Raw genomic sequence first — 57,671 nt, 5'->3', positions numbered from 1 at the left:
TGCGGGTGTTCTTGTTAATAGCCATAATTATTCTCACTTCTTGTAGCTCCAAAATTGGCAGTATTAAGCGGGTGTATCGATCTTACGACCTACCTGAAGAGTCCGACCTTCAACAAAATTCTTATTTGAAATTACATCTAAAAGATGGAGGATTAGTGGTGTTTAAATCCTGGAAATTGGACACTGTTCATCATAGAGTCACAGGAAAGGGCTATCAATATGAGTCCAATCGAAAATCCCGAACCAAATTCTTTGAGTCGGATGTTTCTTTTGACGATTGTCTTTTGGCCGAAACCAATGATCCTGAAGGGGTGAATTTGATTTCACCTTTACTGATGACGTTCCCTACCATATTAGGTGTGACCACAGTACCATGTTTGTTGGATCCAAAGGCTTGTTTTGGTTCATGTCCCACCTTTTATTCTGTGGAGAATGATTCGCTAAAAATACAAGCAGAAGGGTTCTCATCCAGCATAGCAAAAAGCCTGGAGTCGATAGATTGTGATTATTTGGACATTGATCCAACAGATTCCATTATTTCTTTGGTGGTTAAAAACGAGGCTTACGAAACTCATTATATCCGTAATATTGACATTTTAGCTTTCCCTGTGATGGGCAAGGAAAAAGTGATGCAAACAAGCTCCGGGTTTTATAAGGTTTCAGATATTTTGAGAATACTAAACCCAGATCACAGTGAATGGATCCAAAAGCTAATAGATCTTGATGGAAGTGAATATTTTTCAGAAAGTGACCCTGATGACTTAAGTAAAAAGGAAACGATGACACTAAATATAAGTCCACAGTCAGCAGAATCTTTAGGTGTGGTAATAACCAATCGTCAATCATTGTTAACCACTTTTCTTTTTTATCAATCAATTGCCTATATGGGATCTGGTGCCGGAAGTTTGCTCGCTACCTATGAAAAAGAAGTTTCCAGAGGCCATCGGGTACCCGTCTCTATAATGGACATGCTAGGAGGTATTGAAGTAGAAGCAAGGATAAATGGAAAATGGCACAGGCTGGGAGAAGTAAATGAATCTGGGCCGATAGTATCTGATACACATTTGCTTCCTATAGAAGTTAGTGGCACAGTAGATCAAATCCGCCTTACAATGGTCAAGGGTTTATGGCGAATCGACGAAGTGGGTATTGTTAATATTATCGAGTCTGTGGATCCTTTGATCCTAACTCCAATGGAGTTAATTCACAACGGTTCTAATGACTTGCAGCTTCTCGCTAAGCTTAAGGATAGGTCATCATACTTGGTGAATTTACCCGGAGCAACGGATACTTTAAAATTCAGGATGCCCAATAACAAGAATGTAGAACTTTTTTTGAGATCAGAAGGGTATTATGTTGAATGGATGCGGGAGGACTGGCTGAGAGAAGAAGATCCAGACATGGTTAGGATGATGTTCCTCTCTCCCCGGAAATGGCTTAAGGAAATGGCCTCTAAGTATAAGTTGGTGGAGCCTATTATGGAGGAACTTTTTTGGTCAAGTAAATTCGTTGAACAATGAAACTTTACAATCTATGCCTCCTGATACTGGCAAGCAGCTTGTTTTTTTCTTGTCATGATAAAATGTACCGGAAAATTATTCCTTCCACGCGCAAACAGATCAAAATGAATCCATATGGATCTTATGCTGAATTGATGACTGTTTCTGAAAGAGTAGTTATTGGAGAAGCATTGGCTGTTTCGGAAGATACGCTCCTTATTTTGGGAGCTGTAAATGTGGAGAAAGTTTCCCTAAAGCATATCAAGCAAGTTAAATTTATTATCACAAGAAATGCAGCTGACAAATACCTGAAAGCAACGGCTATTTTGACCATTCCTGCTTTAATAGGTATAGTTGCCCATTCAGATTATTCAGGAGAGTTTGCTGCACTTGGACTCGTAACATTAGGGACAGGAGGTTTAGCAACATTAATTGAATCCGGAAGAAAAGGGGAAATTAAAACCTATCCGGGTGAGATCATTGACCTTTCCACTATTTCGGAGTATTGTAGGTTTCCTCAAGGGTTGCCTTCGGGTATTGATGTAGAATCCTTAAAGGGGCACCTGATCAAGTGATTATTATTTACTTTAATCAATGATTCAAATCTCTAGATCATATCGAGTTGAATACAGCCAGACCTTATTGCACAATTTGCCTTTTAAATTAATTATCCTGCTGATAAGACATAGTTGACTGAAAGTTCCGTTTTTTTTAAATTAGGGTTGATAAAAGATTAAAGAACCTTAACTTTTATAGTTATGAAAACATCTTATTTAGAGTATTACAAATTGATTTTGGATAAGGTGAGTTTTGATTCCTCTATTTGGGAAAAGGAATACCATAAGGCCTTATCCAATTTGAGCAAAGAGGAGGCTTTTGTGTTAAAACAGTGGGCCAATAATAAGTTTTTTCGAACCGACCGTTTATTGACCGGTCAAGCCAAAAGGCAACACGATGGTGTTTCTCTAAAACCTTCAAAGCGTAAGGAGGTAATATAAGTAACAGGTCAGTATCTACTGGCCTTTTTTTGGGCTGCTTTAGGTCTTTCCTTTAGTTTCGGTCCGCCAAATATGCTAGAGGAAGCCTTCAATTGATACGGCTATTTATTGTACTTTAGGCTTCTTGATCAAAAATGTCCTTTTAAATTGAAGTAACATATGGAATTTCCTGAACCAATTGGATCTGGGTCAACAGAAACTTTTGGTGAAAGGCCAAATACTGCTTTATCCTTACTGTAGTTTGGAGTGTGAAGTATTACTTAGTTCACATAAAGTCTTAAATAGAATAATATAATTAATAGGTTTCTTAAAATTGTACTTCTTGTAAAAAACATTGACCTAGGTGGCAGGGTAATCCCAGCTTTACCCCAGCTTTACCCCAGCTTTGATATAGCTTTGCCCTAGCTTTGGTATAGGGTTGCTATAGACCTTGGTAAGGTTGTGAGAAGTTTGAAGTACAAATAGGGTAGAGTCTGGGAGTTAGGTTTGTAGGACGGTAAAGTTTTGATCGTCCTGAAATGAAAATTGCATTTCCAGAAATGAAGGTATACAGAGCCCGTTGGGTTTAATGATTTGATTAACAAATGGTAGTGAGTTTAGCCTCCCTGCCATTTTTTTGATTACATTTTTCAGAATTCGTTTATTTAATAGTTTAGTAGACCTGGTTTTTCAGGTTAGTTTTTGTTTTCATGTTATTGAATAATAACAGCTAAATGAATTGACCATCTTTTTAGCCTCTGTAGTTGGTGGAAAGGATCTTGGGATTTGCAGCCTTTTGGTGTTATTATTAGGATATTACGATCTCAGAATATGGGATATTATTAAGGATAATATGGTCGTATCGTAACCTTAAAATAGGTAATTTGATTCAGGAGTTTTTTGGTGATCTTTTAGATGAATTTTTCGGTTGATTAAGTGGTCAAAGGCTAATGTACGTTTGTTAAAAAATGTTAAGTGTCTTGTAAATTTTTTCCTTCAATTTTATTATTGAAGCCGTATTTCTAAAGTACTATCATACAATAAATAGGCAAGGATTTAACTTTATTTATTTAACTTATAAATTTCACTTATTTATATTATGTCAGTAGTAAAAGTTTGCAAAAGTAGCCTCAGCGGGGGCCTATGCAGTTTATTGTCGCTATTTGTTATTTTTGTATTGGCTCTTTCTCCCTTGATTGTATGGGCAGAAAACAGCGATTCAGGTTCTTCATTTACTGCACGTTTGATCAATATTGAAGCACCGGTTAACGAGACTTTTCGTTACCAAACAACACTCCAAAACAATTCAGGAAAAACCCAGCGTTTTGAATTGAAATCAGAAGTTCCCGAGGGGTGGAGAGTAGTGTTCAAGGCCATGGGGAGCCAACTGACATCCATTAAATTGGAGCCAGGAAAATCTGAAAGCGTTAGTGTGGAAGTAAAGCCGGCTTATGGCGCAGAACCAGATCAATATAAAATTCCATTACATGCAGTTTCCGATGATGAATCATTGGAACTTGAACTTGAGGCCGTTGTGGAAGGGGCTTATGATTTGGAAATCAGCACTCCTACAGGTAGGTTAAGCGGGGAAATCACTGAAGGAAAAAAAGCTGAAATTCACCTTAAGGTGAAAAACACGGGATCTTTACCCCTAAATGAAATCTCCCTTTCATCCACGACTCCCCCCAATTGGGATGTCACATTTTCACCTTCGGAATTAAAGCAGCTTGACCCCGGTAAAACAGCTGATGTAGTGGCTACATTAATAGTTCCTGACAAAACCTTGGCCGGTGATTATGTCAGTAAGTTTACCGCAAAAAATGCTTCAAGTACAAGCTCTGCAACCTATAGGATGACGGTAAAGACCTCTATACTTTCAGGAGGAATTGGAGTTTTGGTGATATTTCTTGCCATTGGTTTTGTTTTTCAGCTAATCCGAAAATTCGGAAGAAGATAGGAATGTTATGGATCAGCAAATCATAAAGTTAACTGGCCTTACAAAACACTATGGTACTTTCAAGGCTGTCAATGAGTTGAACCTAAACATCAACAAGGGGGAAATATTTGGTCTTTTGGGCCCGAATGGAGCTGGAAAGACGACTACAATCCTTATGATAATGGGCTTAACAGAACCGACTGAGGGGACAGCTCATGTTTGTGGATACAATTCAACAAATGATCCCATATCAGTGAAAAAACATGTGGGGTATATGCCAGATAGTGTGGGCTTTTATGATAATATGACAGCCTTGGAAAACCTGATGTACATAGGGGAGTTGAATGGGATTCCTACTGATGAACTGGAGGAAAGAGCGCTGGAGGTTATGGATATTGTCGGGCTTTCAGAGGATGCTATTCATAAAAAGACAGCTGCCTATTCTAGGGGAATGAAGCAACGTTTGGGATTAGCTGAAGTACTTATTAAAAAGCCTCAGGTTATTATTCTGGATGAACCGACGCTTGGAATTGACCCAAGTGGGGTAAAAGAGTTTCTTTCACTGATAAGGAGATTGAGTAGGGAAAGAGGACTTACGGTATTACTTTCTTCACACCACCTTTATCAGGTACAGCAAGTATGTGATCGGGTCGGCATTTTTGTAAAAGGACAGCTTTTAGTAGAGGGAAATTTGGACAACCTTTCCAAGAAACTTTTTTCTGAGAAAACCCATGAAGTATGTATCAGTTTAAAGGATGAGGTTGAAATACCATGGAGGGAGGAATCAGCATTACTTCAGTTAGGCTATATTCAAAATGTATTAGTGGACGGTAAAAAAATTGAAATTACTAGTGTTGAGGATGTAACTCCTGAAATCGTAAGGTTTTTTGTGGAAAAGGGTTACCCTGTTACTGGAGTCCAAAAGAAAGAATATGGACTGGAAGATATTTACCAAAAGTATTTTGAAAATAATATAAGGGAGGAAATATATCCATGAAAGCAATCATAAATTCATTTGAGAGACATTATTTTACAAAATCATTGAATAATCCTGTCAATCCTTTTTGGGTAATGGTAAGGAAGGAAGTCTCTGGACATATTCGCAGTTGGAGATTTATCATTTTACTGGGGCTTATTCTCCTTACATTTTGGGGTGCTACTGCTGTATCGATGGCCAATTTAAGGGATGTGGTAACTAAGGTAAAAGATGTTGACCAACTTTTCCTATACCTAAAACTACTGACGACTACTGAAGGGGCATTGCCTCCCTTTCATGTCTTTCTTAATTTCTTGGGGCCATTGTTGGGCATAAGCCTTGGGTTTGATGCCATGAATTCCGAACAGCAAAATGGAACTTTGACAAGGATTTTGGCACAGCCGGTTTACCGGGACAATTTACTCCTGTCAAAATTCGTAGGTTCCATGATCCTGGTAAGCACTTTGTTGTTCAGCCTGTCTCTTTTGATGATTGGGGGCGGGATGATAATCACTGGAGTAATGATCGAGGCTGAAGAAGTGTTAAGAATAATAAGTTTTAATGTCTTATGCACAGTATATGTTGGGTTCTGGTTAGGCGTTTCTATTCTTTTGTCCGTTTTGTTTAAACAGGCCTCAACATCTGCTATTACTGCCATTGGTATTTGGCTATTTTTTACGGTATTCTATCAAATCATCATCGATATTGCTGTTAAGGCATTTGCTCCCGGAGCCAATGAAATGTCGCAGATTGAAATGTTCCGTTTCAATAAGGTTATAATAAATCTTTTAAGGTTAGCACCCAGTCAGCTTTATAATGACGCTACTACCACGTTATTAATGCCTTCAGTAAGAAGTTTAGGACCAATCACCATGGAGCAGATGGCAGGAGCAATACCATCACCCCTTCCTCTTAGGGAGAGTTTGATGATTGTCTGGCCTCAGTTGAGTGGACTGATTGCTGCTACCGTATTGTGTTTTGCTTTTTCCTATTATTGCTTTATGAGAAGGGAGATAAGGACTTAGTAGAAAATATTAGACATAGTGGATTTTGTCTAGTTAAACCGTAGGTCTTTTATTTTATAAATTATGATTCTGGGGACGGAGTTATGAAAAGTGCATTATTTGGCTCCCTTTCCATGAGGGAGGAAAAGTTAAAGTATTTAGGAATAAGAATTAATTCAAATTCTTATTCCTAAATTGAATGATAGGGGAAATGAAAAGAAATCCTTATTGGAGAAAATTGAAAATGAGAGCAATAAGCTAAAAAAAGCTAGGCAGCAATTGTTGAATGATAAGATTGATATTGATGATTTTAAGGAAGGGAAATAGAACCTGATTCAATAGATCGATTGGAGCTTCAGTTAGTGAGTGTTCGTGAAAAGCAGAAAAGAAACATCAGTGAGATGATGAAAAGCTATTTAAGGGTAATCCAATTTAGGTGATTTATATGCGAAATCGGATCTATAAGACAAGTAGAGAATGCTGAATTCGACTTTTAGTGAAAAATTGGTGTTTTAATAAAATAATTATCGAACCCCAAAAATCAATAAAATGATTGGTCTTATTTGTTTGATTGGCATTGGTATGTATGTTAAAAAGAACGGCACAAAATTTCAAAATGAGGATTTGTGCCGTCAGGTGGAGCTGATAAGAGCAAATTCGAACCATTTAGTGTAGGATTTTAGGCTTTTGGCGGATATATGAAATCAGAAAGTGTGATCAAAGTTAGGAGAGTCATCTAAGTGCATAATAAATGGCTCTTCCTTTACCCTTTTTTTAATGAGGTTTTGGCCAACCATTTCAGTGAGAATTTTGTAAGTTTTGATGTTTTTCAATCCTAATAAGTTATCATCCTCTCTCCTTGGGATTTTTCTTTTTTCAAATAAGAATAATAGGATAGTTTGCTTTTCTTTTTCTAAGCGTTCGTAAACGTTAGCGAATGGTATTAGCCTCAGTTTTTATCACTCATACCTATTATTTATCTTTCTGAGTTCGTGTATGATTTGGTCCTGACGATCGATGACCTCATTAATTCGTAACATCCAAGCACCAATTAATCTCAAAACAATAACGGCAATAATGAGAATAGCCAAAACCAATGCAGCACCTAAAGCACCAGAAAATGATGATTGTAAAAGAATGGAAAATTGAGTTGCCATAGTTTTAGGGTTTAATGTTATAAAAGTTGAAAAATTACTTAAAAAGTGCAAGATATCTGTATGGTACTGTACTAGTTAAGAGAGGAAGGAAGTGAAAAAGAGTAAGGCGATCTTTTCGTCTTACTCTTTTGGTGTGGAGCTGATAAGAGAAAACTCGAACCACTTAGTGGAGGATTTAAGGCTTTTGACGGGTATTTGAGATCAGAAAGAGAATACTCAAAGCCAGTGTCAAGTCAAACCTAAACCTACGGGTAATCCGGTGAGTCTTTTTGCCTATCTCTGTGTTACAAAAATACTTCCTTGGCTACGGCGAAGAGCGTTTTTTTGTGCCTTGATCTAGTCCAAAATCCCCTATCGCCTTACCCGTCATTTAAGCGTTGACTTGACACTAAGGCGATTCAACTAAGCATATAATAAGTGGCTCTTCCTTTTCCCTGTTTTTTGATAAGATTTTGCCCCACCATTTCAGTGAGGATTTCGTAGGTTTTTGTGTTTTTTAAGTCCAATAGGATTGTAGCCTCTTTCCTTGAGATTTTTCCTTTTTCAAGTAAGTATAAAAGGATGGTTCGTTTTTCTTTATCTAATCGTTCGTAATCGTTCGTAATCGTTCGTAATCGTTCGTAATTCTGTCTTATTGATTGGTCTTGCTCAATACTTTCCTTTGAGGATACGGTTATCTGTGGTCGAATAAATTCAATGTCAAAATAGTCATTCTTCTCTTGGATTATTGGGGACTGAAGCCCATAGTTTTTACAAGCATTGATGATCCTGTTGATGCCACTTCCCCATTGCTCGATCAAACCTAGCTCTTTAAATACATTTGCCAGTACTCTGTTGCGAACTTCACTACGACCATTAAAAATATCATCCATGGTTATATTATTAGGCAAGCTACCGGGCGATACAATATTCACAATATCATCATAAATCCCCACTTTGATATCCCTGCCTTGGTTGACATAGTCCCGATGAACAATTGCATTGACCAAAGCTTCCCTTAAGGCGACCACGGGAATTTCATATTTTTCATCCCTGTATAGCCCTTTTATTTCGGCTTGGAGGTTGATATGGTTCAATACAAAATTTTGGGTGTTTTCAAGAGCGGTAAAAATATCCCCACTATATTCCTTTTTATCAATAAAAGTCTCCATGGTAGTCCCTTTAAAGCGGGCACACTTTATGGTACAATGTGGAAATTTCCCTAGAATAACCATTAAGGCATTTGAGGGATATATTTTGTCATTGGAGGTTTTTATCAGTTTTAGGTTTTCTAGTTTCTCATTATTTAAAGGTTTGCCAGTATGTTTGAATTTATCAAGTAGAGGGGACAAGTCAAGTTTATTGAGTTCAAGATCGTAATATACTTCCTCATCATAGCTTATATGATGCTTTTGGCGTTCAAGCTCTGCAATTGTAGCAGGATCTGCAAGACGGTTGGTAGCACCAATTCTAATATAGCATCCTTCTTCTTGCCCTTTGTTTTTTAGGTAATACGGTTTTTGGTTTCCACGTACGACTTCAATAACCAAGACAAGTTTGTGTTCTATATTTACACTGTAGATATCGGGAATAATCCCAGGGAAACAACTGTCAGAAATAATCGATGCAATCTTATCCTGTATTTCAAATAACATGGTGTCATCAATGCCAACGATGCTTAATTGATCATTCACTCCAATGATCAGTTTGCCGCCACTTGTGTTTGAGAAAGCCACTATTGTTTTAGCGATACTTTCATTTTTTGGAAGGCTTTCTTTTAATTCGAGCGTTTTACTCTCTCCTTGTTGAATTTGATCTGTTAAGGGCATTGTTCTATTGTGATAGTTGTGCAGGACTTTTTGAATGGATATAGATAGACAAATTAACCAAAAGCTTAAAGAATAATAAAGCAATCTTGATTTCTTAACTTACCATCTCACTTGAAATCTATATGATGTAAGATTTTTGAAGTGATTGGCAAACTGAAAAGGTTATCAAAGAAGTTTATGGGGAATGTTGAAATCACTTATTCAGAATCAGATAAACTGGTAATATTCAATGGGCTCTTTAAAGGTAGGTCAGATGTTTTCGCCGTTCGTTGGGATAAGGGAGCCAAGGGCGGATATATGCCCGCATACCATTATGATCCTTATATGTATCGGCGACATAAACTTAATGGGGGAACATTCAAAACCTATAAGAACAAAACATATATCCCGTTAACAGACATTGAAATGCTGAAACACCTTAAGGGGGAACAACAAATCGGTATTTACCCACTTTTACAGGACAATACTTCATGGTTTATTGCTGCTGATTTTGATGGGGAAAATTGGGAAGAGGAGTGCAGAAAAGTAATGGAGCAGTGTAAATCCAAAAGCATTCCTGCATATCTTGAAAGATCAAGATCCGGAAATGGTGGACATGTTTGGATATTTTTCGATAACCCTTATTCTGCGAGAAAAAGCAGAAGGATACTTATCCATCTGCTAAAGGAATCCCGATCGATGTCTGAATTTGACAAGTTTTCCAGTTTTGACCGGCTGTTTCCAAATCAGGATTATCTATCAGGGAAAGGGCTTGGGAATTTAATTGCGCTTCCCCTAAATCAAGCCGTTTTGGAAAAAGGAAATGGTAGTTTCCTGAATGATGATATGGAACCATATCAGGACCAGTGGACTTTCCTGAAATCCATCAAAAAGATTTCAGTGGACGGATTAGATGCCTTATATGACGAATTAACATTGGTCGACTATGGTTCAAGCCCCTCCGATTTCACTACTTCAGGGAAGTTGGTTATCAAACTGAATAACAATATTCAACTCAATAAGTCTGCAATTACACCAGAGCTAACTGATTTTTTAAAGGAAGAACTGAATTTTTCCAATTCAGTCTATTTCGTAAAGAAGAAGGTTGGACGAAGCACCCATGGTACACCATCTCATTTCCGGTTGATTGATGAAATTGAAAATGAGGTTGTCATCCCCAGGGGTATTATGGGTAAGTTGGTGAGGTTTTGTACAGCCCAAAACATTCCGTTTGAATTTAAAGATGAAAGAAAACTACAACCGAAAATCTCCTTTAACACCACTTTTAAATTAAGGGAACATCAGGAGAAAGCAGTCTCTGCAGTGGAAAAGAAGCAGTTTGGGATTATTGTAGCCCCTCCGGGCACAGGAAAGACAATAATAGGGTTACAGATAATAGCCAATAAGAAACAGCCGACTCTCATTATCGTCCATCGGAAACAACTTATGGAACAATGGCTGGAAAGGATCCAGTCTTTTATGGGATTGAGGAAGGCTGAGATAGGAAGAATTGGACAAGGGCGTGCTAAAATCGGTGAAAAAATAAGCGTTGCAATGTTCCAAAGCCTAGGCAAGTTTTTGGACAAACCTGAATCAAGTGAATATTATGACACATTCGGTACGGTCATAATTGATGAATGCCACCACATATCAGCAGAGAGTTTTCGGAATACCTTGTCCAGGCTCTCTACTTTTTACCTGTATGGATTGACGGCGACACCATTTAGAAAGGGAAATGATGGGAGGCTCATTTTTATTTATTTGGGAAATGTAATTGCCAGTATTGATACCAAGGAAATCAAGAACTATCGGCCGGCGACGGTGAAAGTAAGGAAAACCGCCTTGCAAATACCGTTTAATCCAAAAACTGATAGCTTTGAGACACTTTCAAAGATTTTAGTAAATGATTCAGCCAGAAATCAGCTCATCATCAAAGATGTTATCAAAGAGGTGAATAAAGGGGGAAGTGTAGTGGTTATTGCAGAAAGAAGAGAGCATATCGCTTCGTTAAACCACTATTTGAAAGGGGTTTTTGAAGTAATCACTTTGAGTGGGGAAGATAATGAACGTAGCCGCAAGGAGAAATGGGGCCAGATATCCAGAGGAGATTTCCAGGTCTTGATTACTACCGGACAGTTGATGGGGGAAGGTGTGGATTTGCAAAACATTTCAAGGCTGTTTTTGGTCTATCCTTTTTCTTTCAAGGGCAAACTTATCCAATACATAGGGAGAGTACAGCGCTCCGAACTGGCTCCTGTGATATATGATTATCGGGATTATTTGGTTGATTATCTTGACCGTTTGTTTTTGAAGAGGAATACCTATTATAGAAAACTCAAGAAAGAAGCCGACTTGTTTATGGATCTAAGCGAACCTGGAGAAATGAATTCTGTCACCATCGACAAGACGGTTAAAATTGCATTGAATAAACTGGATTTCAGGTATGGCAGCATTGCCTTTAATTATTCTGTGCAAGAACTCAATACAGAAATTGAATTTGAACTTGAAAATGAATACATCCGTCCCGAGTTGGAAGTATTAAAACCATACTTCTCCAAGTCACTAAAAATGAAGTATGCCAATGTGGAGATTTTTGCTGAATTTGAAAATGGAATGTTAGTGGCCCAAAAAGCTGAATCCGAGGACTTGGGAAAGATTAATCAAGATACAGTTGAGAGTGTCAGGTTTCAGTTTGCCATCGATGAAATTAAAAATGATCCAAATTATCAAAATGACAATAGGGCTACTTCTAATCTTGAAGATTTAAGAAAATCCAATCAATTTCCCGGCTCTCGTTTGACCGAAGAGCAACTGATCAATAACCTAATTGGAGACGAAAAGTACAGGCATTTCAGACAATTGAGGTACTTGGCATCAAAACACGAAGGTTCCTTGTTAAAAATAAGGTTTATATTAAAACCTTTCTCGTTCGTATTTCTACTAAAAGGAAATAAATTTTACCATATCATTTTAGAGACCTTGGATACGGAAGAGGCTACCTATATATGGCACACGGAAATCATGGTCAATGGAGGAGGAATTTCCCAATCCCTGCTTGGAAAAAGACTGGATGAGGTAGAATCGGACCTTCAGTTTATAAAAGATAAGGGAAGACAAGCCTTTATAAAAAGCTCCCCGGAAAGTTTCAGTAGGTTAAACCATGATTATTCGTATCCAAGAAAGGGATATATCCTTTGGAAGGGGCAATTGGAAGAACGGATGGTTTAGTTTTTTCTTTTGATATAAATGTCCATCGATGTGGAAAAAAAATATTTAAAAAGTGAAATTCACATGTGGTTCGACTCTCTTCAGGTTAGCTGAAGAGAGTCGAACTTTTAAAAAAAATAGTTAGTTTTTTGAATGATATTGTTAGTAAATTGTTTTTGGTATAAATTGGCAGAGGCTCGTGAAATTATAAGGATGTAAACGTTATACTATATTAAAATAGAGTTTTATTTATATGTTTTTGTTTTTTAAATAAAAAACGAGGCGAAAATTTGCCTCGTTTCTATGGTGTGGAGCTGCAGGGATTCGAACCCTGGTCCAGATAGGGAAACATTGTACCGTCTACATGTTTAGTCACCTGTTGGGTTTTCGTCCCAGGGCTGCTGGGTGACACAGCTACCTTTGGGCTTAGCTATTTAAATTTCGCACTGGATTAATAGCATCTCTAGCGCTAGACCTGACAAGTCGACACCCCAGAATCAGCTCTGTCAAGTCAGAGAGCTGCGGGATGTGGCCGGGGAATCCGCCTCGGCGGACTCAACCCTTTAAGCAGTATCAATCCCTAATGGGTTTGATTAGGCAGCCATGGCGTAATTAGATTCGCCAATTATAGTTCGCATGAATTATTCACGGGCGTACATGCTCCACCCGACATGCTGGCCCAATCTTCACACCTACTGTCAAAACCGGTCAGCCCCATATCTTAAAGATGACAAATGTAATACAAAATTCGTTCCCAATAAAGGAAATTTTAGTTGTGAGCCTTGTAGATAGGAAAAGGGGATAGTTATTCTTGGCTATCCCCTAAAATGAATACTGAAAATTAATTTAATTTAAATCGGATGGGCAATCTCATTTTGACCCTCACGGGCCGGCCTCCTTGTCTTCCTGGTTTCCAATTTGGAGCATTGCCGACCACCCGGACGGCCTCCTCACTGCATCCACCATCTACACCACGTAATATACTCACGTCTTGAATAGTGCCGTCAGTATTTACTACAAATGCCACAAACACGGTGCCTTGAATCCCCATTCTCCTGGCCTGTGAGGGATACTTGAGGTTTTTGTTCAGGTATTTGGCCCAACCTTCCATACCACCCGGTGGCTCGGGCATATGTTCTGCAAAGTCTTTGATCTCATCCGCCTCTTCCTTTATTGGAGGTGTATTAACAATGAAATCCTCAACGGCTACTTCTTCTGGATATTCATCTAGGAATACAACTTCGATTTTATCGATGATTTCCTCCTCGTTAGGTACTTCCTCTATTTCAGGTTGTTCCACTTTGACAGGAGGTGGAGGAAGTTGCTGAACAGTGATGGGGATGTCAAGGATTTTATCAAACTCATCGCCTGATGGGTCTAATTCTGATATTATCGTTGATTCATAAGTTTTGAACTCGAACGCGGCCAGTGCCAGCCCCATACTTATTAACAGACCAATATTGAGGAACAATCCATACTTATTAGTCAAGTCCGCTTCTGGATTTTTTTTTGCTTCCATAAATCATGTGGGTTTATAGTATTTAATCATGTAAAATTCTTTTACCAAACCTCAGGTCTCTATGCTGATGTACATTCGAACAGGGCTTGTACCTGCAATTTTTTCCGGAAAATTGGCTACAGTTATTTTTGCTCAATATTATTCTACTAATATAGAAATATTTAGTTATAAAACTAATTAAATAGTTTAATAATATATTTTAAATCAAGAGGTGAAAAGTGCTGCGAATTGAGATAAAGGGGAGGAGTTGAATGGAGTGGGAATGGTTAATTGCTTTTGCCTTACTCAGGTTGATGCTTCTATTTGAGAGCTTTATTTTGCTAGCTGGTTTCGTGTGATTTTTCTAGTGTCTTTTTTGAGATTAAATCATATTTATTGAAAGGGGTAGGTTAATCAATTGCAAGCTTTATTGATTGACTACCTTAAAAATACTTTTGAACTTCATTTTTGTATTGGATTGATAAAACATCTTTGTTTGTCTGTTGTCAAATAAAATTGAGTGATTGTTAAGTAAGTATATCGCAATGGAAATATTCATATCCCTCTCAACTTTTAGGACTGATCCTTCTTACTTCTATGAGAGACTTAATTTAAAAAGTAGACAAAAAAAACAGGCTGTCAATTTTGACAGCCTGTTTTATATTTTATCAGTTTACTAATGATTAGCTCAGTTTGAACCTGATCGGTAATCTCATTTTTACCCTAACTGGTCTACCTCTTTGTTTTCCAGGTTCCCATGCTGGGGCATTTCTAACTACTCTCATGGCTTCTTCATCACATCCACCACCGATACCTCTAAGGATATCAACGTCTTGGATAGAGCCATCAGTATTAACTACAAAGACTACGTATACAGTACCTTCGATCCCCATTCTTCTTGCTTGAGTTGGGTACTTCAAGTTTTTGCTCAAGTACTTGTTCCAACCTTCCATTCCACCTGGAGGGGTAGGCATGGTTTCCACCACGTCAAAGATTTCGTCGGCTTTTTCAACAACAGGGGCATCCGCAATCACAACTTCCTTGATCACTGTTTCTTCCTGCACATCAACGTCGAAGTTTACCTCGATTTTTTCTTCAATCTCCACTTCATCAGGGATTTCCTCGATGATTGGCTGCTCTACTGGTGGAGGCGGTGGAGGTGGCTGTTCCGTAATCGGAATGTCCAATAGTTCCTCGAAATCGTCTTCCACTGTTCCCAAGTCCATCAGTGCTCCTGATTCGTATGACTTGTATTCGAAAGCAAACAGCGTAAGACCAACGCTGATCAATAGACCCAGATTCAGGAACATCCCTGACTTCTTGGTCAAATCAGCTTTTGGTGTCTTTTTAGCTTCCATAATTAATACTCATATAAAGGTTAATAATTTTTGCTCTAATTTAGCGATAACAATTCTAACCATTTATTTTTATTTATACAAGCTTACTTTTCTTCCTGTACAAAATATAAAAACAAACGGTACCCACGAAGCTTCCACTGAGATTCGCTACTATGTCCAACAAGTCAAAGGCCCTATTTGGAACCATTTGTTGGATCACTTCTACTAAGATAGCAAAAATAATTCCAAAAACTAAATAATTAGTGATAAATATTTGTTTCGTGAACTTTTTATCTCTGCTATTTAAAGCCCTGTTCCACAGGAGCAAGAGCCCTGCGAATAAGCTGAAGTGGGCGACCTTATCCAATCCTGGGATTTTAGCCGCACTTGGCAGTTTATCTCCAGGTGATAAAATCAATGCCAACAGTAAAACCAACCATAAAATGGCAGGCAGGTATCTTTCGCTAAATTTTTTGCCTTTATTCACCTACTAGTTCAGCGTATTCTTCAGCCGAAAGTAAATCGGAAGGCAATTCCTTTTCAAACTTCACTTTGATCATCCATCCATCTTCATATGGAGACTCATTGACCAATTCAGGAGAACCTTCTAGTTCTTCATTGAATTCGGTAATTTCACCTTCTAAAGGCATAAAAAGGTCAGATACGGTTTTTACTGCCTCTACTGTACCGAACACTTCTCCGGTCCCGATAGTTTCACCAACAGTTTCTACTTCGACATAAACAATGTCACCCAATTCTCTCTGGGCAAATTCCGTAACACCAATAGTGGCAATGTCTCCTTCGATTTTTACCCACTCGTGGTCTTTAGTGTACTTTAATTCTTTTGGGAAGTTCATATTCTCATTTTAGGATTAATCAAAGCCAAAAATACAAGGTTTCACCAAATCAAAAAACCTATTGACCTAAATTAAATCGTAATTGTCCACCAAAGGATGTGGAACTTCTTCTATATGCAGTAGTGATTCTTGGATCATTGACCGTTCGGTCAAAGTAAAGGGTGACTTTGAGGTTTTGATTGATGATATAGCCCACTGTTGGCCTTATCTGGAGGTTGAGGTTACCATTGGTGACTGTGCTGCCCTCTTCGATCTTTCGCTGAAGGGTTTGGGTGTCAACAATGCTGGTGCTTACCCTAATTTCAAGGTCATTGTCCAGGACTTCTTGGCGGCCTTGAACTTTGAAAGGTATTTTAACTCCTGACTTGGTATAGCCTAAATCAAATCGGAAATCTTTACTTTTTTGTTCTGTAACTTGGGCATTCGAAAAGTTCAGCCCAATATTCCTCTCAGTATTATATTCAAAGGATATGTTCATCCTGGTTTTGGTCAATAAGTCTATACCTATTAGCGGAGCAAAACGCTCGGAAAGTACCACTTGGTTAAAGATAAACACAGGAATATAACTTCCAAATTCATCAGTGATGCTTGCCTGAGGATAGTTTTGAAGGCTATTGTATAATTCCAAACCATTTTGATAAAGCAAAGAGTTGGAGAAGTTGCTTACATCATAGGTCGAGGTGTAATTATGGGTTAGGTTTATAGAACTGAACTGCTCTTGGAAAACAGGTAGCCTGGAAAGACCTCTATATTCCACTCTCCAATTGGGAAGCGGGAATTTAGGGAAAGGGTTTAGGTTGACTTCTTCCGCAGATTTACCGGTATAGGCAGCCAAGAAGGCAGGAACCAGAACATCCTGGCCATTGAGGTTGTACTCTCCACCTGGGTTAGTGGTTTCAAGCCTTGATTTTATGATAGAACGATAATCTTCAAAATTGCTAAATAGGGGAGAGTTATTATCATTATCATCCTTCGCAAAGGCTGTTTTGATCATATTGTAGGTGATGTTATAGGCCCCCATTCTATTGGGGTTTATGGAGAGGTAATCATCACTGGTGTCACTTTCCCTTCGGAAGATTTCACTATAATCCCCTGTTTCTCTTTTTCTTAAATTTAGAGTGATGCGGAAATCTCTTGCAGGTTCCAAAATACCATTGATTTGGAGGTATTTAACTTGGTTTTGACGGAAGGTTTGGGTCAGTTCAGCACTAGGGGCCATGACGCCTTGTCCTGCTAGATCATAACGTATATCACTATCTTGACTACCAAATATGAAGCCAAGGCCTGGGTTCATAAAGCTTCTATCCAAACCAAAAAGCCCTGTGTTTTCCATATAACCTGGCAAGAAAGTCCCCTCGGTAATGCTGTAGCTTCCGCTAACTTCTTTCAGCATCATTGCAAACTTTAGGAAACCATTCCAAAGTCCATCTGTTTTGATTGTATCCTGAGGGTTGCTCCTTTGTCCAGGAATGGTCGGTCTTTTTGGGGTATTGAGGGTTTTGAGTTTGGTGACCTTGTTGTAAAGTTGAACCATATCCAGCTTACCGTTCAAGGAACGGTCTCGCGTGTTTTGGATCACATTACCTAATGTATCCTTTTGCCCAATGGATCCAGTGAGCCAGCTGTATGTCGCCTCATACCTGAAGTCAGCACTAATCCAATCCAAGAATGGTATTTTATCCAGTGGGATCTTGTAATTGGCAATAAGGGAATGATTATAGTTAGTTGTTCTTCCAAATTTTCTAAGATTATTTTTGACAGAATCCTGCTTGGCTTCGGTATCCAGGTCTCCCTCTGGTTCATCAATAATGGCATTGACATTGGCGCGATAGTCAATGCTTAGGTTTTTGGTTAAATCCCAATTGACGGAATAAAAACGGTTCAGATAAAAACTTTTTTGGAATAGTGGATCCACACCATCAGTAGTCAATTGGTCATTTCGATACTGGGTTCTCAAGAACCTCCTATCAACGTCCAAACGTGCAGTGATTAGGCTAGGAGCAAGGTTTAAATTGAAATCCCTGAAAAGTTGCAAATTGGGACTTTGTAGGAAATTCCAATTTTTGAATGGTTCTACCGGAATAGGTTTGGGCTCATAGCTGTAGGTAATATTTCCTTTGTAAGTTTCGAAAGTGTAGTCTTCGGTATTGATATTACTTTGTTTTACTAATCCATAAGCATAAGAGAAAGAGAAGTTGGAAAGGTCGTAAATATGGTTCTTATTACTTTCATCTTTTTTTAATTTACGCACATTGGAGAAACTGATGTTTCTTCTTTTCACTTGGTCCAGAACCAGCTTTTTATAAGCTTCTCTTTCGGTATCTGTACGGAATTTACTCAATGCCAATTCAAACGGTACATCAGGGTTGAGTGGATCAAATTGTGGCTTGGTGGTTGCGTTTTCCATACTGACGTACATAGGTATACTGACACGCAAAGCGTCTGGAAGTAGTCTATCTACTTGTACATTGGCAGAAACATCATATTGAGTTGTTGATTCTCTGGTTCTTTCGGAAAGTCTAGTTTCCAAGCCTCCAAAGCCAAAGGTATTGTGGCGGATAGTGGATGAAACGGTGGCTACGTCAGCAATTTGAGCATTCAGTCTGGCATTGGCTGCCCAACCGGAAGATTTGTTGAAATCCACCACTCTTAATTCATTGGCCCAAACACAAATGGACTTGCTGGCTGATCCGGTAGAGGAAGGGTTACGGATACCGATCATCAGGCCTTGTACATAATTCAATTCTGGCCTCCCCACTACAGTGACATTATACTGACGCACTTGGACGGTATAGGGGAGGTTTTGGGGAGATTGACTGTTGTCTCTTTCTATTTTGACGCCTACAATTTCTTCAATGGCTATGTCAATTTCATTTTGAATAGGCCATATTTGTTGAGGATCCCTGGTTCCACTCGGAGTAATGGAAAGGGGAACCTCGATTTCATAATAATTATCCGTATAGTCCGTTCCAAGCCTTAGGAAAGCGGTCAACTCTCCGTCTTCAGCATCTTCACTGTCCGCATGGAAAAACATTTTCAGCCTGCCATATTGAACCAAATCTAGGTTGACATTCTTAAAAACAGCTCTTGCATCACGGCTTTGGAGATTCTCCACACAAAGTCTTAAAGATTGCTCGTTCAATTGTCTTTCCACAGTAGAGGTATTGTCCCTGTCCCTGATGATTCCAGGAGGCAAGACATAAGGGCTTTGGGTTGCACTTCCCTGACTGTTTTCTTCGATGTTCACCACACCTACTGTAAGGTTGGATACATCTGGTTCAGGAACTTCGAACAAACCTCGCTCGTAAAGTGACTCTTGAAAGGTTCTCCATTGACTGCCTACCATTTGGAATTTGGCCATTCGCAAGACCACCGGCTGTTCAAAATCTGTCAAATAAGTCCTGATAAACCTCAAGGATTTAAACCCGGTGATATCCCCTTGGGTATTGTCTGGTTGTCTCACTGGAATCCTAAAAAGGTACCAGTTGACCTCCTCACCATTTTCCACATGAGTCACCTTGTCCACAATATTGTTTTGGCCAACTTCCAATGTATTTGGACGAAGATCTACCTCGTATTCGTAGTAATTCTCGGTTTCGTTGATGGTGTTGTCATTATTGAGGTCTTCATTGTCGGGTTTGTTTGACCCGGAAGGAGTGTAGGGTAGATTGGAGTTTTCTGTTATTGGAGTGTTGTTCTCCAAGCCATTGAAGTACTTGTATCGTTCAAGAATTTTTACGTTTTGTTGATCCAATTGATCCCCAAGGTAATATTGGAATTTATCCGCTGACGGGTCAGCTGTAATTTCTTGAAGAACATTCGGGTCAACATTCAGTCGGTTAAGAAAGCGGTCGGCAAAATAAACGGCTTCTTCTTCACTACTTAGGCCATCCAGCCCTACATCTTGGTTGGGGCGAGCCTCTGGAGAGTTGTCAAATCCAGGAGTAAGGTACTGCTTATTGGTAACGCGACCCCATTCGTTTTCTGTGGTTTCTGCAGTATTTCCATCAGCAGGAAGTCCGTTTTCAAAAGCATGACGACTATCCTTCATGACATCTTCAGAGATTTCACCAAGGTTGATCATCAGTTTTCCCCCTGTAGTATTGTTCTCATTGAATACCCCATCTAGGACACGGCCATTGTCTCCGGGCAAAAATGGATCCATCAGCCAGAATTCTATGTATTCTATGTTCGTTCTGTCGAAGTCCACATCAGCGGTAATGGCTCTAGTGATCCCTCCATAGTTATCTTCAGGGGATTGTAAAAGACCTCTTCTGTCCAGAGTAGGGTTGTAATTATACATCCCACGCTCGTGGGGAAAATAGGCCAGCTCAAACAATGGTTCTGGGGTAACAATTACATCTCGATCACGCTGAGGGAATATTTCTTGGGGAACGACCCGTCTAACATAGTGGTTTCTACGGTCTTCTTCTGTGATATTTTCTGGAACCCCTTGTCCTCCTTGACGGTAAAAGACATTGTCAATATTGTACCAAGCCAATCTAGCCCTTCTATAGGCATTGCCAAGCCGATCTTCTGTTGACATGGTCATGTCAAAACGGTTGTCGTCTGTCCTTGGCGTAGCGGACAGCTTCCAATTTTGCGGAGAGCCTCCAAGGCTAAATGGTGTTACAGCGGTTTCGAAATCATCGATATAAGAAGCCCCTTCTCCATTGACTTCATTGGATGTGCCAGGAATTAAGTGAGCAAATTCACCATTGAAAGTGATCAGGGATTTTTCCTTGGTATCCGTAAAGGGTAACGCATCTGCCAGTTTGGTTAACCACCTGGATTCATCACTGTAGTTCAGGTCCAATCCCCAGAGGCTGTTTTTGAGGGTTTCGCTCCCCGTGCTGATTCTCGTGATATTCGGTCTCTCATTCAAATAGAGGAAAGTACCACCCAGTGTCAGGTTTTCACTGAAAAGGTAATCAAAGCGGGTGCCCAAGAGGCTTCTGGTTTGGAAAGATACTAAATCAGCTTTTTCAAAGCTGATGGAAATTCTTTTTCCCGAAGCTAAAATACCTTCATTGATGATGACAACTCGACCAATATTGTAATCGACAGTATAATCCACTCCTTCCGTCAATGGAATGTTTCCGGCAGAAACAATGACTGAACCTTCTGAAATATTAAGGCCTGGCAACATAATTTCTGATGAAGAGCCTGCTGTCAAACTCCCTTTGAGGTAATATTTGTTCAGACGGGTAACCAGCTCAGCATCAGCCTTGGTAGTTCGGTAGAGCGTATCATATACAAATTTGTTCTTTAGGCTCTCTTCATTGGGTAAGAAGTAACTTTCCAGTGTCTGTCCAAAAGGCTCTAGCTTAGGGAATATCAACATCCCTTTTTCTGGAAGAATAGTCAAGCCCGAAACAAAATCAAAATTGCCGTCAGGTTGAGGGTCGTTTTGGGGGTTAAGGTTATCCAATCCCATCAAACGAATCAGAGGGACATCTTTGACCTGTTCACCTTCCAAAAGGCTGGGGTTGTCCAAGCCAGTTCGATCATCTCTGTAAATTACTTGGAGCTGGAATCCTTCTTTTTGGATTTGATTGGCATTGAAATTATAGATGTTTTTCATCATCAAATCCCAAGTCGGTACACGGGTGTTGATTCGTGCAGGCCTTAGGAGCTTGAGGAAAAGTACATCAGATTCAGGGCGGTTCTGGTAATCTTCTGACATTTCACCAACCTTATAAGATTGGCCATTGTACGTGTACTCGAAGGAAATAGCAACCACTTCATCATTTTGGAGCTTTCTGTTCAGGCTCAAATAACCCAATTCCCTATGAAAAGTATATTCGTTCTCAGCGAGCTTTCTGGCACCATTTACCTGCTCAAAATCAGTGCCTTTAACCAAATTTAAACTTTGCTCAATGGCAGTAGAAGCATTGTCATAAGGCCTAAAGGAAGGGTTGGAGGTAAGGTTACCAAATAGGTTGTTGGAGCCATTGGCTGCAGGGCTTCCGGGAGTGCCGCTTCCAATATTAGGGTTGCCCGGTCTGTAAATTCTTTGTCCCTCACCAAGGTCCATAAAGGCTACAAAATTCCTTAGGGTCTCGGTATTGTTTGTCCTGTTCATGATGTAAACTTCCACCCGGGTCACATTGACACCGGAAAGGATTTGGGGCAGGCCCCTCAACCATCTTTCATAGTTTTCCCTGAAAAAGTGGGCTAGAAAGAAGTGCCTATTGTCATCATATTCGGAGGCCCTGATCTCAAAAGGCCTTCCTTGTCCACCGCCTTCTATGACAATTTCATCTCTCCGTCCTCTTTGAGTGGAGGCTACAGCGGTCATAAACAGCTTTCCAAATTGCAGTTGGGTCTTCACTCCGAATAGATTTTGGGCTCCCTGGATCAAGCTGTTCTGGACGGGCATACTGACATTGCCAATTTCAATGCTTTTGACAATATCTTCTTCAAAGCCTTTGTATTCTACTTTTAGTTGATTCTCAAAATCAAAGGAATTATTGGAGTCAAAGTTGGCGTTGATCTGCATTTTTTGCCCCAGGTTCCCATTGACACTCATTTGTATTTGCTGATCGAAATTAAACCCACCATTCCTTTGTTGGCGAATGGGAATAGAGGGGTTATCAATTCTTCTAAAGATTCCTCCAAAGTCCAGATTGACATAACCTGTGGGGATGATATTGATTTCACTGCCTCCAAAAAGCCTGTCAAAGGTTGGACTCATAGTTATGGGCGGGATAAGCCCTCTTCCACTTACCGCACTTTCACCATACATACCCCTTGACCGATTTCTCCAATATTCTTGGCGCATTCTTAGCTCTTGAATTTTGGAAAAATCCTCAAAGTTGTATAGGTAGCCAGGGTTGGACGAGGTAGAATCCAATTGGTCATACACCCGGTACTGCACAGCTGTATCCAGTTCAATTTCTACTTGCTGCTGTTTTGGTCCATCATAGTAAAATGGAGAATAACGCTGCTGAAGGGGAGATTGTATTGGGTAAAGTGGGCTGGTTTTGAAATTGTCCCAGAGCAAAAAAGAAGGCAAAGTTCTTCTTTTTTCTAGGGAGTCTATTTTGGAAGGAATAGAATCCTGTCCAACACCTTGAGCCAATGCCTCGCTAACACCAGACAAAAAACAAGCGGCCAGCAACAAGGTGATTGCTGCATAAAAAGAATTGAGGTTACTGCTTGGAAAAAAATATGGTCTCGTTATAGGCAAACTAGCTATAAATTAAGTTGACCTTAAAGATGCTTTAATTAATTCTTCCAAGGAAATTTCAACACCGCTTTTTTTCAAAATTGCATCGATATTTTTCTCTGCTGCAGCCTTAGTAAAACCAAGAGTAATCAAAGCCTGTAATGCTTCCTCTTTAATTTGTTTGTTTTGGTGAAGGAAACCGCTCGTTGTAGGAATTCCGTCGGACATACCTTCTTTTTTGATTTTATCTTTAAGTTCCAAAACAATCCTTTGGGCAGTCTTTAAGCCAACACCTTTTACTCTTTGGATTGTTTTGTGATCATCTCCAATAATAGCATTTTGTAATTCCTGAACACTTAGAGAAGAGAGGATCATTAGCCCCGTATTTGGACCTACACCACTGATGGAAATGAGCAGCAGAAAGAGTCTTTTTTCCAGTTCTTCTTTAAAGCCAAAAAGTGTATGGGCATCCTCCTTGATATGCAAATGAGTGAGGAGCATGACCTGCTCCTCATCTTTTATTTGCGAAAATGTATTTAAGGATATTTTGACATGGTAACCGATGCCGTTGATATCAATGACCACATAAGTGGGGTCTTTGATGACCAATTTTCCTTTTAAGTAATCTATCATTGTTTTTCGTGACTTTGTGCATCTACCACTGCAATGGCTACCATATTAATTATTTCCCTGATGGAACTACCTAGCTGCAATATATGGACAGGCTTGTTCATACCCAATAGGATAGGACCAATGGCTTCTGCATTGCCTATTTCAGCCACTAGCTTGTAGGCAATGTTACCAGAACTTAGGTTAGGGAAAATCAAAGTATTGGCTTTTTTGTTGGCCAATGCGCTGAAGGGATAATTTTCTTTTTGGATCTCCTCATTCAAGGCCACATTACCCTGCATTTCGCCCTCTATGACAAGCCCTGGGAATTTAACCTTAGCTTTGGCAGTAGCTTCAGCAGTTTTGGTAGGAGTATCTCCTTTGGCAGATCCAAAGTTTGAGTAGGAGAGTACAGCGACCCTAGGTTCTAAGTCAAAGAATCGAACAGCGTCTGCTGTTAAACCAATGATTTCAACCATCTGGTCTGCCGTAGGGTTGACATTTACAGTGGTGTCAGCAAAGAAATAAGGTCCCTTGTCTGAATTCATAATATACATCCCGGCGACACGGTCTACATTTTCCTTTACACCGATCACGTGAAGGGCGGGAAGGATGGTTTTAGGATAGTCTTTGGTCAGGCCGGAGATCAATGCATCTGCTTCTCCCAACTCCACCATCATGGCACCGAAGTAAGTACGGTCACGCATTTGCTTTTGGGCTTCATATGGTGTCATGCCCTTACGCTTTCTCTTTTCGTAAAGGATTTTCCCATAGCGCTCTAACCTTTCTGGATCCTCATAAGGGTCGATAATGGATACATTACCCAAATCCAAGGAATTGTCCTCTATCAATTGCAAAATGGTTTCCCTATTACCCAAGAGGATTGGTTCTCCAATTTTTTCGTCTTGGATAAGCTGAGCGGCTTTAAGTATTTTTCTATTATCGGCTTCTGCAAAGACCACTCGCTTAGGGTTTTTCTTGGCCCTGGAAATCACCCTTGACATCAATCTTTGATCAATGCCAATTCTTTCTTGAAGCTCAAGTTCGTAAGCATCCCAGTCTGTTATGGTTTTTTGGGCCACCCCAGTGGCTATAGCTGCTTTTGCCACAGCAGGGGCAATGGTGGTAATTAACCTAGGATCGAGCGGTTTAGGTATGAGGTAATTCCTGCCAAAACCCAGTTGGTCATCACCATACGCTTTGTTGACAATATCAGGGACTGGTTCTTTTGCCAGTTTGGCAATGGCATGAGCAGTGGCCAGTTTCATTTCTTCATTGATGGCAGTTGCTCTTACGTCCAAAGCACCTCGAAAAATATAGGGGAAGCCAAGAACATTATTTACTTGGTTGGGGTAATCAGACCTGCCAGTTGCCATGATCAAGTCTTCTCTTGTGGCGGTGGCTAAATCATAGGCAATTTCAGGGTTTGGATTGGCCAAGGCAAAAACAATTGGATTGTCTGCCATCAAAAGGATCTGCTCTGGAGAAACCACATTTCCTGCAGAGAGTCCAAGGAAAACATCCGCTCCTTTCATGGCATCTGAAAGGTTGGTCAGGTCTGTTCCTTCGTAAGCGAATTCCCTTCTGATATCATCCAGATTTTCCCTGTCTGTACGAATAATCCCGTCGATATCGAGCATAACGAGATTTTCCTTCTTTACGCCGAGAGATAGGTAAAAGCGGGTACAGGAAACTGCAGCAGCACCGGCTCCGTTGACAACCAATTTGATTTCTTCTATTTTTTTACCTACAATTTCCAGGGCATTTAAAAGTGCTGCCCCTGAAATAATGGCAGTGCCATGCTGGTCATCATGCATGACAGGGATTTTCATGTCCTCTTTTAAGGCTTGCTCTATCTCAAAACATTCAGGTGCTTTGATGTCCTCTAAGTTGATACCGCCAAATGTTGGCTCTAAAGACCTGATGGTCTGGATTAGCTTTTGGGGATCTTTCTCGTCTATCTCAATGTCAAACACATCAATTCCGGCAAATTTCTTAAATAAAACCCCTTTACCTTCCATCACCGGTTTTCCTGCTTCGGGTCCTATATCACCTAGGCCGAGTACTGCAGTTCCATTGGAGATTACGCCCACCAAGTTTCCCTTGGCGGTGTATTTGTAAACATGCTCTTTATGGGCAGCGATTTCCAGACAAGGCTCAGCCACACCTGGTGAGTAAGCCAAAGCAAGATCGAGTTGACTGGATAAGGGTTTTGTTGGAACGACTTCGATTTTTCCGGGACTGCCTTGGGAATGGTAGCCTAGTGCATCCTCTTTTCTGATTTTAATCGCCATTGTAAAGCTATTATTTGGATTTTATTAATCCTGCTTCCCCGGGAATTTTGTTGCCATTAGAATAGCTTCAATTTCACGAAGGGCAGATTTATGGGTTTCGTTGGGATAATACAAGAAGCCCTCCATAAAGTATAGTTTTCCTACCGTTTCGTCCACCACGATATAAGAGATAAATGAACCTCCCATGCTGACATTATTGGTTTTCCATTGACCACGCATTTCTATGGCATAATGGCCATCAATGTTGATGTTTCTAAAGGATGGAGGGATCTGTGTTTCTGTTTTTAAATAAGATTGTGGTTTCGCTGGATCACCGAAAATTCTTGTTTTGAGGATCTCGTCTCTTAACTTGATGATATTTTCAGGGAATACTTGTTCTTCTGAGGTATAGTTTGTTTGATAAAAGAAAAGGCTGATGTCTGCTCTTTGTGTATTGGGAGTTGGCTGTCTTGCCCACATAAAGTTATCGTCTTCTTCTTTTACAAACTGGTAAGATGCGGGGATGGTCAAATCCAAACCGAAAATTTCCTTTCCTTTAGATTCCAATGCACCATTGGTTCTACTAAAAATCGCTTGCTCCAAGCGTTTTCTTTCTCTGACCTCAAAGAGATTTTGCAGCTTGTTTTTATTCTTTTCGAGATTGTTGATCAATTCCTGCTCGTTATTTCCGAAAAGATAAATTACTTCTTGACCAACTGCAAACTCATCTTCATTTCTCAACATATACAGAGAAGGATCATCTTGTGCTTTCTCTCTTGACTGCTGACTGAAAAGTGCGTTGATCTGTCTACTTCCTGGTTTTTTATCGTCAAAAGTAGTTACATAAATGATGTTGTAGGCCATTTTCAATATTCTGGTCATGGTCCTGGGATCAACCCTCCTGATGTCGAAAAGGGACTCTTCTCTTACGAGGCCTTTTATATCTTCTTCAAATATACCTTCCAAAACATCCCCAACAGGACCTTGGTATTTTAGCGAATCTATAACCAAAAGAATTTCTCCTCGGCCACCTCGGGCTTTGGGTTTGCTGGAGTTGGAGTCACTTTTCATGCTATCGCAACTTGTCATAAATCCTGCAGCAAGGATAAAAAAGGCCAGTAATATGAGGTTTCTATTAGACATTTCTAAAATGGAGTTTGATGAATACTGATTACAATTTAGAAAAAATTGTCATGGACCTAAAGAAAATCAATTAAATTTTTAGTTGATCGTTGAGTTAGCCTATAATCAGTTTCTGGCCCGGTTTAATGTTGTTGTTGTTGAGCTTATTGAGCCTTTTGATTTGTTCTATGCTCACACCGTCAAGCTTTTTGGCAATTAACCATAAGGAATCTCCTGGTTGCACGATGTAAGTTTTTGGGTTTTCTTTAACAAATGTAGCGTCTTGTTTGGTGGTATTATCTGCTGCGATATTTCTTTCAAATGCTCCTGAATTTTGGTAAATGGTAAGGTGTTGACCTACCTTAATGGTGTTAGAGTAGAGACCATTCCAGGTTTTGATTTCAGAAACAGTGATTCCGTACCTATTGGCTATTTTTCCTAAGGCATCGCCTCTTTGAACCTTGTATATCAGTTTTTCAGGTTCTTGTTTCTTTTCGGGCTCCTCTTCTATTTGTTGGGCTATAAGTCTTTCATGCTGGATACTGATGGTATCCAAAATCCAATGTTTATTAGCTGCTAAGTATTCAGCTTGGGCTTTAGGGACTTTTAGAGCGAAACTCTTGGAGGAGTGAGGTATCTTGTTTCTAAGGATAGATGGATTCAAAAACTCCAAATCCTCCAAACAAACACCACTGATTTCAGCCAATCTATTGAGGTCAACTTCTTGGTCAAAGTTCACTGATTCATGGGCCACCGGGAAAGTACCGTCTTCCAAGATCAAATTATGCTCGTCTGCATACTTGAAAACATACATTATGGCTTGGAATTGCGGGATATAACCTCTGGTTTCACGAGGTAAGCGATTGTATATCCCCCAGAAAGTTTTTTTTCCTCCAGATCGCCTAATGGCTTTTCTGACATTACCAGGGCCACAGTTATACGCTGCCAATGCCAATTCCCAATCTCCAAACATTCTATGAAGGGATTTTAGGTATTTACACGCTGCTTCTGTCGCCAGTTCCGGATCCATTCTGTCATCAATATCTCTGGTGACATGCAGGTCATAAACCCGACCCGTTGCGGGCATAAACTGCCAAAGTCCCATGGCGCCTACATAAGATTTAGCCTTTGGGTTAAGCCCTGACTCGATAATGGCCAGGTACTTGATCTCATCAGGCATACCATGCTTTTTCAATGCTTTTTCGAAAAGGGGAAAGTAGATTTCCTTTCTTGCCAAGGTCATCTTAGAATATTCTCTATTTCGAACCGTAAAGTAATTGATAAAAGCAAAAATGGTTTCATTCAGCTGGAAAGGCATGCCGGTTTCCATGTTTTTTACCCTGTCGTTTACCTCATCATAAGTAAAGTCAGGGATATATTCATAATTATAAATCGGCTCGAAAACCTCTTCTTCCGCACTAATGAAACCATTTTGATCCTGACCAAAAGTAACGGTTACCACAACACAGTTTATCATCATAGATAAGAGTGCAAATAATCTCCTGTTTCTCATGGTCAAATATAATTTTATTGTTCTTTGATCTTAGTAAGGTAATCTGCAAAAGCAAATAACTCTGCTTCTTTAAATGAATTGGTGATCACTTGTAGCCCAATAGGCAAACCCTGGTTATCTTTTCCATTTGGAATAGAGATGGCAGGCACACCTGATACTGAAGCTTGTACGGTAAATAAATCTTCCAAGTACATGGCTACAGGATCGTCACTATGTTCTCCGAACTTAAACGCCGTAGAAGGCGTAGTTGGCATAACAATATAATCAAATTTATCCAACAAATCTTCAGTGAACTCTTTGATTAACCTTCTGACCTTTTGTGCTTTAGTGAAATAGGCGTCGTAATAACTGGCACTCAAAACGAAAGTGCCCAACATGATCCTTCTTTTCACTTCCTCTCCAAAACCTTCCGAACGGGTAAGCTTGTACATGCTTTCCAAATTGTGGGCGTTGGGTGTTCTATACCCATATTTTACGCCGTCAAATCGGGAAAGGTTTGAACTGGCTTCAGCGGTGGTCAAGATATAATAGGTGGGAAGTACATACTCCAATAGTGGGAAGTCTACTTCTTCCACTTGGTGTCCTTCTTCCTTTAATTTATTCAGCACATCAAGGGTATGTTCCTTGATCTCTGATTGTAACGCTTCAGACTCAATGGTCTCTTTTAAGTAGGCTATTTTGGCAGGCTTCTTAAAATCAAGTAGTTGGCTGTACTGGGGGACCTCTTTACGTGAAACTGTACTGTCATTGTCGTCTTGCCCAGCAATTACCTCCATTACCAAGGCATTGTCTTTGACATTCCTGGAGAAAACTCCAATGGTGTCAAATGAAGAGGCATATGCGATAAGTCCAAACCTAGACACCCTTGAATAAGTAGGTTTTGTTCCTACTAATCCGGTAAAAGCTGCAGGTTGACGAACAGATCCTCCTGTGTCAGTACCTAGAGAAGTGGTACAAAGATTGGCCTGTACAGCTACAGCAGAACCACCGGAAGAACCTCCGGGAACTCTCTCCTCATCTAAGGCATTGAGCACCTTTCCGTGAACTGTATTTTCATTGGAAGAGCCCATGCCAAATTCGTCGCAGTTTAAGCGTCCAATAATGATCGCATCCTCATCGATCAGTTTTTGAACAGCTGTTGCGGTAAATTGGGATTGGAATCCTTCTAGGATTTTACTGGAGGCATTGACTTCATGGTCAGCATAGCAAAGCACATCTTTGATACCCATAACCATACCAGCCAATTTTCCAGCAGTTCCTGCTTGGATTTTTTGGTCCACTTTTTCGGCTTGTTCCAAAGCGGATTGCTCATAAACTTCAACGAAGGCGTTGAGATGCGCCTTCGTTTGAATGTTTTTGAGATAATAATTTACGATCGCCTTACAGTCAGTTTCCTTATTTTCAAGCGATTGTTTTATTTCGTCGAATGAATGGAATTTTTCCAATTGTCAGTTACTTTTTAACTTTTCTTTTTATTGTCTTTTAGACCTTCCTCAATATCATCCTGAATCTCTTTGGTAGCATCTTTGAATTCTTTGATGCCTCTACCCAATCCTCTAGCCAATTCAGGGATTCTTTTAGCTCCGAAAAGAAGAATGATGACAAGGATGATAACAACCAAGGAACCACCTCCTATATTCTGAATGAAACCCAATGTAGTCATGATAAGCGTATTTAAGTTTTAAATCGGTACAAAGATATAACTGTGTCTTACTAACGCAAAGGAATAGTGTACAGTTCTCTATATTTTCGTAATCTTTTTTGTAAAGATACTCATATTAAAGGACAATTACCTATTTACCCGAAAGCCAAATAGAAGGATTCATCACTTGAAGACCTTTCCATGTTTGAAAATGCACTTCAGCCACTCCGTCGTTGCCAGTTGAAACTTCCCCAATTTTATCATTTGCTTTGACTGATTGGCCGGATTTTACAGCAATGGTCTTTAGGCGACTATACATGGTATAATACTCTCCATGTCTTATGATGATGGTTCCCCCCATTCCCGGAACCGTAGAGATTTTGGTAACCACTCCATCAAAGACAGCCCGAACATTTTCATCAGGGTTGGTTTGGATATCTACACCATCATTGGTGACTGTGATCCCTTTAAGGGTTGGGTGGGCATGCTTACCATAGGTTTTGGATACAAATCCACTAGCTACTGGCCAAGGTAATTTACCTTTGTTTTCGGCAAATGAACTAGATAGGGCAGCAGCTTCCGGTGTCAAAGGTATACTGGTTCCAGCAGATTTGGTGGTTTTCGAATTGGCTTTCTTGGCCTCGGCTTCTGCTCTTTTAATTTCCTCCTCGATCACTTTTCTGATCAATCGGTTAAGTTCTTCTTGCTGTTTTTTGGTTTCAGCAATGTCTTTTCTGATTTCCTCTTCTTTGACAGAAAGTGAGTTGACGATGGATTGCTGCTCCTTCTTCAGCAAGTCCAATTCTTTTTTCTGGTTTTGTTCTTCTTGTAGTGCTTGCTGTTTTTCCTCCTTTTGGGCCGCTAATTTCTCATGTTGTTGCTCTAGGTCGGCGCTTACTTTTTCTATTTGTTCAACTTGTTTCTCTCGGGCCTCACTATATTGTTTCAAATACCTCAAACGCATGTACAGCTCCTTAAAGGTGGATGAACTGAAAACGAAGGTCAGCACTGTAATGCCCCTATTGAGTTTGGCCGACACATAGATCATCTGTGCATATTCTTCTTTTAAGGTTTCAAGGTCTTCTTCCAAAGAGGTAATCATTATGTCCGTTTCCTTGATTTCTTTGTTGAGCAAGACCACTTCTGAGTTAAGGGTTTTGATAAAGTTGGCTCTGGTTTCCAGTTGTTTGGAAACTAGATTAAGCTCACTGATGGTGTTTTTCTTTCGAGCGGAGGTTTTCTTTAATATTTCGTCAAACTCTTTGAGACGTTGTTGGACGGCTGCTTTTTCCTTTTCTAACTGCGCACGAGTTTTGGTAGTCTGTGCCCGTAAGGAGGCGTAATCTGGACAAAATGTCCAAGCAAAGAATAGCAGAAAAATGAAATAGATGCTACGCTTCATAGATTAGAAATTATAAGGAAATGTTAAAGAGTCATCAGTCAGGTCTACTTTATTGACTTCAAGGCTTACCAGGGTAGATTGAAGCTTGGATGATTCCTGTTCTATCAACATCTTGATCAAGATTTTATAGGCATAAGGTTGACCTTCCAAATCCTCAAATTCAGGATAACTGGCTGTCAATTTTCCTTTATGATACCTGGAAGAAGTCTTCAGCTCCGTTACTTTTCCATGTTGGGCACCTACAACAGACTCGTAAATAATTCCATCACGTCTTTGGGTAAGCTCGAATGTTTTTCCAACCCTTAATAGCCTATCTCTATATGTCACTTGGTTGGGTACGTTGGCAAATAAAACATTTTGGAAAAGGTCAAGAGAGAGTTTCAGTCCATAGGTGTTTTGGAATTGATCAAAGGTTAAGTCAATATCCTGCCCATTTATTCGGTCTTTTACTTTGATTTCATCTCTGGTGATCACCCCTCTGGCAGCTTCGATGCCCAAACCAGGACTGATACTGAACCAAATAATGCTGTCTTTTTTTGCCCTTAGATTTAAGGTTCCTCTAGTTGTTTTTCCATTTTCTTCCTCTAAGACCATCCGAGCTTTGGCACTGAGGTAATTATAGTCAAAATAGGAGGGAGAGAACTCTCTCATGGTATCGTCCGAAGAATAGATGTTGGTCTTTTTGGCACAACCTGCTAAAAGCAGGAGAACAGCCAATAAGCTCAGTAAAAAGTTTTTATTCATAATATTTTCTATCCTTTATCTTTTTGTTGAGGACTTCAGAAGTTTCTTCCCCACTCAAGGCCTGTTTCCAATACTTAACGGCTTCAGTCTTCTCTCCCAAATGGAACAATATGTCTCCATAATGTTCCAGCATAACGCCACTTGGAGATGTTTCATTGTCCAATGCCTGCTTCATAAACCGCTTGGCCTCCTGATAATTTTCCATTTGGAACAAAACCCAAGCATGGGTGTCCAAATAAGTGGAGTTATCAGGGAATTGCTTTACAAGCTTAGCGGACATTTTATGAGCCTTATCCAAGTCCTTTTTTTCTAGGCTGAGAAAATAAGCATAGTTATTTAGGATATGTTCATCATTGGGGGTTTCTGCAAGTACTTTTTCGTAAGCCTCATAGGCCTCATCATCTTTGTCAAGGGCATGAAGTGTGTCTCCCAATTGCCCCAAAATCATTTGATCCAGCTGTTTGTTTTTGCCATTGTTCAGCTCCAAACTCTTTTTGAGTGAGGCTTCCGCATCCGTGTATTTTTTTAGAGCCAGTTTAGCGGTGCCGTCAAAAAACCAGAACTCAGGTTTGTCCTCGAACTCGTCTGTTCCAATAATGGTATACTTTTCAATGTCATTGAAGTCTTTCCCCAATTCAAACATCAAGCTAACGGTACCTTGGAGCACTTTGGGGTCATTGGGTTTTAGGGCTATGGATTGTTGGTAGTAATCAAGGGCTTTTTCTTTTTCTTGGTTGAATAAGGCACGGTCTCCCAAAACGGTATATACGATAGCATCTTTAGGATTCTTTTCCATCATGATGCTTCCCAAACTATCCAGCAAAGCCTCTCTTTCTTCAGTTTTGAGGTCTTTTTGAATGATATCAGAGTAGGTTTGGGCTTTTATCTGGCCTTCTAAGTCAGGGTTGTTGAATGCGATGAAAAGGTGCTTGCTCGCCTGCTCCAAATCTCCCTTTTCTTTTAAAAGCGTGTAAGTGGCCAGGTGCAAATCACCTTGGTTTGGGTAGTCTTTGAGGGAGTTTTCTACGGTGGCCAAGGCTTGATCAATTCGATTGTTATTGAACAATACCTCAACCAATGCCAATACATATCTGGAGTTTCCCGGATTGGATTCAATAAGTTTTTCACCTTCCTCGATAGCTTTATCCAGTTTGTTTTGGCGAAGGTAAATCCTTTGCTTTTGAACAGATAATTGTTCTACCACTCCATAATATTCTTCTGCTTCATCCAAAGCAATAAGGGCTTTGTCGAACTGTTGGGTGGTCAGGTACAGCGAGGCTAATTCAAGGATATACTGCTTGTTGCTTTCAGAACTTTCAATCAGTGTTTGGAGAATTTCTGCTGCTTTTTCAGGTTGATTTTGCTTGGTATAAACCTCGGCTACTAGCAGATGATAGAATTTATTGTCAGGATCGGACTTGATGGCTTGTTGTCCATAAGACAGGGCTTCTTCATTTTGATTGGCACGGGCCAATATTTCTGCCATTTTGAAATTGATGGCACCCGCTTCTGGATTCAATTCATGTGCTTTGTCAAAATAAAAATAGGCCTTTTCATAATCTTCCAGTATCATGTGCTTTTCGCCTTCAATAAAAAGGCGGTCAGCCATAGCTTCCTTTTCTTGTTCCTTTTTTGATTTTTTTGATCTTGTCTTTTGTGCGAACAAATCACTACCGGAGGAAAACAAAAAGGCAGAAGTAATACCGATTAGGAAGATATATTGCTTTATGGATTTTAAACTCATCTTAAGTTCTGGACTGAAGGTACTGAAGGAATATGGTGGTTTTCCATATCCCATGTGACGTACAAACTTAATGCCTTTTTGGTTCAATAGCCAAAAGTGCATTTACTAAATTTAACATAATCAGGATTTTCCGGTACTGCCATAGCCGCCCGCTCCTCTTTCAGTTTCGGTAAGGTCAGAGGAATTTTCCCATTGGATCTGCTCATGTTTGGCGACGACCATTTGAGCGATACGTTCACCATCTTTGATCTCAAATGCTTCTTTGGACAGGTTCACCAATAGTACTTTGATTTCGCCCCTGTAATCCGCATCGATGGTTCCTGGAGAGTTGAGGACGGTCAGCCCATGTTTAAAGGCCAAACCACTTCGAGGTCTAATTTGCGCTTCAAACCCGGCTGGAAGTTCCATGTACAAGCCTGTTCCAATCAATACGCGTTCTAGGGGGCCTAAGGTTACTGTTTGATCCAAGTTGGCCCTCAAATCCAGTCCTGCAGAAAGGATGGTTTGATATTCAGGGAGTGGATGTTTTGATTGGTTAATGACTTTTACCTTCATGGAGTTTTAATTTTTTGGTATTTAATTGAAGTCAAAGATAGGGGGTTATTTTTATTTTGGGGGAATGGATAAGGTGAAAAATGGAGATACAATTTTTTGCTGGAAGCATTTGGAATAAAATGAATGGGGAATGCAGATCACTAAAGCATATCTATTCTTGATCTTGAATTGACTTAAATGGAGTGGAATAGACAAATTGGTTGAGGAAGCAAGATCAGATCTTTTGATAAGTGGAAAATCTTAACAAGGTATTAGTACATTTGGCTTAAATTAGTGGCTACTTTAAATCATTATTACCTTAACGGTTAGGTTAATCCCTTTTAATTATGTTTGAACTGAGAAACTTCATTTTACTTTTGTTTTGCTTTGTGACTTTTTTGGTGAAAGGCCAGAGTGCAGAAAATCAATATGTTGAATCTATTGAGAGAGGGGTGAGTGGGGTAAAGACGATTGATTGGACACGCTTTGAAGACAAGTCAAAATCATCTCCACAACAAATAATGGCAGGGAAAATCCTACTCAATGCAAATAAATATGCGCTGACATCTTGGTGGAAAAAGCGTGGCTTTGCCGGAACACCATCTGGTGATTATTTGGATTTAAAAGGAACCACCGAACATAAAATACGTCCTGTTGCTGCTGAAGCGGAGTCAATGGCAGCTTCTTTGAGAACGGGGCTTTATGACAGTTCAATAACTGGAGTAACCACAGCTGAAGCAGAAGCCAAAACCATCCAAATGATTCGCAGTTTGGGGCATAGCCACATAGCCAATTCGAAAGAAGGCTGGGGAAGGAAGTGGCAATCTGCCTTATGGGCGGGTTATACTGGTTTTGCAGCCTGGATGATGTGGGATAAGTTAGATGAGCAAACCCGCTTTGAAACCATGGCCATGATTTATGACGAATGTGACTGGATCATGAATGACAAAGGATTGTTAGGTATTAAGACTTACCAAGACCTTCATGGGAAGATTGTCAGTCCTGGTGATACTGGTGCTGAGGAAAATGCCTGGGATAGCCTTATTCTTTCGGTAGCTTGCGCCATGATGCCAGAAAACCCTAATCATTCCATTTGGATGAATAAAATGATTTTTCTGAATATTAATGCATTGGCATGTCCAAGTGACTTGAAGTTGAAAAAGAAATATAATGGGAAGCCACTGAATGAATGGCTGGTGGGGACTAATATCAATGAGGATGGAACCGTGGTAAATCACCATTTTATACATCCTGACTACATGACGTCTCCATTTGAATTCAATCCAATAAAGTTCTTTTGGTTAGCCCAAAAGCCTGCACCCTCAGCAACCAAAAGAAATGTTGATTTGGTTTTTAATGCGTTTACTAAATTGAATTTTCATGAGGGGGATAGTATCACTGGTGGTGTGGTAAAGTCCCCTGGAGGAACAATTTATAAGTCAGGTTCTGGTGATATTTTTTATCCTTTGGGAACTGATTGGGGAGAAGGGAGAAGAATGAATTTCGCTTCTTTCAATAGTACGGTGGGTGCTTTTTCTGATGATCATGGAATTAGGTCTAAGGCTTTGGAATGGGAGTTGAATCATGGGCAGGTTGTGTTGGATATGCAGAGTAGGTTTGAAGATGGCCATACTTATTTGGACAAGAGTGAAGATAGTTTTGCTTCTTGTGAAGAATGGGTAGCCGATAAAGCTGCTACAGTCTATATAATTGAAACATTAAAACTTTTGGAGAAACCGAAATTCACAAACAAGAAGTTTTAAGAAAATTGGCAAAATGATTATTTGCCAATTTTCTTTTTCAGTTGGCTGATTTCCTCTTTTTCTAAAAGAAAGACCAAGAGTATAAAGGCAAGGGGAAGTGCATTTCGAATTAAGAAGGTTAAAATTTCAGATTCCACTTCAATATAAAAACCAACATAAGCAGCCACAAAAGCGGTTAGCAGGTAGAAGATATCTTTGCCTGTTTGATAAGGAATAGGGTAATATTTTTGGCCAAATAGATAACACATGATGGACATGATGACATAAGTGGCCAAAGTGCTCAGTGCTGCTCCGGTATAGCCTAATTTTGGAACCAATAAAACGATGACAAGAATAGTGACCAGAGCCCCAGTGAAGGTGATGTAGAAACTATAAATTGTTTTGTCAGTAATTTTAAACCAGATGCTCAGGTTGAAATAAACGCCTAACATCAAGTAGCCCATCAGAAGCATAGGGACGATAGACAAACCTTCTTGATAGCCTTTGTTTCCCAATATCTGGTCACCAATAATGTTGAGGTTGACTGCTACGACAATCATCAAAACGCTGCAAAAGATGATGAACCAGTGCATTACCCTAGCATACAATTGCGGACTGTTTTTGTCTTCACTTTGAGAAAAGAAGAAGGGTTCAGCAGCGTACTTAAATGCCTGAATGATCAGATTCATAAAGATGGCCAATTTGAAATTGGCACCAAAAACCCCTCCTGCTTCCCTAGAGGTCAATCCAGGGTAGAAATTTTCAGGTAAGATATATTCAAACAAAAACCGGGAAAACACTTCGTTCGTAACACCTGCCAGCCCCATAAATAGGAGAGGAAAAGCATAATGCCACATAGGGCCAAGCATACTTTTTTCCAAAGACCAGGTGAATTTACCAGAAAGAAAAAAGAGGACCGGAACAATCAATGCATTGGCCATGAGATTGGACAAAAGGATGTAGTCAACTCCCCATTCCGGGTGATAAAAAGATTGGATGAGTGGTTGGAAGCCTATTAAATATTTCCCCTCATAAATATGGAGACAAATGACAATGAAGAAAATATTAAAACCTACATTCAATAGGATATTGAAGAGCTTGGTCAGGGCAAATTGCAAGGATTTGTTTTCAACCCTAAGCTTGGCATAAGGAATAGCCAATACCGCATCAATGGTCAAAATCATAGCAGTCCACTTGAAAAGGTAGGCTTTTCCTTCATAGTCCATCCAAATACTGATTTGCTCGGCACTCAAATAGAGAAGGGCGCCAAGAGATAAGGAAGTGGTTAGCACAAGAGATTGTACATTGTTATAGACCTTGTCAGGTTCCAGTCCTTTTCCAGTAGAGAACCTGAAGAAGGTGGTTTCCATTCCATAAGTGAAAATCACGTTAAAAAAAGCGATGAAGGCATATATGGCTGTAAAAGAGCCAAGTGCTTCCTTGGAAAGGTAAGAGATGTAAAGGGGAAGAAGAAGGAAATTGATTACTCTGCCCAGAATACTGCTTATTCCGTAAACAGCGGTCTGTCCGGCGAGTTTTTTCAGATTACTCATATGATGTCAACAGCGGGAACTATTCTCCTTTGAAGTTGGGCTTTCTTTTTTCAAGGAAAGCGGCTGTTCCTTCTGAATAATCTTCTGATTTCACGCAGCGGGCGAAACTGTTGGCTTCAATGAGGTAGCCGTTTTCATCATTGCTATAGACGGCATTGACGCAATCGACAATCATTCCAAGGGCTAATGGTGCTTTAGTCATGATCTTTTGGAGGATTTCCTCCGCTTTTTCGATGGCATCTTGTTTGGTGGCAGTGACATGGTTGACAAGTCCCAGTGATTTACCTTCTTCAGCACCTATCATTTCACCGGTCATCAGTAGTTCATTGGCTTTTCCTCTACCGATTAAAAAAGTCAAACGCTGTGTTCCTCCATATCCTGGGATAATACCGAGATTAACTTCGGGCTGTCCAAACTTAGCATTGGCAGTTGCAATTCTCATATGGCAGGCCATGGCCAATTCACAGCCTCCGCCAAGAGCAAAGCCATTGATTACTGCAATGACTGGTTTGTGGCATGATTCGATCAAACTGAAAACTTCCTGACCGTTTTCTGAAAATTTACGAGCATTTAGCTCGTTCAGTTCTGCAATTTCGCTGATGTCAGCACCCGCAACAAAAGCTTTTTCTCCTGCTCCTGTCAAAATAACTGCCCTGATCGACTTGTTGTCACTTACTTCATTGAAGATGTTCTTCAGTTCTTCCAGGGTATCAAAGTTGATTGCGTTGAGCTTGGATTCGCGGTTGATGGTGAGATAAAGTATACCATCTTTATTGTCAGAAAGAATGTTGGTAGATTCAGCCATGCTTTAAAACCTATGTTTAAATTCAAATATACAAGGTGGTATAGCAATCACAAAGCAAACCATGCAAAAATCAATGGTAGCAAAGTATTGTCCTTGATAGTGACCGAATTGAAATTTGGAAATGTTTCTTGGATTTACTCCAATTTGTCATTTTATAATCGGTCATCTCTGGCAAAATTTTATATTTTTGTATCACATTTTGAAACTTCAAATCTATAATAAGATAAGTATGTCATCCAAAAGAAAAATAACCGTAGCTTACGGTGATGGTATCGGACCTGAAATCATGAAAGCCACGCTGGGGATTTTGGAAGCAGCTGGGGCAGCCATAGAAACTGATGTGATTGAGATTGGCGAGCAAGTCTATCTGAAGGGGATCAGTTCAGGTATCGAGCCTACTGCTTGGGATTCACTGAGGGAATCAAAGGTGTTTCTGAAATCTCCGATCACTACTCCACAGGGAGGAGGATTCAAGAGTTTGAATGTGACCACCAGAAAGACATTGGGACTGTATGCCAACGTAAGGCCTTGCAAGGCTTTTTCTCCGTACATCCATACACATTTCCCTGAGACAGACATGGTGATCATTCGAGAAAACGAGGAAGATCTATATGCTGGAATCGAGCACAGGCAGACGGATGATGTATACCAATGTTTGAAGTTGATTTCCAGACCAGGTTCTGAGAAGATCATTCGTTATGCATTTGAGTATGCCAAAAAGTATAATCGTAAAAAAGTGACCTGTATGACCAAGGACAATATCATGAAGTTGGCCGATGGTCTTTTCCATAAAGTATTCAATGAGGTAGCTAAAGAGTACCCTGATATCGAAGCGGATCACAAGATCATCGATATTGGTACTGCTTTGATCGCAGATAAACCTGAGATGTTTGATGTGATTGTTACCTTGAACCTATATGGAGATATTATTTCTGATGTGGCAGCTCAAATTACTGGTTCTGTAGGATTGGGCGGTTCTTCCAATGTGGGTGAGGACGTAGCCATGTTCGAGGCGATCCATGGTTCTGCCCCTGATATAGCGGGTAAGGACATTGCCAATCCATCTGGTTTGTTGAATGGTGCCATCATGATGTTAGTGCACATCGGTCAACCTGAAGTAGCGGAGAAAATCTCCAATGCTTGGATGAAGACTTTGGAGGATGGAATCCACACAGGAGATATTTATCAAGAAGGCGTTTCTTCTAAGTTGGTAGGTACTCAGGAGTTTGCGCAAGCCGTGATTGAGCGTCTTGGTCAAAAGCCTGAAAACATGACTCCTGCTGAGTTCAAAAAAGGAGATGGTGCTGATGACAATATGGGAGCGATCAAATTGACAGAAAGAAAGCCATGTAAGAAGGAACTGATCGGTTTGGATGTTTTCATTGATTGGAAAGAAAATGATAGAGATGCCAATGTAATCGGTGACAAGCTAAGGGCTGTAGATGCTGATGGTTTGAAAATGCAGTTGATCACCAACAGAGGGGTAAAGGTTTACCCTGATGGCATGAAGGAGACTTTCTGTTCAGATCACTGGAGAGTAAGGTTCTTTAATGCTGACCAAACGGTGATTTCCCATGGACAGATACTTGAAATCCTTAAGCAAGTAGAGGCTCTAGGTTTTGATTTTATCAAAATAGAAAACCTTTATACTTTTGACGGTGAAAGAGGTTTCTCTTTGGCACAAGGAGAATAAGTTTAGAATATTGTTATATTGAAAAGGGAGGCTGATTAGCTTCCCTTTTTTTATGTATTCTGGCCAACAAGGGCAAAGCCACTGGGCTGGGATGAAACCAAAGTGTTTTGAACGGTAAAACGGTAAATAAGTGAACAGGTAACTATGAGTTTTGCCTGGAGAACGAAGGAGGGTGTCAATAAGGTCTTTTGATTATTGTAAAGATCAAGAGAAAAATCATTGTTCTTTTTTCAAAAGAGACTTTATGCATAGCCGAAGTGTACTGTCAAAACAAACAAAACCTTTTGGAAAATAAAGTGAGCATCGATAAGATTAAAGTGACCAATGAGACGGTATTATCCTGAGATTTGCAGCCAAATTCGGGAATGGGAATTATAATTCATGAAAAATAAGTGATCACTGAACCTCGGTTTTAGATTGTTGTTTGATCAAAATAAATATTTAGTTTTACTTTGTTAGCAGTATACTTTTAATCTACTACCATATATTATTTAATTGACTGAATCAATGAAAAGAATAAGTTTACTTCCAGCTTTATTGATGATCGTGTTTTCCATATCGTGTAGCGAAGAGATCAAAGAAGCAATGATAATAGAAGACGAGCCAGTTATCTGGCAAGAATTAGACAGTGTATATGTCTTTGATAAAAAAATAATTTTAGCTGCACATGAAACTGATGACCGTTTTTTTACGCTCGGTCAAAACTTTATAGGAATTAAGAATTATGCATGGAATGGGGAGTTTTTAGGTGATTTAATTTACTATGGCTACCAGTTTGCATTGCCTGAAGAACAGCTGTTTAAAAGTACATTGAATATAGACTACAGATATCCGATCAATGATGAAATAGCTGTTACTCAGATAGTAGAGAGTCCGGATAAAATCATGGTGCATTCATTATTAGATACTAAACATGTGGGTTTTATTCTTGGGTCATTGGTGATTGACGGAGAAATGATTGATGATGATTTTGATCGTTTCGAATATCAATTCAGAACAGGAGGAGACTTTGTGGGGCTAAATGGTCGTCACATTTTGTTACCTTATCGAAAAAAGTCTAATTCATCTGATGTTTATTATGCTCTTGTTGAAGTGATGCCGGAAGGTAGAGATGTCAATTTAGTGGGCAAATATAATTTTGGCAGTCCTATTGGTATGAACTATTATCCTTTTTTGACACAAGAAACTATTGAAGATGGTTTCCTAGTGGCTAGCTATCATGAATTGTGGAAAGTGACTAAAGATGGTAAGGCTGAAGTAAAATTATCTACCCAAATGAATGATATTTATGGATTGGATAATATAATGTATGATCCAAAATCCAGAATGATTTTAGCAGTAAGCATTTATTCTGGAAAAAAATTCATTTCAGATGATATGGGTGAAACTTGGAGAGAAATGACTTATGAAAATGATGATGTTTTATTTTTAATGAATAACCTAAATATCATTGACTTTGAACATCAGCTTTATGCTTTGTATAATTCCCAAATTTTCCAGCTTGATATAAACATGGAGTCGGTGAAAATCACTGAGTTGGACAACAGTGGTTTGTTTGGAAACAAAATAACTGACCTAACGAGCTACTATGGTGATAGTTTAATAATGGCAACCACTTTAAGTGGTGCATTTGTCAAACCAAGAGCTGAGTTTTTTAAACTTAGAGATAGGGGAGAAGATGATCAGGTAGCAGTTGTTTCAGAAAAAGGACTTATACATTAGCCATCGGCTGAAGGGGACCCGACTCATGGGCATTTGTAATATATTATTAAATGAGAAAAAACAGTTTTTTAGCACTTTTTAGTGTTTTGTTTGCTTGTAATTCCAGTATTGAAAATAAAGTTGGTCAACTGGATGCTGAGCCCCGTGAATATGAAAACAAAATGGCCCTGGTCCCTGAGGATACTATGGTGATACGTGTTGGGAATCACTCGAATATCTATAGCAGGTATATTATACTAGTGCTACTAAGATTGATGAGGATTATGTTATAAAAAATAAGTTTTTGTGAGACATTTTAAGGTTTCGTTTCGTATAGGGTTTAAAATCAAATTATTCTTATGAAAAAGTTACTGTTTACCCCTTTGTTGTTTTTATTGATCTTTAATGCTTGTTCTGAGGTAGACCCTGAACCTGAAATAATAATTGACCCAACGGAATCATTTCTGACCGGGGAATGGAAGTTGGTGAAAAGTCGTGGTTCGATGATAGATGTAACGATTGAGGGAGAGGAGCTGAAAAGAACGGAAATTTACACCTTTACTGATGATGGTACTTTTGAAAAGTACACCAAAGATGATGATTATGAAGCATCTGGATCAGGCTCTTATGTTTTGGAGAACGTGCCAGAAGAGATGAATGAAGGTTATGTGGGCATGGTATCTTTAACATTTTTGGAAGGGGATGTAATTGTTGGAAACTGTACTTCAGGAAATGAGGAGATAGAGACTTTGTTGATTTCCAAAGAAGGGCAACTGGTCAATGTTTACTGGGCACCATGTGACGGTCCTTGGCTGTATTATGAGAAACAATAAATTCAAATCATATGTGTTTTAATTTTTAGTGTTAATGAGAACTCTGATTATTCCTATACTGATTTTATCAGTGTGTCTTTCTAGTTGTAAGGAGGATGATCTTAAGCCAGAAGCTGACTTGATTGGTGTGTGGCAGCTAAATGAGATTTATCATTCTGAGGATGGGCATATATCTGAGGAAGATCTCGGTTTTAATGATAAATATACTTTTAGGGTTGATGGTACTTTTGAGAGAAAGCTTGTTGCAGATGATGAGACTTTGGAAGGATCAGGAACTTACTCCTTTAGAGAAGCCAAGTTGATCAACTCGAGCATGAATAAGTTGTATTTAGTACTAATTTTTCAATCGGGAGGAGAGCAAGGTTGGGTATGTGGTGAAAACAAAACGGAATTGCAGTTGACTTTCCAAGATGAACTGGTCAATTCTTGTGAAGCTAAAGAGGGGCGTATTTATTATTATAAAAAACAGTAACAAAAAAAACTCCCCTGAATTTCTTTAGGGGAGCTTTTTTGATATTTAAAACCTTAATAGAACTTAAGCGTCTTTTTTTGCCATTCTGGTTCTTTCTCCTTCGTCCAAGTAGATTTTTCTCATTCTCATGCTCTTTGGAGTTATTTCTAGGTACTCATCCTTTTGGATATATTCCATAGATTCTTCCAAAGAGAATTTCTTAGCTGGAGCGATTTTAGAGTTGTCATCTGAACCTGAGGCACGCATGTTGGTCAATTTCTTACCTTTTTGTACGTTTACCACGATGTCATTGTCTCTGGAGTGTTCTCCGATCACTTGGCCACCATAGATTTCCTCTCCCGGATCCACAAAGAATACCCCTCTATCCTGCAACTTATCAATAGCATAAGCTGTAGTAGGACCAGATTCCATAGAGATTAATGAACCATTGATTCTGCCAGGAATATTTCCTTTAAAAGGTTCGTACTTGATGAAACGGTGGTTCATGATGGCTTCACCCTGAGTAGCCGTAAGTACATTGTTTCTCAATCCAATCAAACCTCTTGAAGGGATTTGGAATTCCAAGTGCTGAAGGTCACCTTTTGGCTCCATGACCAAAAGTTCCCCTTTACGCTGGGTAGCCAATTCGATTACCTTACCGGCAGTGGTTTCAGGAACATCTACTACCAATGATTCAATTGGCTCGTGTTTCACACCGTCGATTTCTTTGAAGATTACCTGGGGCTGGCCTACTTGAAGTTCATAGCCTTCTCTTCTCATGGTCTCGATCAATACAGACAAGTGAAGGATACCACGTCCGAAAACGATGAATTTATCTTCATTGTCAGTAGTCTCTACTCTAAGAGCCAAGTTCTTTTCCATTTCTTTAAAAAGACGGTCTCTCAAGTGACGGGAAGTCACAAATTTACCTTCTTTACCGAAGAAAGGGGAGTTGTTGATTGTGAAGAGCATGTTCATGGTAGGCTCATCGATCGCGATCCTAGGAAGTGGTTCTGGATTTTCAAGATCAGCAATGGTATCGCCAATTTCAAAATCCTCAATTCCAGTAATGGCACAGATATCACCTGGATGAACAGACTCTACTTTATTTTTTCCAAGCCCTTCAAATACATGAAGTTCTTTGATTCTTACTTTTTTGATGGATCCATCTGCTTTGCAGAGAGAAACCTGAGCATTTTCCTTTAAAGTACCTCTCTTCAATCTACCGATAGCAATTCTACCCACGAAGTTAGAGTAGTCCAAAGAAGTGATCTGCATTTGTGTGGTGCCTTCTTCGATGATCGGAGCAGGAATGTGCTCTATGATAGTGTCCAAAAGAGGCAAGATGGAATCAGTTGGGTTTTGCCAATCAGGTCCCATCCAGTTATTTTTAGCAGAACCGTACATGGTCACGAAGTCCAACTGCTCTTCTGTAGCATCCAAGTTAAACATCAGGTCAAAAACAGCCTCATGAACTTCGTCTGGACGACAGTTTGGTTTGTCCACTTTATTCACCACTACGATAGGCGTAAGACCTAAATCCAAGGCTTTGCCCAAGACAAATCGGGTTTGTGGCATTGGGCCTTCAAATGCATCTACCAAAAGGATTACACCATCAGCCATTTTCAATACCCTTTCTACTTCTCCACCAAAGTCGGCGTGACCAGGGGTATCAATGATATTAATTTTGATGTCTTTATATCTTACGGAAACGTTCTTAGAAAGAATAGTGATACCTCTTTCTCTCTCCAAGTCGTTGTTATCAAGGATTAAGTCGTCAAATTGCTGGTTTTCACGGAAGATTTTTGAAGCGTGAATGATTTTATCCACGAGTGTTGTTTTACCGTGGTCAACGTGTGCGATAATCGCGATGTTACGAATATTCTGCATGATAAGAATTAATTAAGTTGCAAAAGTACAAAGAAAATTCGGTAATCCTGTTAAGCATTTATAAAGTTTATAAAGTTAACCGCTTAAAAATCAAGGAATGAGTTATTTTTAACTTCAATTGTAACTTGTTGGTTTGTAGTTTATTAAGTGATGGTGTGGAGCTAGGTGTTTGAATTGGGGTAGTTTTATGAAACGTGGAGGTTATTTTATTTTAGATAAAAGGTAGGTCTTTTTATATCGTTCATAAATTTATGAATCTGATTATCCGCAATGATGCCAGTAACCTTACATCCTTTGCTTAAAGTGGTCAGAAGTTTGAAGCCTGAAGACCGAAGCAGTTGATATTTTAATCAAAACGAACATTTCGACTCGTTTTTAACCTTTACTGGTGCAATTGCGGATATACATTTTTATGAATTTATAAAAAGCTTGGTACAATGATATAAATGTGCTATTTTAAATTGAAGAAAATTTTTAAATGCGGCACAGCTTTAAGGTGTCAAAGCAACAGATTGTTATTAATTTTTAGTAAAGAGCTATAGTTATAATAAAACAGATTATCTGGTTTTATAATGCTTTTGTTTACAGGATTTCAATGCTTATTTCACTATGTCTTAATATTTTGGTATCATTTTTGGAACAATCATTGTAAAGGTTGATGCATCCGCGATCTTAAAAATATCGTATAACAAATAAGTGTTCTGATACAAAAAACTGTATTGAAGTGAAAAATAATTTGTAAGTAAAGTAAATTGTGTATATTTACGAAATGCAAATATTAGGTTACAAAAAAATGTTTTGTGGATTTTTATTTAAATTGCGGCCGGATTTCCGGTGGGAGACACGAAAGTGTAATGATGAAAATTATATTGTTTTATTTAAGTACTGCTTAAAACACGTGTAGCTATGAAATATCTTATTAAAATCGAAATTAATGACGTAGAGTTTCAGATTCATACAGAGGCCAGCAATGAAAGAGAGGCCAAAGATAATGTATGGGAAATCATTAGAAGGAAAACTTCTTTGAAATCAATTGAAACAGAATCTGCAGAAGTAAGGGATTCTTCTTTGGGAAGAAAGCTAGCTGAAGGGATCAGAAGCGCTTTGTTATTGTGATGTTGGGATTATAAACTGATCTAATTTGAAAAAAATATACACATAGGAGAAAAATTCTCAAAGATTGAGAGCCATGGCTAGTCCATGGCTTTTTTTGTTTCCCTTAAGTTTTGACTGATTTAGCCCTTAATCGGGATTAAATCGTAAAGTCGACTGGATAATGTTTACCAGTACCATATGTTTACCTCTTATATTCCACTTGGCATCCTTTTTTGTCTGCCCGAAGAACGGGAAAGCCTCGGTTTTAATACAGCTGACCTACAACTGCCCTTCAACATCTTAGCAATAACCCTCGGATATATCGGTTACTCCACCTACTTTCCTTTGGATCAAACAGGCTTCTCTCCCAAATTATCTTCGGATTTCACTCGGTAGTTTCCGAGGGTGATCCGAAGGAGATCCGAAAGAGATCCCTGTGTGATCCGAAGATTATTCTGTTTTCTCCCAAATAAAGGTAAAGCCAGGGTAAGGGCTATGTAAGCCGAAATGGAAAGGAACACTTGAATTCCACCAAGCCAGCACTGCCATCAAACTTAAAGGTTTAAGGGCTATTAGCTAGGATTTTACGGAACCAAACAGGACACTGCATGAAGACCATCAACACGCTGATCTTGGAGCAAGCGGAAAAGTTTGGGGGTATTTGACCAACCATTATTTTAGAGGTAAAAAGAAAGAGAGTGGACAGGGGCTTTTTAAGATTGTCTTTTGCCGGCGGGCATACTGGAGTATTTTGAGATCGGCCCCATCGCTCAAAAGCAGAATGGACTATTACATCGGTCTGTATGAAAAGAATAAATATTCACATAATCTGGAGGCAAAAGGGTTTTATGAAGTTCTTATAGTACAGGCTTTTCCCATCCGTGGAAAGGCCTGCTACCTGACGTCCAGGCGCCGCTTGGTGGAAGGTTGAGGACCATTTAAAATATATGCTTGAAATCCCTCAGGAATATTGCTTGAACCCTTACTCGTTCGGGCTAATATCTCGTTTTACCTGCAATAAATGTCGATTGGTTTTAGGGGAAAGATTAAAACTTTCTCATAATCGCTTAGATTTTTTACCTTTGGGCAAAATTTAGCATTCATGAGTATCCAAAAACCGACTTTACCAAAAGGAACCAGAGACTTTGGCCCAATACAGATGGCCAAGAGGAATTATATTTTAGAGACCATTAAGTCTACCTTTAGGCTTTTTGGGTATCAGCAATTGGAAACTCCTTCTATGGAAAACCTTTCTGTTTTGACCGGAAAATATGGGGATGAAGGAGATCAGCTACTCTTTAAGGTGTTAAATAGTGGGGATTTTCTCAAGAAGGTTAAGGGAGAGGATTTAGAAAAAGGTGCAGCCAATGTGCTTCCTAAAGTAGCTGAAAAAGGCTTACGATATGACTTGACAGTTCCTTTCGCGAGATATGTGGTGATGAATAGGAATGAGTTGACCTTTCCTTTTAAGCGTTTTCAGATTCAACCCGTTTGGCGGGCTGATAGGCCTCAGCGGGGAAGGTACCGTGAGTTCTACCAATGTGATGCAGATGTGGTGGGGACGGATAGTTTGATCTGTGAAGCAGAGATACTTTTGATGATCAGAAGGGTCTTTGCTGAATTGAAACTGGAAGATTATGATATTAAAATCAATAACCGTAAAATACTAACAGGGATTTCGGAGGTTATAGGTGAACCTGGTAAAGAGGGAGAACTGTGTGTGGCGATAGATAAACTGGATAAAATTGGCTGGGAAAAGGTACAAGAAGAGTTGACTCAGCGAGGTTTCACCGAAGATGCAGTAAAAAAATTGGAACCAATTATTGATCTGTCCGGAAGTAATGATGAAAAGTTAGCTTTTTTGAAGGGCTTTCTTTCTGAAAGTGAAGAAGGATTGAAGGGTGTGGCGGAATTGGAAGAAGTGTTAAAGATACTGGCTGAGTTTGGTGAAGGCCAGGAGCATGTGGATTTCGATGTGGTATTGGCCAGAGGCCTTAGTTATTATACAGGTGCGATATTTGAAGTGAAAGTGAATAATGTGTCGATTGGTTCTGTAAGTGGGGGAGGCAGATATGATAACCTGACCGGAGTTTTTGGCCTGGAAGGTGTTTCTGGTGTTGGTTTTTCTTTTGGTGTAGACAGGATTTATGATGTATTGGAGGAATTGAATTTATTTCCGGAGGACCAAACACAGTCTACTAATGTGATGATTGGGTATTTTGATGAAGAAGGAAGAAATTATGGATTGAAAATTCTAAATGGATTGAGAAGTGCTGGGCTTTCTGCTGAAATATACCCTGATTATGCCAAGGTGAAAAAGCAATTTAACTATGCTGATAAGAAGCAGGTGCCATATGTGGTAATGATAGGTTCTGAAGAAATTGCACAGAATAAGGTGACCCTGAAAAACCTAAAAACAGGTGAGCAGGAGATGCATTCTTTAGAAGAGGTAATTGGTATGGTTAAGGCCAGTTGATTATCGAACAAAAAGAAATAAAAAGTGCATAGCATCATTATCAGATAATGAAAGCTATGCACTGACCAAATTTATCTTCGGGGATAAATTACCTTAATCAACTTCTAAGATCGAATTCACCGGAATGGCTACACTTCCCTTGAGGGTAATGAAATCCGGCGCTATTGACCAAATGGTTGTGTTTACTTGGTAAATCTTTTGATCTGCAGATTCGAAAACAATTTTTACTTTTTCATGTAACAAGTTTCCCAATAGCAATCCACGATATAGGTGGCTCATCCTCGTGTCAATATCTTCTTGTCGCTCCAAAACCTCTTTTCTGTTAAATTTGAGGTTAGGGATATTTTCTTTTTCAATATTTTCTATCACGTTCATAGTAGATGCGATATGTGATTATTAGAGTATATATTCCTTTAATCGAATATTGTTGTTTAAAGTTTGAAATATTGGGTTAATATTTCTATTTATTGAAAAATTTGGTTAAATGTTTTGTTTTTTATTGTTTTTTAAGAACAATGTTCTAAGGTGGTTTTCTTCGTAGTAACACTAAATCAATTATATTTGGAGTTCCATTAATTTAGAAGAGATATGTTTGACTTTATGAATATCATGAATAAGGTGAAGGAAGCACAGGCCAAGATCAAAGAGAAGCAGGCTGAGCTGGTTCATCTGACTGCAGAAGGAGAGTCCGGAGCAGGAATGGTCAAAGTGGTTGTGAATGGCCATAGAAAGATAGTTGATATAGCTATTGATGATAGTCTAATTACTCCAGAGGATAAAGATATGCTCAAAGATCTTATCGTTGCGGCTACCAATAAGGCATTTGAAAGTATTGATATCAAGATCAAAGAAGAAATGAAGCAGGCCACTGAAGGGATGATGCCCAATATCCCCGGAATGGACTTAGGAAATATGTTTTAATGAAAGACGCAGCCATCGTCATACTCAATTACAATGGGAAGGATATGCTAGAAAAATTCCTTCCCATTGTTTTGAAAAACAGTGATTTTGAGGTCATCATTGCAGATAATTGCAGCAATGATGGTTCTCAGGAATTTTTATCGGCTCATTTTAAATCACTTCAGCTTATTCAGCTGACTGAAAACCTGGGATATAGCCAAGGTTATAATGAAGCGCTCAAAAGAATCCAAGGTCAATATAATTACTACATTCTCCTTAATTCCGATGTGGAGGTCACTCCTTATTGGGATAGGGATTTGATCAAATGGTTGGAGAAGCATGGGGAATATGCTGCAGTTCAACCCAAAGTTTTATCTCAGCAAAATCCTAAAGTATTTGATTACGCTGGTGCGGGTGGTGGATACATTGACCAGCTGGGTTATCCATTTTGTAGGGGGCGAATATTGGAAACAATTGAAGAAGATAAAGGTCAATTCGACGGGGATGTACAAGTGGATTGGGTTTCAGGTGCCTGTTTTGCTATTAAAGCAGAATTGTTTCATGCTGTTGGAGGATTTGAATCTTCGTTTTTTGCCCATATGGAAGAAATAGATTTGTGTTGGAGATTGTCAAGAAATGGATGGAAGTTGGGGTATTTCGGTGGGATAAAAGTGAAGCATGTTGGTGGAGGAACCTTGTCACGGACAAGCCCATTTAAAACCTACCTAAATTTTAGAAACAATTTGTTGATGCTTTATAGGAACTTGAGCAGTTGGGGGTTCTTTAAAGTAATGATGATAAGAGTTTTTTTTGATCTGGCCGCATTTCTTCATTTTGGTCTTTTTGGGAAAGGAAAACATGCCAAGCAGGTGATTAAAGCTTACAGAGACTTTTTTAAAATGAGCGCTAAGATGGAAAGGAAAGCTCCTTTGGCATCAAAATTGCCTTTCCAGAGAGCTAGTAAGCAAGTGTTTTCTATAGTGCTTTCTTATTACTTAAAAAGGAAAAAATATTATTCGGAAATTTAGTCGAAAAGCACAGGATTGTTACTCTTTCTGAAGTACTTTCTGATTTTCATTGTCATGGCCATAGTAACATACAAGATCACAGGAGATCCCAATGTAATGAAAGAGGAATAGATGAAGAACAAACGGATGCTGTCAATAGGAAAATTCAGCTTTTCTCCCAATTTGGAACAAACCCCAAATGCCCTGTCTTCAAAGAATATTTTCAGTTTTTCCATTTTTATGAATTTTAAAATAACGTTTAAAAGTAGTGAAAATATAATGAATATTCTAATAAACCACCCTAAGCTTAAACAGTTTATGAATTATTGTCCGAAATTTCTAATAGCCTGTTTAATAGTTGTTTTGGGTTCCTGTAGCACTAGAAATCTTTTTGATACTGCAGGAGCACCAAAAGTAACTGTAGATAAAAATCCGTTAGTATTACATAAAGACTCAGTACTTTTTACTTTAAGGGCGACTATACCTGCAGGTTTAGTTTCTGAAAAAAATACTTACACCTTATTGCCGGAATATCAATACGGTGAGGGGGCGCTGCCGTTAGAGGAAATCGAGGTAGATGCCAGTGACTTGGCAGCATCAGGAACTTCAGTGGAGATCATAGAAAAAATGTCATTTCCTTACTTGGAAGGAATGGATAGGGGAGAGTTGAGGGTGAAAGGTTTATTGGAAGAGGTTGAGTCAGGAAAGAGTTTCACGACACCTTATATACAATTGGCTGAGGGCATTGTCAGCACACCTAAACTGGTAAGGGTAGGGCAGTTTGCTCCAGGGGAAAGTATTCCGGAAGTGGGTGCCTATATGGCTTACGACGAAGCATTTTTGAATATGGCAGCTTATGAATCTGCTTATTATTTCTCCAAAAATTCTGCTCAAATTAATCCTTCAGAAAGCAATGATGCTTTTAAGGAAGAGCTTGAGTCAGTAGCAGCCAAGGGAGAACCTATCAATACCATTTTGATTCAAGGGATGGCATCACCTGATGAATCCAGTTATATCAAACTTTCTTCACAAAGAGCACAGGCTATTGAATCCTATTTGAAAGATCAGCTCAAAAAGGCAGGATACCAAGGGAATGTCAATGCAATTACCTTTGAAATGTCCCAAAAAGAGCCTGATTGGTTGCTGTTCAGGCACCTTTTGAGAACTTTCAATAAAATTGATATGACTGAAAAGGATAAGTACTTTGATATTATCTATGGAGATGCCTCTTATGAGGAGAAAGTGAATGCGATCAAAGAACTCCCGTCTTATAAAATCTTTTCCAGGGATAAATTTGACCAAATGCAACTGGCACAGGTAGCTTTTATGATGGCCAAGGACAGAAGACCTGACCCAGAGATTTCTGGTTTGGCTAACCTTTATATTAATGGTACTGCTCAGGGAGATGAACTAACAGAAGCAGAGTTGGCCAGAGCAGCGGAATTTAATCCTGGATTGAAAGAAAAGCAGATTCTTTATGAAGCCATGATTTCCAAACATGGCTCAGCCTTGGCCTACAACAATCTCGGAGTGGTTTATTTAAATCAAGCGCATCGTATGATCAAGGTCAGCGATAAAAACAATAAAGTAACAGAGGCAATGAACCTATTCCGAATGTCCAATGATATCAATGAAAGCGCTGCTGCGAGGCATAATATGGGGCAAGCTTATTTGATGAGAGAAGATTATGGGGCTGCTTATATAGAAATTTCTGAGGCCAGTGCTTTATCTAAGGACAACCCAGAGTTTAATAGCTTCAATGAAGGTAAGAGAGGGGCAATCGATATAATAAGGGGTGATTACAAATTGGCTACGCTCAGATTGAAAGAGGCTCCGGAGACAGCTACCAATTTATTCAATAAGGGCTTGGCCTTTTATTTGGCCGAAGAATATGCCCAAGCAGCTGTAGCCTTTGAGGAAAGTGCCTTAAGCAATATGGAGTTTGGTTATGCCTTTTATGGCTTGGCTTTGGTAGCGGCTCAAAACCGCGATGAGGAAAGACTTTATGAAAACCTTCAAAAAGCAGTGCAAAGAAGTCCATATCTTAAGAGAAGAGCCGCAACGGATATGGAATTTAAGGATTATTTTCAGGAGGCAGAATATAGAGAAGCGATTAGGTGAGTAAAAGTGTAATGTGTATCGAGAGCACCCCTGATTTCATGGGTGCTCTTTTTTATGATACACTTAGGTGAAAATTTATTCTTTAATCGATTTAGTTGTCTAAAAAAATAGATTAATTAATAGGAGTAAAAATGTTATTTATCTTTAAAATTTTCTAATTTTCGAGATAAAGATTAAACTAAGCATTACACCCATGTCAGATAGAAGAAAATTCCTGAAAAATACAATTTTGTCTTCGGTTTTAATCCTTCCAGGAACTGTTAGTTCGGCCATGTCTTTGAACGGTTTTAAAAAAAGGGAAAAGCATAAGCCTTTGATTTTATCGACCTGGAACCATGGTATGGCAGCCAACGATAAGGCTTGGGAAGTTTTGGGAGAGACTGGAAGTATCGTTGATGCTGTAGAAAAAGGGGTGATGGTAACTGAGTCTGATTTGAAAAACCTGTCTGTAGGACTTCAGGGTTTACCGGACCGAGAAGGAATAGTGACTTTGGATGCTTCCATTATGAAAGGAGACGGTTCGTGTGGATCAGTATGCTTCGTGAGACAGGTAAAGCATCCCATTTCTTTGGCCAGAAAAGTGATGGAAGACACCCCCCACGTGATGCTGGCTGGAGAAGGAGCAAGGCAATTTGCCATTCAGGAGGGATTTCCCATTGAGGAAGAAAAAATGAGCCCGGCTGCAGAGAAGGCTTATATAAAATGGAAAGAGAAATCGGAGTACAAGCCTATTATCAATATAGAAAATCATGACACTATTGGAATGATAGGTTTGGATGAAAATGGAAATTTAGCGGGTTCTTGTACCACAAGTGGTTTGGCTTATAAGATGCATGGAAGAGTGGGAGATAGTCCGATTATCGGAGCTGGACTGTATGTGGACAACGAAGTTGGTGCTGCGACTGCTACTGGATTGGGAGAATCGATCATCAAAGTGTGCGGCAGTTTCCTTATTGTGGAATTGATGCGTCAAGGACGGACCCCTCAAGAGGCATGTGAAGAAGCGGTTAAAAGATTAATTAGAAAGAATAAAGGAATAGATGGGATTCAAGCTGGCTTTTTGGCCATGAACAAAGATGGTGAGCATGGTGCTTATGCTGTTCACCCAGGATTTAACTTTGCGATGCACCATAAAGGAGGCAAAGCACTTGTGGATTCAAAAAGCAAATTTTGATTAATCATTAGTTATGTCATCAATAATTTTAGAAGCACCGGTATTTACAGTTGAAGCGGCCATTAAAGCTTCGGAATATGGTATCAATAGGTTAGAGTTGTGTTCTGATTTTCTAGAAGGGGGAGAAACACCAACAGTTGGTACACTAAAGTACCTAAAGAGTAAGGTTAAAGTTCCGATATTTGTGATGATCCGGCCTAGAGGTGGAGACTTTGTTTATACCAATGATGAGCTTCAAGTGATGAAAGAGGATATTTCAATCCTCAAAGAACACGGTGCTAATGGATTTGTTTTTGGTGTGCTGACTCCAAAGGGTGAGGTGAATATTGGTGCATGTGAGCAGTTGATTGAAGTAGCGGAAGGTCTGCCTTGTACATTCCACCGGGCTTTTGATGCCTCCAGAAACTTGGAGAAATCCTTAGAGGCAGTGATTGAATGTGGCTTTAGAAGAATATTGACTTCCGGAGGGAAAAATACAGTTACTGAGGGAAAGGAGATGATCAAAAAACTATTGGATAAAGCGGGCAATAGGATCATTATCATGCCAGGTGGAGGCATGAAGCCGGAACTTGTTGAAGAATTGTCAAAATCAGGAAACCTTAAAGAAATTCATGCCAGCTGTAAGGTTTGGAAGAATTCTGCGAGCGAATATTGGAACTCTAATTTGGAATTGAGTGCTGTTCCTGAAAATCAGGATAAAGTTTTGTCGGTGAGTAAAGAAGAAGTGGAAAAGTTTTTGCAGGTGACAGGGAAATGATTTTTAAACTCTAATAGCTTGCCTTATGAAAAATCACCTGATTTGTCTTGGGATATTTTTGGTAATGTTTGGATGCGGTAATTCAAAGCAAAATCATCAAGACCTTGAATCTGGAGTAGAAGCTGCAAATTCAGGACCTTCAAAGCAATGTTATGCTTATCTCCATGAAGGTGATACTGTAAGGCTTGAGGTGGAGAGAATTGGGAATGGAAAGGTAAAAGGTAAGCTACTTTATAAGCTTTTTGAAAAAGATGAAAATAAGGGAACATTTTCTGGAGTTGTGAAAGGAGATACATTATTAGCAGATTACAGCTTTACTTCTGAGGGTAAAGAGTCGGTTAGAGAGGTGGCATTTCTTTTTAAAGATAATTTGGTGTCAGAAGGGTATGGTCCGTTACGAGATGATAATGGTAAGATGATTTTTGCTTCTAAGGATTCTTTGGTTTTTGGAAAGGGTATAGTTTTGCTAAAGGTGAAATGTACTGAGTAGTGATAAGTTAGGTGTTGTTTTATTTTTCTGTTAAATTCTATTGATTTTATCTATTTTATTTCGTTAATGTTTTGAGTATGCTTTTATAATTTCTATATTATATCAAGTATATATTTAAACCCGAGATAATTATGGTAAAGAGTTTCCAAGGAGTTCGGTTGGCAGAACCGAAAAAGGCTCCAGAACAAGCAGTTTTGGTGCAGGATCACATGAGTACAAGTTTGGTGACATTTCACCCGGATGATACGATTGACTATGTGGCACAAGTATTGACCCAGAAAAAAATTTCTGGTGCTCCAGTACTGGATGATGCCAATAACTTAGTAGGCATTATTTCAGAAGTGGATTGTTTAAAAGAGGTCATCAAAGGTAAGTACAACAACACACCTAGAATAGCAGGCAGGGTGAGGGAGTATATGACAAGGGATGTGATTACAATGGAGCCAGAAATCACCATATTCGATGCTGCCCACCGTTTTTTGGATTTGAAGATTCGACGCTTTCCTGTAATGAAAGCTGGAAGACTTCTTGGTCAAATCAGTTTGAGCGATATTATCAAAGCTCTTCCAGGGCTGAAATCCACTACTTGGTAGTTTGCTTAATAGTAAACTACTTCATCCTCGACTTCTTCCCTAGATATACCCAACTAATTTATAGACGACCAAGCCAATCCATTCTTTAAATAGCTTGGTCCATATGATAAGTCCATCAGGAGTAGGGATGACTAAATTCTGAAAATCAAATTTAACATCTGAAGAATAATAATCCACGGGGAAAGTATCGGTACTTAAGCCTACTTTATCAAAGCAGGCTTTGGCTCTTTTCATATGGAAAGCAGAGGTAATTAGTAAATATCTTGATTTTTTTCTCATGGATTTTGATTGGAGTTTTTCCAAGGTAAAAAGGGCATTTTGTCTGGTATTTACAGCCTTGTCCTCTATGATAATATCATGCTCAGCAACACCTGCGATGACCATGAAGTCGGCTAGTAATTTTGCCTCTGTATTTGAATTGGCAGGATTCAGACCTTGTCCTCCAGTAATGAGAATTTTTTTTATTTTACCCATTTGATAAAGTTGTATGGCATGGGTGGCTCTATCGGCTCCTTTATCAAAGAATGTTCGGTCATGGGCAGTTTTATCCAAGTTGGTGACTCCTGTCAATACAATACCCAAGTCATATACAGGTAAATCTGTAATTGACTTGAATTCAGGTTCCCAAGCATTCATAGTAGCATTGGAAATGAACTTGTTGGTAAAAAATAGTAATAGCAAAATTCCAGTTAGTGTCAAGTAGTTTCCTAATCTTCTTTTTCTCAAAATGAAACCAAGTGAAATAAGCACCAAGACAATCGTTAAAGGCATTGCTAGAAAAGTGAGAAACTGGGCAAGGTAAAAGAACATGTAAAATTGATTTTGATGAATGTGTTTGGGCTGTGAAAATAGTCATTATTTTAAATTTACCTGGTTTTGAGGTCAAAAAGTGACAGTCATTGTCTTTCATTTTTTTAATAGATAAAAATCCCATTGTTTTGTCTAAATTGTTTGGATGGCCATGGAATCAAAACCTTTTGTTATTTACAAATCTTCAGCTGGGTCAGGAAAGACCTATACTCTAACCTTGGAATATCTAAAGTTGGCGCTTGCATACCCAACGGCCTTTAAGGGTATTCTTGCAGTAACCTTCACGAATAAGGCTACCCAAGAGATGAAGAGTAGGATATTGGAAGAGCTTGCTAGGATCAAAGAGGTGGTAAGGCCAGATGAATTTCTGGATCAGGAGTTGATGAAATACCTGGGCTTGGAAGGGGAAGAGCTGAAGCTCCGAGCTAAATTAGTCTTAACGGCGATCCTGCATGATTATGCTAATTTTTCAGTAACCACAATTGATAGTTTTTTTCAAAAAGTGGTTCGGTCTTTTGCGAGGGAAATAGACTTGCAGGCAAAATTTGATGTGGCCTTGGATCAAGAAGCAGTATTGGATCAGGTGGTGGA

The 57,671-nt window shown here is 39.3% G+C and carries 45 protein-coding genes and 1 other RNA gene (1 of these 46 cut by a window edge); 22 read left to right on the top strand and 24 right to left on the bottom strand.

What is annotated here, in order from left to right; genetic code table 11:
* The first annotated feature begins 125 nt into the window (after positions 1-125).
* From IFO69_RS14855 to IFO69_RS14830, 6 genes are all read left to right on the top strand, one after another.
* A complete protein-coding gene (locus IFO69_RS14855) occupies positions 126-1,520 on the top strand; it encodes a hypothetical protein (RefSeq protein WP_192010915.1) in 1,395 nt (464 codons plus the stop codon).
* A gap of 104 nt (positions 1,521-1,624) precedes the next feature.
* Positions 1,625-2,074: a hypothetical protein gene (locus IFO69_RS14850; RefSeq protein ID WP_192010914.1), complete on the top strand. Its 450-nt coding sequence runs from the start codon at positions 1,625-1,627 to the stop codon at positions 2,072-2,074.
* Positions 2,075-2,257: 183 nt separating this feature from the next.
* On the top strand, positions 2,258-2,497 hold the full coding sequence (locus tag IFO69_RS14845) for a hypothetical protein (protein ID WP_192010913.1): 240 nt from the start codon (positions 2,258-2,260) through the stop codon (positions 2,495-2,497).
* 1,078 nt (positions 2,498-3,575) lie between these two features.
* Positions 3,576-4,433, top strand: a complete 858-nt coding sequence (locus IFO69_RS14840; protein ID WP_192010912.1) for a COG1470 family protein — start codon at positions 3,576-3,578, stop codon at positions 4,431-4,433.
* A 7-nt stretch (positions 4,434-4,440) separates the two neighbouring features.
* The gene (locus IFO69_RS14835; protein WP_192010911.1) at positions 4,441-5,409 is read left to right on the top strand and encodes an ABC transporter ATP-binding protein; all 969 of its coding nucleotides are present in this window, start codon (positions 4,441-4,443) and stop codon (positions 5,407-5,409) included.
* Positions 5,406-6,413 (top strand): ABC transporter permease, encoded by a 1,008-nt coding sequence (locus IFO69_RS14830; RefSeq protein ID WP_192010910.1) that lies wholly within the window; start codon positions 5,406-5,408, stop codon positions 6,411-6,413. The genes IFO69_RS14835 and IFO69_RS14830 overlap by 4 nt, the downstream gene beginning before the upstream one ends.
* Before the next feature lie 938 nt (positions 6,414-7,351).
* Here IFO69_RS14830 and IFO69_RS14825 read toward each other — a convergent pair.
* On the bottom strand, positions 7,352-7,549 hold the full coding sequence (locus IFO69_RS14825) for a hypothetical protein (protein WP_192010909.1): 198 nt from the start codon (positions 7,547-7,549) through the stop codon (positions 7,352-7,354).
* Between the two features lie 398 nt (positions 7,550-7,947).
* A complete protein-coding gene (locus IFO69_RS14820) occupies positions 7,948-9,357 on the bottom strand; it encodes an RNA-binding domain-containing protein (RefSeq protein ID WP_192010908.1) in 1,410 nt (469 codons plus the stop codon).
* A 177-nt stretch (positions 9,358-9,534) separates the two neighbouring features.
* On the opposite strand from IFO69_RS14820, the gene IFO69_RS14815 reads away from it, so the two are divergent.
* Positions 9,535-12,564 (top strand): TOTE conflict system archaeo-eukaryotic primase domain-containing protein, encoded by a 3,030-nt coding sequence (locus IFO69_RS14815; RefSeq protein ID WP_192010907.1) that lies wholly within the window; start codon positions 9,535-9,537, stop codon positions 12,562-12,564.
* 285 nt (positions 12,565-12,849) lie between these two features.
* Here IFO69_RS14815 and ssrA read toward each other — a convergent pair.
* The 16 genes from ssrA to dut all read right to left on the bottom strand — a co-directional run bounded on the left by ssrA (position 12,850) and on the right by dut (position 35,010).
* Positions 12,850-13,259, bottom strand: a transfer-messenger RNA (tmRNA) gene (gene ssrA / locus IFO69_RS14810).
* A 125-nt stretch (positions 13,260-13,384) separates the two neighbouring features.
* The gene (locus IFO69_RS14805; protein ID WP_192010906.1) at positions 13,385-14,062 is read right to left on the bottom strand and encodes an energy transducer TonB; all 678 of its coding nucleotides are present in this window, start codon (positions 14,060-14,062) and stop codon (positions 13,385-13,387) included.
* A gap of 662 nt (positions 14,063-14,724) precedes the next feature.
* Entirely contained in the window at positions 14,725-15,399 is a 675-nt protein-coding gene (locus IFO69_RS14800; protein ID WP_192010905.1) for an energy transducer TonB, read from the bottom strand.
* A 73-nt stretch (positions 15,400-15,472) separates the two neighbouring features.
* Positions 15,473-15,865 carry a VanZ family protein gene (locus IFO69_RS14795; protein ID WP_317173471.1) on the bottom strand — a complete coding sequence of 131 codons (393 nt, stop codon included), beginning with the start codon at positions 15,863-15,865 and terminating at the stop codon, positions 15,473-15,475.
* Positions 15,858-16,235 carry a glycine cleavage system protein GcvH gene (gene gcvH / locus IFO69_RS14790; protein ID WP_192010904.1) on the bottom strand — a complete coding sequence of 126 codons (378 nt, stop codon included), beginning with the start codon at positions 16,233-16,235 and terminating at the stop codon, positions 15,858-15,860. The genes IFO69_RS14795 and gcvH overlap by 8 nt, the downstream gene beginning before the upstream one ends.
* Before the next feature lie 58 nt (positions 16,236-16,293).
* Entirely contained in the window at positions 16,294-23,427 is a 7,134-nt protein-coding gene (gene sov / locus IFO69_RS14785) for a T9SS outer membrane translocon Sov/SprA (RefSeq protein WP_225444157.1), read from the bottom strand.
* A 12-nt stretch (positions 23,428-23,439) separates the two neighbouring features.
* The gene (gene ruvA / locus IFO69_RS14780) at positions 23,440-24,039 is read right to left on the bottom strand and encodes a Holliday junction branch migration protein RuvA (RefSeq protein WP_192010903.1); all 600 of its coding nucleotides are present in this window, start codon (positions 24,037-24,039) and stop codon (positions 23,440-23,442) included.
* On the bottom strand, positions 24,036-26,309 hold the full coding sequence (locus tag IFO69_RS14775; protein ID WP_192010902.1) for an NADP-dependent malic enzyme: 2,274 nt from the start codon (positions 26,307-26,309) through the stop codon (positions 24,036-24,038). The genes ruvA and IFO69_RS14775 overlap by 4 nt, the downstream gene beginning before the upstream one ends.
* Before the next feature lie 24 nt (positions 26,310-26,333).
* Positions 26,334-27,431: a DUF4837 family protein gene (locus IFO69_RS14770; RefSeq protein WP_192010901.1), complete on the bottom strand. Its 1,098-nt coding sequence runs from the start codon at positions 27,429-27,431 to the stop codon at positions 26,334-26,336.
* A gap of 94 nt (positions 27,432-27,525) precedes the next feature.
* Positions 27,526-28,923 carry a lytic transglycosylase domain-containing protein gene (locus tag IFO69_RS14765; RefSeq protein WP_192010900.1) on the bottom strand — a complete coding sequence of 466 codons (1,398 nt, stop codon included), beginning with the start codon at positions 28,921-28,923 and terminating at the stop codon, positions 27,526-27,528.
* Positions 28,924-28,937: 14 nt separating this feature from the next.
* Positions 28,938-30,368 carry an Asp-tRNA(Asn)/Glu-tRNA(Gln) amidotransferase subunit GatA gene (gene gatA, locus IFO69_RS14760; RefSeq protein ID WP_192010899.1) on the bottom strand — a complete coding sequence of 477 codons (1,431 nt, stop codon included), beginning with the start codon at positions 30,366-30,368 and terminating at the stop codon, positions 28,938-28,940.
* Between the two features lie 14 nt (positions 30,369-30,382).
* Positions 30,383-30,586, bottom strand: a complete 204-nt coding sequence (locus IFO69_RS14755) for a Sec-independent protein translocase subunit TatA/TatB (RefSeq protein ID WP_192010898.1) — start codon at positions 30,584-30,586, stop codon at positions 30,383-30,385.
* A gap of 130 nt (positions 30,587-30,716) precedes the next feature.
* Positions 30,717-31,967, bottom strand: coding sequence for a murein hydrolase activator EnvC family protein (locus tag IFO69_RS14750; RefSeq protein ID WP_192010897.1), 1,251 nt, complete (start codon positions 31,965-31,967; stop codon positions 30,717-30,719).
* 3 nt (positions 31,968-31,970) lie between these two features.
* Positions 31,971-32,711, bottom strand: coding sequence for a DUF4292 domain-containing protein (locus IFO69_RS14745; protein WP_192010896.1), 741 nt, complete (start codon positions 32,709-32,711; stop codon positions 31,971-31,973).
* Positions 32,704-34,557 (bottom strand): tetratricopeptide repeat protein, encoded by a 1,854-nt coding sequence (locus IFO69_RS14740; RefSeq protein WP_225444156.1) that lies wholly within the window; start codon positions 34,555-34,557, stop codon positions 32,704-32,706. Before IFO69_RS14740 ends, IFO69_RS14745 begins: the two co-directional genes overlap by 8 nt.
* Positions 34,558-34,575: 18 nt before the next feature.
* Complete coding sequence (dut, locus tag IFO69_RS14735; RefSeq protein WP_192010895.1) at positions 34,576-35,010, bottom strand: dUTP diphosphatase; 435 nt, start codon at positions 35,008-35,010, stop codon at positions 34,576-34,578.
* Between the two features lie 326 nt (positions 35,011-35,336).
* Here dut and IFO69_RS14730 point away from each other — a divergent pair, with 326 nt between their 5' ends.
* Entirely contained in the window at positions 35,337-36,752 is a 1,416-nt protein-coding gene (locus IFO69_RS14730; RefSeq protein WP_192010894.1) for a hypothetical protein, read from the top strand.
* Positions 36,753-36,769: 17 nt separating this feature from the next.
* Here the strand turns inward: IFO69_RS14730 and IFO69_RS14725 are convergent, their stop codons facing one another.
* Together IFO69_RS14725 and IFO69_RS14720 are read right to left on the bottom strand one after the other, a co-directional pair.
* Entirely contained in the window at positions 36,770-38,284 is a 1,515-nt protein-coding gene (locus tag IFO69_RS14725) for an MATE family efflux transporter (RefSeq protein WP_192010893.1), read from the bottom strand.
* 19 nt (positions 38,285-38,303) lie between these two features.
* Positions 38,304-39,089: an enoyl-CoA hydratase/isomerase family protein gene (locus tag IFO69_RS14720; RefSeq protein WP_192010892.1), complete on the bottom strand. Its 786-nt coding sequence runs from the start codon at positions 39,087-39,089 to the stop codon at positions 38,304-38,306.
* A gap of 229 nt (positions 39,090-39,318) precedes the next feature.
* Here IFO69_RS14720 and IFO69_RS14715 point away from each other — a divergent pair, with 229 nt between their 5' ends.
* The 4 genes from IFO69_RS14715 (at position 39,319) to IFO69_RS14700 (ending at position 43,788) form a co-directional block, all read left to right on the top strand.
* Entirely contained in the window at positions 39,319-40,782 is a 1,464-nt protein-coding gene (locus IFO69_RS14715; RefSeq protein WP_192010891.1) for an NADP-dependent isocitrate dehydrogenase, read from the top strand.
* A gap of 507 nt (positions 40,783-41,289) precedes the next feature.
* Positions 41,290-42,504, top strand: a complete 1,215-nt coding sequence (locus tag IFO69_RS14710; protein WP_192010890.1) for a hypothetical protein — start codon at positions 41,290-41,292, stop codon at positions 42,502-42,504.
* A 338-nt stretch (positions 42,505-42,842) separates the two neighbouring features.
* The gene (locus IFO69_RS14705; protein WP_192010889.1) at positions 42,843-43,316 is read left to right on the top strand and encodes a hypothetical protein; all 474 of its coding nucleotides are present in this window, start codon (positions 42,843-42,845) and stop codon (positions 43,314-43,316) included.
* A 34-nt stretch (positions 43,317-43,350) separates the two neighbouring features.
* The gene (locus IFO69_RS14700) at positions 43,351-43,788 is read left to right on the top strand and encodes a hypothetical protein (RefSeq protein WP_192010888.1); all 438 of its coding nucleotides are present in this window, start codon (positions 43,351-43,353) and stop codon (positions 43,786-43,788) included.
* Positions 43,789-43,851: 63 nt separating this feature from the next.
* Here IFO69_RS14700 and typA read toward each other — a convergent pair whose 3' ends face one another.
* Positions 43,852-45,657, bottom strand: coding sequence for a translational GTPase TypA (gene typA / locus IFO69_RS14695; protein ID WP_192010887.1), 1,806 nt, complete (start codon positions 45,655-45,657; stop codon positions 43,852-43,854).
* A 906-nt stretch (positions 45,658-46,563) separates the two neighbouring features.
* Between typA and IFO69_RS14690 the strand changes: the two genes are divergently transcribed.
* Together IFO69_RS14690 and hisS are read left to right on the top strand one after the other, a co-directional pair.
* Positions 46,564-46,773 (top strand): hypothetical protein, encoded by a 210-nt coding sequence (locus IFO69_RS14690; protein WP_192010886.1) that lies wholly within the window; start codon positions 46,564-46,566, stop codon positions 46,771-46,773.
* Between the two features lie 1,081 nt (positions 46,774-47,854).
* Complete coding sequence (hisS, locus tag IFO69_RS14685) at positions 47,855-49,228, top strand: histidine--tRNA ligase (RefSeq protein WP_192010885.1); 1,374 nt, start codon at positions 47,855-47,857, stop codon at positions 49,226-49,228.
* Positions 49,229-49,321: 93 nt separating this feature from the next.
* On the opposite strand, the gene IFO69_RS14680 is transcribed toward hisS, so the two are convergent.
* The gene (locus tag IFO69_RS14680; protein ID WP_192010884.1) at positions 49,322-49,603 is read right to left on the bottom strand and encodes a hypothetical protein; all 282 of its coding nucleotides are present in this window, start codon (positions 49,601-49,603) and stop codon (positions 49,322-49,324) included.
* 213 nt (positions 49,604-49,816) lie between these two features.
* Here IFO69_RS14680 and IFO69_RS14675 point away from each other — a divergent pair, with 213 nt between their 5' ends.
* Together IFO69_RS14675 and IFO69_RS14670 are read left to right on the top strand one after the other, a co-directional pair.
* Positions 49,817-50,149, top strand: coding sequence for a YbaB/EbfC family nucleoid-associated protein (locus IFO69_RS14675; protein WP_192010883.1), 333 nt, complete (start codon positions 49,817-49,819; stop codon positions 50,147-50,149).
* Positions 50,149-51,156, top strand: coding sequence for a glycosyltransferase family 2 protein (locus tag IFO69_RS14670; protein ID WP_192010882.1), 1,008 nt, complete (start codon positions 50,149-50,151; stop codon positions 51,154-51,156). Before IFO69_RS14675 ends, IFO69_RS14670 begins: the two co-directional genes overlap by 1 nt.
* On the opposite strand, the gene IFO69_RS14665 is transcribed toward IFO69_RS14670, so the two are convergent.
* Positions 51,153-51,371 (bottom strand): PspC family transcriptional regulator, encoded by a 219-nt coding sequence (locus IFO69_RS14665; RefSeq protein WP_192010881.1) that lies wholly within the window; start codon positions 51,369-51,371, stop codon positions 51,153-51,155. The genes IFO69_RS14670 and IFO69_RS14665 overlap by 4 nt on opposite strands.
* 82 nt (positions 51,372-51,453) lie before the next feature.
* Here IFO69_RS14665 and IFO69_RS14660 point away from each other — a divergent pair, with 82 nt between their 5' ends.
* From IFO69_RS14660 to IFO69_RS14640, 5 genes are all read left to right on the top strand, one after another.
* Positions 51,454-53,256, top strand: a complete 1,803-nt coding sequence (locus tag IFO69_RS14660) for a hypothetical protein (RefSeq protein WP_225444155.1) — start codon at positions 51,454-51,456, stop codon at positions 53,254-53,256.
* 193 nt (positions 53,257-53,449) lie between these two features.
* On the top strand, positions 53,450-54,430 hold the full coding sequence (locus tag IFO69_RS14655; RefSeq protein WP_192010879.1) for an isoaspartyl peptidase/L-asparaginase family protein: 981 nt from the start codon (positions 53,450-53,452) through the stop codon (positions 54,428-54,430).
* A gap of 13 nt (positions 54,431-54,443) precedes the next feature.
* Positions 54,444-55,187 (top strand): copper homeostasis protein CutC, encoded by a 744-nt coding sequence (locus IFO69_RS14650; protein ID WP_192010878.1) that lies wholly within the window; start codon positions 54,444-54,446, stop codon positions 55,185-55,187.
* A 25-nt stretch (positions 55,188-55,212) separates the two neighbouring features.
* The gene (locus IFO69_RS14645) at positions 55,213-55,677 is read left to right on the top strand and encodes a hypothetical protein (RefSeq protein WP_192010877.1); all 465 of its coding nucleotides are present in this window, start codon (positions 55,213-55,215) and stop codon (positions 55,675-55,677) included.
* 131 nt (positions 55,678-55,808) lie between these two features.
* Positions 55,809-56,270, top strand: coding sequence for a CBS domain-containing protein (locus IFO69_RS14640; RefSeq protein ID WP_192010876.1), 462 nt, complete (start codon positions 55,809-55,811; stop codon positions 56,268-56,270).
* Between the two features lie 39 nt (positions 56,271-56,309).
* Here IFO69_RS14640 and IFO69_RS14635 read toward each other — a convergent pair whose 3' ends face one another.
* On the bottom strand, positions 56,310-57,041 hold the full coding sequence (locus tag IFO69_RS14635; RefSeq protein ID WP_317173469.1) for a YdcF family protein: 732 nt from the start codon (positions 57,039-57,041) through the stop codon (positions 56,310-56,312).
* 190 nt (positions 57,042-57,231) lie between these two features.
* Between IFO69_RS14635 and IFO69_RS14630 the strand changes: the two genes are divergently transcribed.
* Positions 57,232-57,671: the 5' portion of a UvrD-helicase domain-containing protein gene (locus IFO69_RS14630; RefSeq protein WP_192010874.1), read on the top strand. 2,785 nt of this gene lie beyond the right edge of the window; only the first 440 of its 3,225 coding nucleotides appear in the window; its start codon is at positions 57,232-57,234; the stop codon falls past the right edge of the window.

The organism is Echinicola arenosa (assembly GCF_014841125.1).
Taxonomy (GTDB): domain Bacteria; phylum Bacteroidota; class Bacteroidia; order Cytophagales; family Cyclobacteriaceae; genus Echinicola; species Echinicola arenosa.
Note: the sequence above shows the minus strand (reverse complement) of the source record. Positions and strands in the feature narration are given on the sequence as shown.

Excerpts from the sequence above, each read along its gene's own strand:
- IFO69_RS14720 (WP_192010892.1), bottom strand. The coding sequence starts at position 39,089 with ATGGCTGAATCTACCAACATTCTTTCTGACAATAAAGATGGTATACTT.
- IFO69_RS14750 (WP_192010897.1), bottom strand. The coding sequence starts at position 31,967 with ATGAAGCGTAGCATCTATTTCATTTTTCTGCTATTCTTTGCTTGGACA.
- IFO69_RS14835 (WP_192010911.1), top strand. The coding sequence starts at position 4,441 with ATGGATCAGCAAATCATAAAGTTAACTGGCCTTACAAAACACTATGGT.
- IFO69_RS14645 (WP_192010877.1), top strand. The coding sequence starts at position 55,213 with ATGAAAAATCACCTGATTTGTCTTGGGATATTTTTGGTAATGTTTGGA.
- IFO69_RS14650 (WP_192010878.1), top strand. The coding sequence starts at position 54,444 with ATGTCATCAATAATTTTAGAAGCACCGGTATTTACAGTTGAAGCGGCC.
- gcvH (WP_192010904.1), bottom strand. The coding sequence starts at position 16,235 with ATGAACTTCCCAAAAGAATTAAAGTACACTAAAGACCACGAGTGGGTA.
- dut (WP_192010895.1), bottom strand. The coding sequence starts at position 35,010 with ATGAAGGTAAAAGTCATTAACCAATCAAAACATCCACTCCCTGAATAT.
- IFO69_RS14800 (WP_192010905.1), bottom strand. The coding sequence starts at position 15,399 with ATGGAAGCTAAAAAGACACCAAAAGCTGATTTGACCAAGAAGTCAGGG.
- IFO69_RS14655 (WP_192010879.1), top strand. The coding sequence starts at position 53,450 with ATGTCAGATAGAAGAAAATTCCTGAAAAATACAATTTTGTCTTCGGTT.
- IFO69_RS14640 (WP_192010876.1), top strand. The coding sequence starts at position 55,809 with ATGGTAAAGAGTTTCCAAGGAGTTCGGTTGGCAGAACCGAAAAAGGCT.
- IFO69_RS14690 (WP_192010886.1), top strand. The coding sequence starts at position 46,564 with ATGAAATATCTTATTAAAATCGAAATTAATGACGTAGAGTTTCAGATT.
- IFO69_RS14740 (WP_225444156.1), bottom strand. The coding sequence starts at position 34,557 with ATGCACTTTTGGCTATTGAACCAAAAAGGCATTAAGTTTGTACGTCAC.
- IFO69_RS14770 (WP_192010901.1), bottom strand. The coding sequence starts at position 27,431 with ATGTCTAATAGAAACCTCATATTACTGGCCTTTTTTATCCTTGCTGCA.
- IFO69_RS14830 (WP_192010910.1), top strand. The coding sequence starts at position 5,406 with ATGAAAGCAATCATAAATTCATTTGAGAGACATTATTTTACAAAATCA.
- ruvA (WP_192010903.1), bottom strand. The coding sequence starts at position 24,039 with ATGATAGATTACTTAAAAGGAAAATTGGTCATCAAAGACCCCACTTAT.
- IFO69_RS14840 (WP_192010912.1), top strand. The coding sequence starts at position 3,576 with ATGTCAGTAGTAAAAGTTTGCAAAAGTAGCCTCAGCGGGGGCCTATGC.
- IFO69_RS14850 (WP_192010914.1), top strand. The coding sequence starts at position 1,625 with ATGAATCCATATGGATCTTATGCTGAATTGATGACTGTTTCTGAAAGA.
- IFO69_RS14730 (WP_192010894.1), top strand. The coding sequence starts at position 35,337 with ATGTTTGAACTGAGAAACTTCATTTTACTTTTGTTTTGCTTTGTGACT.
- typA (WP_192010887.1), bottom strand. The coding sequence starts at position 45,657 with ATGCAGAATATTCGTAACATCGCGATTATCGCACACGTTGACCACGGT.
- IFO69_RS14805 (WP_192010906.1), bottom strand. The coding sequence starts at position 14,062 with ATGGAAGCAAAAAAAAATCCAGAAGCGGACTTGACTAATAAGTATGGA.
- IFO69_RS14815 (WP_192010907.1), top strand. The coding sequence starts at position 9,535 with ATGGGGAATGTTGAAATCACTTATTCAGAATCAGATAAACTGGTAATA.
- IFO69_RS14825 (WP_192010909.1), bottom strand. The coding sequence starts at position 7,549 with ATGGCAACTCAATTTTCCATTCTTTTACAATCATCATTTTCTGGTGCT.
- IFO69_RS14775 (WP_192010902.1), bottom strand. The coding sequence starts at position 26,309 with ATGGCGATTAAAATCAGAAAAGAGGATGCACTAGGCTACCATTCCCAA.
- IFO69_RS14755 (WP_192010898.1), bottom strand. The coding sequence starts at position 30,586 with ATGACTACATTGGGTTTCATTCAGAATATAGGAGGTGGTTCCTTGGTT.
- IFO69_RS14745 (WP_192010896.1), bottom strand. The coding sequence starts at position 32,711 with ATGAATAAAAACTTTTTACTGAGCTTATTGGCTGTTCTCCTGCTTTTA.
- IFO69_RS14820 (WP_192010908.1), bottom strand. The coding sequence starts at position 9,357 with ATGCCCTTAACAGATCAAATTCAACAAGGAGAGAGTAAAACGCTCGAA.
- IFO69_RS14845 (WP_192010913.1), top strand. The coding sequence starts at position 2,258 with ATGAAAACATCTTATTTAGAGTATTACAAATTGATTTTGGATAAGGTG.
- IFO69_RS14725 (WP_192010893.1), bottom strand. The coding sequence starts at position 38,284 with ATGAGTAATCTGAAAAAACTCGCCGGACAGACCGCTGTTTACGGAATA.
- IFO69_RS14705 (WP_192010889.1), top strand. The coding sequence starts at position 42,843 with ATGAAAAAGTTACTGTTTACCCCTTTGTTGTTTTTATTGATCTTTAAT.
- IFO69_RS14670 (WP_192010882.1), top strand. The coding sequence starts at position 50,149 with ATGAAAGACGCAGCCATCGTCATACTCAATTACAATGGGAAGGATATG.
- IFO69_RS14715 (WP_192010891.1), top strand. The coding sequence starts at position 39,319 with ATGTCATCCAAAAGAAAAATAACCGTAGCTTACGGTGATGGTATCGGA.
- IFO69_RS14665 (WP_192010881.1), bottom strand. The coding sequence starts at position 51,371 with ATGGAAAAACTGAAAATATTCTTTGAAGACAGGGCATTTGGGGTTTGT.
- IFO69_RS14680 (WP_192010884.1), bottom strand. The coding sequence starts at position 49,603 with ATGAACGTGATAGAAAATATTGAAAAAGAAAATATCCCTAACCTCAAA.
- IFO69_RS14710 (WP_192010890.1), top strand. The coding sequence starts at position 41,290 with ATGAAAAGAATAAGTTTACTTCCAGCTTTATTGATGATCGTGTTTTCC.
- IFO69_RS14765 (WP_192010900.1), bottom strand. The coding sequence starts at position 28,923 with ATGAGAAACAGGAGATTATTTGCACTCTTATCTATGATGATAAACTGT.
- IFO69_RS14675 (WP_192010883.1), top strand. The coding sequence starts at position 49,817 with ATGTTTGACTTTATGAATATCATGAATAAGGTGAAGGAAGCACAGGCC.
- hisS (WP_192010885.1), top strand. The coding sequence starts at position 47,855 with ATGAGTATCCAAAAACCGACTTTACCAAAAGGAACCAGAGACTTTGGC.
- IFO69_RS14700 (WP_192010888.1), top strand. The coding sequence starts at position 43,351 with ATGAGAACTCTGATTATTCCTATACTGATTTTATCAGTGTGTCTTTCT.
- IFO69_RS14635 (WP_317173469.1), bottom strand. The coding sequence starts at position 57,041 with ATGCCTTTAACGATTGTCTTGGTGCTTATTTCACTTGGTTTCATTTTG.
- IFO69_RS14660 (WP_225444155.1), top strand. The coding sequence starts at position 51,454 with ATGAATTATTGTCCGAAATTTCTAATAGCCTGTTTAATAGTTGTTTTG.